This window comes from Microseira sp. BLCC-F43 (genome assembly GCF_041929235.1).
Classification (GTDB): Bacteria; Cyanobacteriota; Cyanobacteriia; order Cyanobacteriales; family Aerosakkonemataceae; genus Microseira.
Map to the genome: position 1 here is coordinate 1 of NZ_JBHFNP010000148.1, position 51,481 is coordinate 51,481.

A 51,481-nucleotide genomic window follows, 5' to 3' on the forward strand; every position below is an offset into this window, starting at 1 on the left:
GAAAGCCCCCCTGACCCAGGGTCGAACCTGAAAGCCCCCCCTTGCTCAGGGTCGAACCTGAAAGCCCCCCTTGCTCAGGGTCGAACCTGAAAGCCCCCCTCAGGGTCGAACCTGAAAGCCCCCCCTTGCTCAGGGTCGAACCTGAAAGCCCCCCTGAGGGTCGAACCTGAAAGCCCCCCTTGCTCAGGGTCGAACCTGAAAGTCCCCCTGACCCAGGGTCGAACCTGAAAGTCCCCCTTGCCCATGGTCGAACCTGAAAGCCCCCCCTTGCCCATGGTCGAACCTGAAAGCCCCCCCTTGCTCAGGGTCGAACCTGAAAGCCCCCCTCAGGGTCAAACCTGAAAGCCCCCCTTGGCAAGGGGGGTTGGGGGGATCGATGCGTAAGTCCTGATAGTAGTGCGACCCCTTTAACTTATTCCCAATAAAACCATGAAAGATACTTTAGAAAAATCTGCTACACCAACTCAGCAAGAATTGGAATTTCCTCAAATTTCTCCAGTCACAGATGCAGATATCATTGCTCATCTGCGGCACTCTTGCAAAATTGCCGAAATAGCGACTTTAGCTGAACGCGACGCCTTAATTCTAAAAATTTGCGAAAACCTTGGTATTGGAGTTACCGATGAGGAATTACAAACAGCAGGAAATACATTTCGCATGGAACATAAGCTGCTGGAAGCTAATACAACCCTAGCTTGGCTTTCTCAGCAACGCATTACGGTAGAAGATTGGACTCAAGGTATTAGACTTACCCTACTTGCAAAGAAGTTAAAAGAGTATCTCTTCGGTGCAGCTGTTGATAACCATTACTTGCAAAACCGTAACGACTATAAACGGGTTGCTATCTCTCAAATTGTAGTAACTAACCTAGAAGAAGCTTTGAAAATAATCCAGGCAATTCGAGAACAAAATTCTTCCTTTTGTGCTTTAGCGCTGGAATACTCGAAAGTTAAACAAGCTAAAGAAAACGGTGGTTTTTTAGGCATTCGCTTTTTAACCGAACTGATGCCAGAAATTGCTAAGGCTGTTTCTGAAGCCAAAGAAGGTGAAGTTCTTGCTCCAATTCAAACTAAATTTGGTTATCACGTTATTAAAGTTGAAAAGTGGTTGACTGTTGAACTGAATGAATCCATCAGAGAACGAATTATGGAATCACTTTTTCAAACTTGGTTACAAAATAAAAGCCTTGTGTCTAACATTCCCCAACAGTAAAGGATAATTTTAAGGAGGCAAATAAATGTACAGTTTTCCCGTTGTTTGTGGTATAATCTTTATCCTCAATGGAGCAATTCAGTTATTACGTAGAGAGTATGTAGCAGGGAGTATCTGGGTTTTTCTAGGTACATTATCTCTGCTAACTCACAATATGAGAGAATTGGAGAATTTCCAATTCAGCGATCTGAGGCGGTTATCTGTAAAAGCAATATCTTTTGGAATTGCGCTAACAATAGCTGTGGCTCTATTTGGTTATCAAATTTTTCGTGATTACACAGCTAAAAATAGTTTGAATAAAGACAGAGCGGAACATATTCAGCGTCGTCAATAACGCCAATAAATGGAAAATGCAGCACCAAATAGAGTGCTGCATTTTTTTTGAATAAGTAAGCTGATTAACACAATAGCGGCGTGAGTGTGACAATGCTAGGCAGAAATGGCGATATAATTCCACCATGAACGCCTTTCAGATCGGCATCGCTCAGTTCACTAATAAAGTTTTCTTCACCCATGAAGAACTCGGAACCTACTGGTTGTAAATCAGAAATTTTGATAGCAGCCATAATCTTGCTCCAAATAAACAATAGTTGCTGGCGCTGAGAGTTTAAGAGTGAATTCAATGTTTTATTCAACCGTTGATTTTATCTTAGTAATTATTGGCTAATCTTAAAGATTTTTGTTTAAATACAAAAATCTTTATATACCATATTTTTGGAAATATTAGTTAAAACAAAAAGCAATAATTAGCGGCAATCTATAACAGAAATTACCTAAGTTTTTGCTACACAACTGGTTGACCAGGGTAAGGCTACCAGTACCTCTGTAGCAATCATTTGCATAAACGATATAAGTATTGTAAGAATAAACAAGTTGTCAAAACTATAAATTGAACTTTCAACTGAGTTTGATAGCATAAAACTAAGATAAAAAAGACGTAATTTTATAATTAATGTCTGTAAAAATCGCTCTCTAATGACTTTGTTGTTAGATTTATTCTCTAAGATAGCTATATAGAATTACTCAACAAAGGAAAACTAATGACTGCTATTACAATTTCCGATCTGCATCCTGCTGGTTCCGATCTGTTCCTTGATTCTGAAAGCTTTCTGAGCGATTTGTCAGATAGCGAACTTCAAATCCAAGGAGGATTGTTTTACCCTACTATCACCACTCCGGTGATTACGATTCTTACACCGTCTCTCGGCACACCTATATATCCTGTGCTGTAAGTATTGAGTGAATTTCATAGTATAAAAAAACTGGCTATCGCACTAAAAGCGCCATTTTTTATTTCAATTAATAATAAGTTTTAGACGAAAATAACAGTATTATGTCTAAGTATCTTTAATTTATCCTTTATCCAGTACTTAAATAACCCTTCTGGTTTTATCCCAGGGCTTATTTTATCCAGTTATACAACTAGATTTTAAATTTTCATTGGTAACATGGCAGCCAAAACCCACCCGCCTCTACAGTTTATAGCAAATATTTAGCAAATCGGTGAGGGTGGGATGTAAATTAATCCCATTACGAGCGGGGGGATGATTGGTTTGATAGTAGATAAACCACCCTTAACCGCAGCTGCCTGCTCGTCAAGGAATCTGCTTCGTGGCGTCGTGCTTCCGCATTAACAACAGCTTCAGCAATCAAATCGTTAATTTCGATTTGACTTTGGTGTTTTCTTGAAATAGCTTCCATTTTTACTTTTCTCTTCAGTGTTTGAGTGTGAATAAGGTAGACACATAGCGTTAGTTTAAATTTAGCCAATTTAAACTAAAAATTTCAATTATCCTTGCCGGATCATAAATTTTAAAAATATCAAAATAAATAAAGACATAACTACAAGTTTTTAGGCCAATAAAATTGTTCATAATATTGAATGATTATCCCAAATTATGGCAAAGTATAGACAAGATTGCTTGTTCTGTTTTCTCCATTCGGATCTGCGGTTTTTAAATTTGATTCAAAGGAGGAATGTATGTCTGTAAATTTGTTAGAAAGACTGAAAGAGTTTTTGGTAAGGCTGGTTAAAGACCAAGCCTTCCGCAATCAACTAGATAACAGCACGGTTGAGGAACGTCAACAAGCATTGAAAGAGGCTGGCTACGTCTTTTCAAAAGAAGAATTTGAAACTGCCGCTCTCGATCTACTAGAGTCAAAAGAGCAGGGCGAATTCACCGACCTGAATGAAGAGGAACTAGCGGGTGTCCTCGGTGGATTTGTTGGCGGAAAATATCCCATTATCCAACCCATGTACGGCGTAATTGTCTGGCCTCCAAAAGACTGGTTGCCTCAACCAATGTATGGAGTCATTGTCTCAAGCGACCAATAATTAACTCAAGTTGCTAGTTATCTCTCTGTGAGCGGCTAATGGCGTTCCCAGGCGACCGCCTGGGGAACGAGGCTAATGGCGAGATTGGTAAAAATCCAAGATTAGCAATTAGCAATTAGCAATTAGCAACGCCGTTTATAACTAGCAACTTGCGTTAATTACTTTTTCATCTGCCGCTTTGAGGATGAAAAGCGCGAACCTTGTGTTTTTAGCAAGTATTTATTGCTATGCTGAATTTTGTTCCTCAAGCAGCCAACATTTAGAGTGGGAGTTTAACAGTGATGAGTGTACTTTCTCCCACTTCAGTAAGTTCAATCATTTAAATGACGAGGGCATTCTAAATGGCTAATATTACTATATCTGACGTCCATCCTGCTGGTTCTGAATTGTTCCAAGGATCGGAAAGCTTTCTGAGCGACTTAACAGACCACGAGCAGATTTATATTACGGGTGGTTTAGTTAGCATGACTGGCCTCAGTATCGTCAGAGTTCCCGTATCAGAAGATATTTACTCCATCTCTATTTCTTCTCTGTTCTGAGGCTGAATAAAAATGGAGACATACTGAAGCAGTTATGTCTCCAAAAGGAAGTTTAAGAAATTAACTTACCCAATCCAAAAAACTGAAGGTTTTTATGACATATCGCCGCACGAGTTATGCCGTTTGGGAAATTACTCTAAAGTGCAATTTAGCTTGTAGTCACTGCGGTTCGCGCGCCGGACAAGCACGCACTAAAGAACTTACCACAGAAGAAGCGCTTGACCTCGTTCGGCAGATGGCAGAAGTCGGCATTAAGGAAGTTACACTGATTGGCGGCGAAGCATTTCTGCGTCCGGATTGGTTGCAAATTGCCGCAGCGATTAATAAAGCTGGGATGCTTTGCAGCATGACTACTGGAGGTTATGGCATCTCGCTGGAAACAGCAGGTCGAATGAAAGAAGCAGGCATTGCAACTGTCTCGGTTTCAGTTGATGGTTTAGAAGCAACGCACGATCGTCTGCGCGGACGCCAAGGATCTTGGAAATATGCTTTTAAAACCATGAGTCATTTGAAAGAAGTCGGGATTAAATTCGGCTGCAACACCCAAATTAACCGCTTATCAGCACCTGAATTCCCTTGCATCTACGAACATATTCGCGACGCCCTTGCGATCGCTTGGCAAATTCAACTAACTGTCCCAATGGGGAATGCCGCAGACAACGCACATATCCTCCTGCAACCCTGCGAACTACTCGATATCTATCCAATGCTAGCCCGAGTAGCTCGTCGCGCTTTGCGCGACGGCGTGCAACTCCAACCGGGTAATAACATCGGTTACTATGGCCCTGAGGAACGATTTTTGCGGGGACGCGGACAGGGAGACGAGTGGAGATTTTGGCAAGGCTGTTCTGCGGGACTTTCTACTTTAGGAATTGAAGCAGATGGCGCGATTAAAGGTTGCCCTTCTCTGCCTACAGCAGCTTATACGGGTGGCAATATCAGAGACCTTTCACTGCGAGAAATTGTTGAAGAAACTGAAGAATTGCGCTTCAATTTAGGAGCTGGAACGCCCCAAGGAACAGCGCACTTGTGGGGCTTTTGTAAAACCTGCGAGTTTGCCGAACTTTGTCGCGGCGGGTGTACTTGGACTGCTCATGTTTTCTTCAACCGTCGCGGGAATAATCCTTACTGCCACCATCGGGCGATCGTACAGGCAGAACGGGGAATTCGGGAGCGCGTTGTTCCTAAAGTTCAAGCGCAAGGGCTACCCTTTGATAATGGTGAATTTGAACTTATTGAAGAGGGTATTAATGCGCCTTGGCCGGAAAATGACCCGCTTCATTTTACAAGCGATCGCATCCAATGGCCTGCAACTTGGCAGGATGAACCAGACTTTTCCCATCCCCGATTAGTTGAAGTTTAATCAGTTGCAGTTGCAAGGAGCTATAAATTATGGCAGACAATTCCAATTCCTTCAATGATAAATCTCAAACTTCCATCCTTCCTCGCACCGCATGGAAGAGCGAATTAGGCTTTTTAAAAGCCATGTTGAAAGCCAAACAAGCCTTAGACAAAAGAGAAAAGGCTACGCTCACAAAATAAATTATAAATTTCAGGACTTACGCAGAAACTCTAAATGTAGGGTGCGTAAGCTTTGCGTAACGCACCATCAACACCGTATATGGTTTTGGTGCGTAAGTCCTGCTTTTATACGGAAGTTGCCCCCGGCGGGGCAACTTTCGTGGCTCCAAAGCCTTGATGCAGATGGTTTTGGGGTCTTTTCACCCCAAAATCTACAGTCATGTAATTTAAGATTTTATTAAGCTTTGTCAAGTCAACAATGTTCTAAGATGCCATCAAGCCAAAATTAACCCAAACCAGCGCCACATCAGGGTTTCAACGAAATGTAATCATATAAGAGATTTTCCCAAATGTTGGAAAGTCAGATTTGCTAATCGTTTCAGGCGGAAGTTACCCCACAACGCGGGGTAACTTCCGTTTATAAATTGGCAAGGCTTTCTAAGTTGAGTAAAAACCCCCTGATGATTAATCAGAGGGCTTTTTTCTATTTAACTCAAGTTGCTAGTTATAAGTTGTGACATTGGTAATTGGTAATTGGTACAGGACTGACGCACGCGGAGGCAAAAACAAAGGTGATGCGTCAATCTCGCGACTGGAAACCCATGATTTTTTGTATAAACCGGGTTTTTGGTAATTGGATTCACCAGGAAAAAAGAAACAAAGGTGAAGAGTATATCTCTCGTTTCCAAAGCAACGATTTTGCTGAGAAACCGGGTTTTTGGTAATTGGGTTCACGACGAGAAAAGCAACCCGGTTTCACAGTCGCTCTCTCGTTTCCAAAGCAACGCTTTTGCTGAGAAACCGGGTTTCTTTGCGTAAGTCCTGTAATTGATTGAATTGATTACACAGCGACAGGTGTCGCTACCTGACGTATTTGTTCAGATGGGCTGTAGTTATCTGTGATAACTTGCGGACAGCGCATACACGCTGCTTTACCTTCTTGCTGCCACCACCGACACTCACGACGGATAGGACAAGGTGGTAAATTCTCTGATACGGCAGCCAGTTGGTTTGCAACTCGCGTTGCTAGACGACAATTTGCCCCATCAAAATGCTGGCAACCTGTCCCCGCACAGGGGGCAGCAACTCGAAACACTTCCCCTGGCGTAACTGATCCGCTCAGAGCAATCAGTTCATCAGTCAGAGGCTGAACCTGCTTAAGATAAGCGACTTGGGGTTTTTCTACTGTCCCAGCAACTATCCCAAATACCGCACTATTCCCGACTTCAGGTCGCGCACTGGGGCAAAGGGGTATAGGACTTTTGACATCGATTTCTTCCATTGGATCGACCTCCACCTACGAATTTTTTACCATCAGGACTTACGCCATCCTAGAAACCTGGTTTCTTGCTGCGTTCGCTAGTTCCAAGTCGAAGATTTTTCCGAGAAACTTTGGTGTTTGCGCGGGTTTCTGCTTATATCTCTGCTTCCCAAACCAACGATTTTTCCGAGAAACCCCCATGGGTGCGCGTAAGTCCTCACCATTTCAAACTTGACTAAGAAATGGAAGTTTCAGTAGGTAGAGCGATTAAACCAATTATAATCGGCGGACAAATCATTTTTCCTAAAATGATTGGCTTTACAGATGCAGAAAAACCACCTTTAACAGCAGCTGCTTCTGCATCAGACAGAGATGCTTCTACATCAGTAATTTGATGGCGGCGTGCCTCTGCATTAGAAACAGCTTCAGCGATTAGGTCAGTGATTTCAACTTTAGCGCGATGATTTTTGGAGATGCTGTCCATTTTTTTTGGATTGTATTTGTGGTTCTATTGAAGCTATTAATAGCTTTTTATTATTTCAAAATATAGCCTAATTATTCCAGTTATTTCAAATAATAAAATCTATTTTTTTGACGTAATTTAGTAATTTTTGTCTGAGAATTCCCAGAGGCAGTTTTGGAGTAAAATGCTATGCAGTATATAATATGCTTTGATGGCAAAGCTCTTCAAAAAGACAGGAATTAAGCACAACGAGGCTTATTCTCGGTTTCGACCGTCGCTCTCTTCCAAACCCAGATTTTTCAGATCACCTTTGTTTCTTTGCATAAGTCCTAAAACAGATGCAATTTGAGCTTATATCATGTCCCTTGGCAAGGGTTGTGTAATATGATGTCCGCCTAATTACCCTGAATAAAAATCTCGACCTCGTCACCGTGTCACCCCCTCAGAGTCATTCCTAAATAGATGGGTAATTAACCGGACATTATATAACTGCTAATGGCTAAATAAAAAAGAAACAGTCAATCATTACTGAGCAGATCGGGAGGCAATTGACCATTAGCAATTATCAATTAGCAATTAGCTATCCATACACTACCGATGCCTAAGGACATGATATTAAATCAACAGTTTTTAATCGGATTAAAATTAGACAGCCGAGCAAAATTAAAGGACTGGAGGTGACTCCAGCCCAAACATTTGATGTAGCTTAATCCCCTAATTTTTTCAGGTAATTGGGCTAAAAACTTATGAAGCGCTCATATTACTGGGCACCAATTTTTCTCCTTTCAGCATCCGCGAAGCCGCATCGAGCAACGCTTCTTCTAGATAAGGCTTAGTGAAGTAACCGCTAGCACCCAAATCGAAGGCCATTTCTCGGTGTTTTTCCGCACCCCGCGAAGTCAGCATTGCTACCGGCAGATGAGTGAGGTCGGGGTCTTTATGCAACCGCGAGAGCAACTCCAGACCGTTCATTCTGGGCATTTCGATATCGCAGAAGACGATATCGCAAGGCAAACCCGATTTGAGTTTATCCCAAGCCTCCTGACCATCGCGTGCTTGTTCCACGCGGTAGCCAGCCTTATTAAAGGTCATCGAGAGCAGTTCGCGTACAGTGATCGAATCATCCACGATCAAAACTCTCGGCTCGTTGACGGGGGTTTCTGACGCGGCTGCCAGATTATTTTGCTCCCACAACATGGCGCGGCGATCTTTACCAACCCGTCCCATCGCGATGTCGATCAACTCCAACACGTCACCAATCGGCATGATCCGACCATCCCCCATCACGGTAGCACCCGCGATGCCGATGGGTTTAGGTACCGGGCCTTCGAGTTGCTTAATTACAATTTCCTGCTCGCCGACCACCTGATCGACCTGGATCGCCAAGAAGTTACCAGCGCTACGCAGTACAACGATCGCCACCGAATCTTCATCTTTGCTAGCGCCGTACACGCGACCCCGACCTAGTTGGCGATTGAATGTCAGCAACTCGTTGAGATGCTTGAACTCCAACTGCATATCGCGCCATTGAATATACTGATTGCCTTCAGCATTGACTTGAACCCGAGATTTAGGCACATCGAGCGCATCTTCCACCCCGTCCATCGGGAAGGCAATCCGAGCTTGGTTGCTGACGCAGCACAGCGCTTTACAAATACTCAGCGTCAGCGGCAGGCGAATCGTAAACGAGGTACCTTTGCCTTGAGTGGAATCGGTGGTGATGGTTCCCCGAATTTCGCTGACGTTGGTACGTACCACGTCCATCCCAACCCCTTTACCAGCGATCAAGTCAGCCTTATCCTTAGTACTCAAACCAGAAAGGTAGAGCAGTTCGTAGGCTTCGATGCGGGATAGGCTGTTGGCTTGTTCTGCGGTGATGAGTCGTTTTTCCACCGCCTTAGCCTTCAGCAGTTCCACATCGATTCCCGCACCATCGTCGGAGAACGAGATCACCGTCTGGTTACCTTGGTGGAAGGCAGAAAGGGTAATCCGACCCACGGGTGGCTTGCCTTGCCGCTGCCGCACTTCAGGCGCTTCGATCCCGTGAGCGAGGCCATTGTTGATTAAGTGCTTCATCGGGTCGGAGAGGTGTTCCAAAATCAGCTTATCGATTAAAGTTTCCCGCCCTTCGATTCGCAGTTCTGCCTGTTTGCCCAATTCGGCGGCTTTATCCCGCACGTAGCGGAATAACGGAAACACCCGTTCAATTTCGGCAAACGGCACCATGCGGGCGCGAGTCAAGCCTTCTTGCAGCTGGGTGGTCACCTGCCGGAACTGGCGGCTGACTTGATCGGTTTCATCAACGATAAATTCGATGTCAGAGGCAGATTCCCGCACTCGCACAATCAGTTCGATCATTTCTTGGGAGAGGGTGTGGAACGGCGTAAAGCGATCCATTTCGATATGATCCCAAGTCGAACCCGATGAGTAACCGCCAAATCCATCGCCACCTGTAGTGGAGAAGCGATAGCTCTGACGGCTAGCCAGCAGCGCCGATTCCAGTAGACTGCGCTCGTACAAATCCTGCATCCTAGCGCCCACATCGCTCAGTTGCTGGACTTGGTGCAGTAAATTATCCAAAAACTGCCGCAGCCGTTCTTGATCCTGTTCCAGACTGTTCCGGTTGACTACCAGTTCCCCCACCAAGTTTGTGAGGTTGTCTAGCTGCTTCACCGGCACCTTCATCGTTTGTTCAAATATCCTCGCCCTTGGCTTAGACGCATTAGCCTGCCCCGGCCTGGATTTCATTGGAGGGCCACCCAGGGTTTCCGCACTGGCTATCATGGCTTCCAGGTCTTCAAATTCGTCGCTAGCCGCCACAGCTTGGGTTTTATCGGTGGTTGGCACGAGCGCTGGCGTACTCTTGCCGTCTCCTGGTATAGCCGACACCATCCATGACATTGTATCCAGGGTCATATCCGCCCCGGAAGGTGCGATCGCCTCTTCCCCCAACATCGCTTCCAAGTCGGCAAAATCTAACTCTGCCGATGGCGTGCTTGAACTTACACCCGTTGCCCCTATATCCCCTGCTTCACCCAATATCGCTTCTAGGTCGGCAAAATCTAACTCTGCCGATGGCGTGCTTGACCCTACACCCGTTGCCCCTATATCCCCTACTTCACCCAGCATCGCATCCAGGTCGGCAAAATCCGGTTCTGGTTCCAACTCTGCCGTTGTTGTTGTCTCTGCAAAAGCCAACTGCTCAAACGAAAATTGCTCTTCTCCCTCACTGGTTGTTGTTGTCTCTGCAAAAGCCAACTGCTCAAACGAAAATTGCTCTTCTCCCTCAGTTAAATTTACTACCCCCTCCTCCGTGTTTTCCTCATGTTCTTGTTGAGCCAAATCCGATTCGGCATCTACATCCTGAGTAATTTCTGACAGCCATGCCAAATCATCATCATCTGCCCCTGTCTCGCTCTCCGCTGACGGAAAATCAAAGCTTAACAGTTCTTCTGCCGTTGCATTATCAGCAATCTCAAAAGCTTCCTCCTCTGCCGGTGTTTCATTTCCGAACAAATCGAACTCAGTACCAGGCTCATCGGCAAAAAGGTCAAACTCCCCTTCTCCACCATCGGAGATCCGAGCCTGGATTTCTGCATCTTGTGCAGGTGGTGTTTCCATATCGGCAAACAGATCCGAGGAAGCCAACAGCCAATTGGCATCCAGTCCTAGATCGGCTTCTGTTTGAGATGGCTCGCCCCAAAGTTGGGACGGTTCATCCAGGGAGAAGAAATCATCTATCGATGCTTCAGCATTCTGCGGTGACGGATAGTCCCTTGTGGGTTTTGAACCAACCTCTGGCGCGCTAACGATACTTTGCGCCGACGGGGTTTCTCCTGCCGCTGCTTGGGACCCAAACAGATCGTTGGCATCCCAATCAAAATCATCTGTCAGGGCGCCGAATTCAACCGCTTTTGCATCCCCCTCGATTTGATCTGCCCAGTTTTGGTTGATTGCTTCGAGTCCCATCAATTCCGACTCGTCGCCCAATAGCATTGCTGCTTCATCTTCAGGCGAGTTAAAGCCAAAATCTACTTCACCAAATGAGAGCGCTGGCGTCAGCGCTTCCAAGTCAGATGGGGAATCTTCCCTATTTAATTCTATTGGCGCTCTATCCGACAAAGCGCTGCCTGCTGCTGGGGAACTCTCCTCCCTGGCGGTGAATAATTCGCCTTGCCAATCATCAGCGGGGGCAGAGGGTTCAAAGCCAGCCATATCTAACTCATCGGGAACTTGCCCTGCTATGGCTGCGTTATCCCAGCCTTCGAGCCAATTGCTATCGTCCAAGTTAGAGATGTCTGCACTTTGGGACCTTGCCAAGTCAAGCGCCTCTGACTCGTTAGCCAGTTCTGCTTGCCAAAAGTCATCTTCGTTTAATCCGGCAAATAATTCGCTCAAGTCGTCCGCTTCTGGTTCTGATGCGGCAGCAGCTGATGGCGAGCTTGCCCGAATTTGCTCGGCGGGACTGTCCTGGAAGAACAAATCTTCCCCAAACAAACTCAGGTCTTCTTCATCTTGGGAGGTAGCACCAGTCTCTACAGCGGGGAAATCCTCCTCAAACAGGTCGGTCAATGCACTTTCTGCTTCGCCTTCCCCCTGGAACGCTACCCGATCTGAGGTACTGTCGTCATCGAAGCCGAACTTTTCCCCAAATAAACTGATGTCTTCATCTGAACGCGATGCAGGTGTTCCCGTCGCGGAGAAATCCTCGTCAAACAGATGAGCGGTCAACCTGTTTGCCGCTGCGGCTTCTCCCTGGGGCGGTATCGGCGAAACTTCGCTCTCATCATCGAAAAATGCCTTACCAAACAGCGTCACGGTATCATCTTCTGGGGAGTCATCGGGGGATGCTGTATAGGTTTGGGCAAACAGATCGGCTAATTCATTGTCTGTCGCTGCATTGAAATCGTCGAAGCTTTCCAACATAGGCTCGCTTTGAGCGTCGCCGAGAACTTCTTCCACTTGCCAGGTAGAATCGAGTTCTGGGACTTCTTCTGGGAAAAGGTCGTTTAACGCCATCAGTTCCGCTGCCCCAACTTCCGGCCCTGTAGGATCTGCCGGTGCCGTCACGATCGGCTTTTCCGGTCTATCGCTGCGAGCGGTTGTTTTTGCGGGGGTAACATCGGTGTCAGGTACCCAGAAGAATTGTGCAGCGTCATCCCCTGGTTCCCATGCGTTCGCGCCGAAGTCAATCGCGCCCTCTGGCGGCTCGCTGGCAACACCGTCGCCGAGAGCGTCTGCGGGGGCCTGTGCGAGGGCTGACTGGAACCAGTCTTCCGAGTCGTCGCTGTCTCCGGTCACTGCTAGCAGGTCTACCAAATCGGATTCTATGGCTGCTTCCGGTGTTGGTGCTGGTGGAGCGAGCGCTGCGAGTTGGGAGCTGACCGCCACTTCGGCTTCCCGTCCTGCTAATACCAGTTCTTGGGCTTGTTTGATTTCCTTGATGACGATCGGTGCTAGAGTTTGGGAGGAATTGTCGGGGTTAGCGATCGCCCTTCCCGCACAGGAGAGCAACTCGCTCCAACCAGGTAGGTTAAACCGAGACCCCAGTTCCTGCAATTGCCTACAGCGCGACACCAGATCCTCCCGACTGTTGGGCCACTGGGGTGGCTTAAATAGCTGCAACATCTGCCGTAGATGCTCCATCACCTCTTGTTTAAACGCCACCTGGATCTGATCTTTTTCCTTCGCTGCTGCGGCTACAGCTGGCACTTTGACGCCGCCTACTGGCTGTTTGGTCAGAACTTCTAGGTGTTGTTGCAGTTCGCTAAAGACGGGTGCCGTTGTTGACATCAAACTGGCGGCGACGTCCTCGGTTAAACCAAAAGGACCTTGCAGTTGTTCTATCAGGGATTGCAGCGTATCAAACACTCGCAAGAACAGGGACTCCAGCTTTTGGTCAACTCGCACCGGACTGCCTTCCAGGATCTTGAAACAGTCTTCTAACAGGTGAGACGTTTTTTGGATGCTGCTAAGACCGAGCATCCCTGCTCCGCCTTTGATCGAGTGAGCGGCACGGTATACTTCCTTCAACATTTCCGGGTCGTCGATCGTGTTTTGCAGCGCCAGCAACCCTTGCTCGATCGTGTTGAGGTGATCTTTGGCTTCTTCAATGAAGTAGCCCAAAATGCGCTGTTGTTGTTCAGGCAGCATAGTTCTATTTTGGGTTTTAGAGTTTAGATTTTAAAGGGAAATAACAGCTTTTACGGGAAAGCTGCTTCTGACTCATGACTGCTTGACCTCAGATCCTCTACCGTTCTGTCACGTCCACTCGGAACCGTTCGACCCCGGTCAACAGGTCGCGGGCGACGCCGACCAGGTTTTGCAGCGAACCCGATACGCGCTGAGCTTCTTGAGAGGTTTCTTGCGCGGTCAGTTCCACTGATTGCACCACCTGAGCCACGTTGCGGGTGATTTCCGCCTGTTCCACGGTATCGGCAGTAATCGAGCGCACGAGGGCGTCGATCCGATTCGACACCTGAATGATGTCGTCGAGGGCGCGCTTGGCTTGTTCTGCCCGTTTGGTACCTTCGATTACCTGCTGGGTGCCTTCTTCCATTGCCATCATCACCGATGAAGTTTCGCTCTGGATTTGCAACACAATTTGTTCGATGTCCTTGAGCGCTTTCGCTGCCCGGTCTGCCAGCTGCCGTACTTCATCTGCCACGATTGCAAACCCCCGGCCTGCTTCTCCTGCCCTAGCCGCCTCAATGCTAGCATTGAGCGCCAACAGGTTGGTGCGGGAGGCAATAGTCGCGATCAACGCGACTATTTTGGCAATTTCTTGGGAAGATTCTGCCAATCGCTTGACTTTTCGCGTCGTTTCTGCTACAGTCTCCCGAATGCTCAAAATCCCCGCGACGGTTCGTTCTACGGCTTCGCCGCCTTTGAGCGCGGTGGCGGCACTGGTGCGAGCCACTTCCTCGGCTTGTTTGGCGCCGTCGGCGACCCGTTGAATCGCATCGGTCATCACTTGGACTTGATTGAGGGTGACCGCGAGTTCTTCGGCTTGCCGCAGGGCGTCAGCCGAGAGACCCATCGCGAATTTTTCGCTATCCGATGCGTTTTTATTCACTTTGCGGGCGGCGTCTTTCACCTGCTGCACGATATCCCGCAGGTTTTGAATCGTTAAGTTAAAGGCATCGGCGACGGCTCCCAACACGTCGGCGGTGACTTCGGCTTGCACGGTCAAGTCCCCTCTAGCTGCGCCTTCCACATCGTCCAGCAGCCGGATCACTTGGCGTTGCAAGTCTTCTTTGGCCTGTTCTTGCTCTTCAGCTTTCCGTTGCGCCTCGCTCATGGTGGTGAGCATAACGCGGGTCATTTGGTTGAAGCCAGCACCCAGTTGTCCCAATTCATCTTCGGAGTACACCGTTGCTTGAACCGCGAGGTTGCCCCCACAGACGGCATCGAATTGGTTTTGCAACTCCTCGGTGCTGCGCCGGACTTGCTTTTCGATCAGTCCGCCGATCGCAAGGGTGGTGGCACAGCTAGCGACGCCTGCGACTCCAGCCATTGCTAAGCCAGTCCATTGCAACTGTCCCAGGACTTCTCTATTGCTCGATCTAAAAAACACGTTTTGGCTGGTGAAGCTGATCGCCGCCACAGCGATCGCCGATGAGATCCCCACGACACCCGCCGCGATTAGCCGCTTTCTTCGCAAAGGTGCGTTTTCTAAGAAAGCCAGCCAACCTTGCTCGACCGTCACCGTAGGTTCGATGTGGCGGCTATCCCCCTGGGTAAAGCTGGGGACTTGATCCGTTGCTCCTGGTAGGAGAAACTCTTCGTCGCCAAAGGTCGAGCGATCGCTTCCGGTGCTTATATCTGCCGAGCCCCCCGTACCCTGGGTGCTGCTTCCTGTCGTTAAACTAAACCCAGAATTAGTCGTAGCTGCCGAGAAGCCTGCTGAATTTTCAGGCATGTCAAAATCCGGGATATTCCCCAGATCGTCATCGTCAAAGTCTAATTCGTCAAAATCGAAAGCTGTACTCCCCGACCCCATTCCCTCTGACCCCTGAGTCGATTCAGCCTTTGTATCTTCATCAAAGGCTGAATCGAAAACCCTGGCATCAAAGTTGTTGGTGGCGTTAAAGCCGTTGGATGTCATCGGGGAACTCCACCGCGAAGGCGCTTGACCCGTTCTTGGCGCTTCGTATGGCTCTTCCTCTCCCAGTAATACGGTTTCATCTTCACCCACTTGGCGTTTGGTGGAGGGAGGTTCGTGGTAGCCATTGGTGTCACCGCCGGTATGGGGCGTTCCCAAGTCACTCGAATGCCACAGGGACAAAGGTCCGGTATCGTCTATGGCGGGGGGTTCGTCTTCTAGGGGCGCGATCGTTGGTTCAAAATGTTTCGCCGATTGGTAAAATTGCGTTTCTTCATCGTTTGACGAGGCTCCGAACGGGGAAGACTCGTTCCACTGGGCTCGCGCTGCATCGTTGTTCCAGTTAAAGTCTTCCTCATCCATCGAAAACAAATCCGATGACCCTAATCCTGGCGAGGATTCCTGGTACAAATTCGACCGCGCGGCGTTATCCCTGTAGGAGCCGTAGTCATCGACAAATGGATTGTCCAATCCCTCTGTTTGTCCTTCTAACCCAGAAGGCGCATAGGGTGAAGTCGAACTGCCGAAAGGATTGGCAAACGGTTGGTCTAACCCCGGTGTATTTTCGGTATCATCAACGCTATCGAGATCCAAACCGCCCAGGTCTACATAACTTCCTGGGTTTGCATCTCCTAGATTTTGCCAATTATTCATCCCTGGCTGGGCGAAGTCTTGATAATCTACCTCGGGTGGAAAGCTATCATCAATATCTTCCAAATTCCCAGGCTCTACAGGTGCCCCCCTCGGCGTTTCGCTTTGATTAACGTAAGCCAGACCGTTGTTGGCATAATTGACGTACTCCTGGTTATCCGTCAGCGATAGGACTTTCTCGTATTCTTCCCTCGCTGCGTCGTACTGCTGCAAGTCGCAGTAAATATGACCCCGCAGCAGACGGATGCCTGCATCTTCTGGGAAATCCTGCACCAGTTGATCGACTATTTCCGCCGCATCTTGGTAATCGCCTTGCATGTAGGCTGTTTGAGCCTGGAGATATTTCTGCCCATAATCTGTTTTGGATGCCATTTGCCTCCTCCAAATAAAGTCAAAAGTTAATAGTCTTGGATTAAAAAGAAACAGCTAGCCTAAGATACAGCGGCAGTGGTTAGTTGAGATTTTCTTTTTTATTGTCTGTTTTTTTAAGCTGCCCACCTTGCCGATCTGAGGATTTTTACCGGATCGAGGAGTCGGAGGCACTGATTAGTTTCAGCGTCTAACACCCACTCCCCGCGCAGAAATGGTTCCATACTGTCAGGGGCGCTGTTGCGCGTCTGGAGCCAATCCGCGTCCAGCCAATCCATACCCACGATCTGGTCAACTGCTAACCCTAACATTGTGTCTCCGTCTTCCACCGCAATCACGGGAATTTCCGGTCGGTCGGTATTCAACAACGTTGGCTCTCCCAGAAACTGCCCCAAGTCCGCCACCCATATTACCCGTCCCCGAAAGTTCACCGTTCCTAATAGCAACGGCGATGCATTGGGAATTGGCGTAATCCGGTCTGGTGGCTGGGAAAGCACCTCTTTGATTCCCGTTGCAGGCAGTGCAAACTCCTGCTCCGGAGAAACATAAAATCGCAAGTGCAGCTCACCTTCAGGAGTTTCAAGTTCCTGGAACTCCGGAGCTTGGTCAGCGCCTCTGCCCGTTAAAAAATCCGGATTTCCAACCATAAGCTTTTATTTATCCTCTTAACAGTTGTTTGACCGTTCCAATCAGTTCTTTCGGCTGAAAAGGTTTGGCAATGTACGCATCTGCTCCCTGTTTCATCCCCCAGTAGCGGTCGAATTCTTCCCCTTTAGAAGAACACATTACTACCGGCACGTTCTGGGTTTTGGGGTCTGCCTTCAGCCGTCGGCAGACCTCATAGCCATTCATTCTGGGCATCACAATATCCAAAACCACTAAGTCAGGACGATGACCCTGAATTTGTTCGAGTGCTTCCAGACCATCGCTGGCTAGGGTTACATCTAACCCACTTCCTTTCAGAAGGTCTTTGATCATCTCTCGTTGACTTACACTGTCTTCCACAACCAGAACTGTACTCATAAGTTCCCCCCTACCTGCTGCTTTAACAATTGTTAACAAGAACGCTTTTTTAGGGTTAACCCTTTTCGCCGATATGGAACTAAAGTAGCTTGAATCCTTGACGAAAAGATCGCCGCTCAAGTCAAAGCTACTCCCCCAAGGCCAGCCCCAGATTGGGTTCTGGGGCTACAAGCCGTCTTGGGATAGCGAGTTGAGTTAATCTGCGCCAGACTTGGTAAAGTGAATGTTCTTGGCTTAAAATCATCGATTAGCATTGCTATCTGCTGCTGTACGTACATCTGTGCTTTTGCCAAACCTTTGGAGATTAGATCCCTTAGCATAAGTAATTCCGCAATAACTTGTTGTGACCAGACTGGCAATGGGTCAGGGTTGAAAGTCGGGTGCTAGAGTCGGTGGTACGGAACGCAACAGAGTTGCAACCCACAAATCCCTTCTTTTAGGCATGGGAATTGTCAATGGCTCCTATCTCCTCTTCTATCTCATTAATTGACTCTCGATCGGTTTTAGCTTTAGCAGCATCGGCAGAGCCGACGTATTTTTCTACCAGCATTAATAACTCGCTGTCACCGAACGGTTTGGTCAGGTAGTCAGTCGCCCCTACCATCCGCGCTTTGACTCGATCGATAAACCCGTCTTTGCTGGTCAGCATGATAATCGGTGTTTGTCGAAACGCGGTTGCTCGGCGTAACATCGCACAAATTTCGTACCCGTCTAGTTCTGGCATGGCAATGTCGCACAGGATCAAATCGGGTTTGATTTCAAACACCAGACTCAACGCTTTCACAGGATGGCTGATCGCAGCAACGGCATAACCGTGCTGTTTTAGGGTATACTCTACGGCTTTACAAGTGGCAACGCCATCATCAATAAAGACAATGCTTTTGCTGCCGGTTTCTCCAAACAGCGCTAATTCTCGTCCAGTCGCCGTCGCCACCGGGCCGGAATAGAGCAGTTGCACCCAGCCTTGCTTAACATAAGGATAGATGGCTCGTGCCACTGGTAAAATCTCTCGATTTAAATAGCGGGCCATTCGGCGAATCGAAGTTTTGCCGTCTGCCCAATGCTCCAATATTTTAAAAGTATTTTCTGGCAGAGCTTGGCGTAGCTTGGCAGCATCGGCAACGATCGGACACTGGTCGGGAGATTGGATGTGGGGGTGAAACTGCTTCCACTCCTGCACCTGTTTCATAATTTTCGCCACCACTGGGCCAATTTCCAAGGTCATCAGTTGCGGTGCTAAAGCTGGGCCAATTTCAAACATGAATGACCCGTTGTGTAAGCTCAGCAGGTCAAATAGGGTTTCTTTGACCATACTTTGCAGGATGCTACGTCCTTGAGCTGGGGTGAGGACGTGGTTTTCTAGCAAAGCCCAAAGGTAGCCGTATTCTGGCGCATTGGTAGAAGCAATTGCCGGAACGATCTTGCTGTTTAGGGTCACGTCTACCCGATAGCGCCGCACGTAGTCCCGCAACCGCGATAAACTGCTGTTGCTGTCTGCTGCATAAGCAATTTGACCGTTGAGGAAAAAGACAAACCAAAACCGCTCCCCCAGTCTCGACTTGGAATCCCGGTGCAGGCCAAATGCCTCTACTTCCAGGTAACCCGTTCGCTGACCTAACTCAATCAGTTGCAGGATACTGCGGATATCAATTTCATTCAACGTCCCCTGCATGGAACTTAAAGGTTCTCCTAAAAACTGTATTGGTCAGCCTTCAGTTGCCAGCTTGTTGCCAGCGCCTTTTTGCTGACTTTTTTTGCTTGGGTATGGCAAAATCCCAACCAATCTGGACCTATTCAGTCTAGGTTAGAATTTAACAAATTTTGCGTAATTCCCCATACGCTATGCGGTAAAGATAGATTTTTGCTGGTCACGAGTCCCACCCCGACCAATTGGGATCTGTAGGACAGACACGTCCCAGGTGAGGAATATCCAATAGATTTGTGCTAAAATCAACAAGTGCTTGTACATCAATGCCATACGCGCTCGCTCAGCTAATAGGTATATGTGACAGCAAAAAGTTTTGGGTCCCAGGAACTAGGACTCCTGCTACTGGAGGGAATGTCAGACGATATCTTAGCAATAGGACGAGGCGTTTCCCGCTCAAGGTAGAAGCTCCATACCCAATGGGATGGGGTAGTTGACCCTAGCTGCCAACACCATGTTACGCTCCGTCCCCTCTGGGTAAATCTGTTGTAAACCATTTTCTCATTTCCCTGATGGCAAATTCTCTTCCCCAGCAAGGGAGCAACTGTCGTCGCTTAGGGAAGTAAGACGTAGTACCAAGTAGCGAATTATCTACCTATCTCGCTTAATCGTGAACATTTCCCTCTCACGCACTCCCGCTAAGCAACAACGATGTACAGCCTGAAGTTGGAATTAAAACTTAACAACAAACAGAGGTCATTCCTAGCCGGAAGTGCTGGTTTTAGCCGCTTAGTTTACAACTTCGGCCTATCATTGCTTACCTCTTCCTGGGGATTCGAGGGCGTCAAAGCTAGTGAATCGAAGCGTTTAACCCAAATCGAAAAGGTCTTTACCAACCACGTCAAAACCTTGCCCCAATACGCTTGGATGAAGCAATATCCATCAGCCATCTATTCATCAGCATTAAGAAACTTAGCTTCATCTGTTGACCGATGGCGCAAAGGTACTTCTGGTTTTCCTAAATTAAAGTCAAAAAAACGAGGTGACAGTTTTAACGTTTTAAAAAAGGCAGGAGTGTATCCCGCCAAGGGTGAACCGATGGTTCCGTTTACAAACCGTCAAGTTCTTTATCCAGGCAAGAAGATAAACATCCCAGGTCTAGGACAATTCAGGCTAAAACAACCAATTCCATTTTTATGTTCTTGCCAAACATTTACTATTTCGAGGGTAGCCGAGAGATGGTTTGTCTCATTCGCGCTGGATATTGACAAGGTTCCACCAGTTATACATCGGGTTCAATCAGTTGGCATTGACTTGGGGGTTAAATGCTTTGCTACCTTGTCAGATGGCTCCAAAATCTTTGCGCCGCAATCTATCAAAGAAGCTCTAACCAAGCTAAGTAAGGAACAGTGGCGCAACCGGAACAAGCGATTGGGTAACCGCAGCCAAGGAATCAAAGCATCGAACAATGCTTTGAAGTACTACCAAAAATTGGCAAGAAGACAGGCCCGGGTTGCTAAGATCAGGCGAGACTTTTTGCAGAAAATCACGACTGACATAAGCCTTAAGTACTACAACATTCGGATTGAAGATTTGAATGTCCAAGGCAGGATAGCTAATCAAAAGTTAGCTGATGCTATTGGGAGCTTGGGATTGTATGAATTCCGTAGGATGTTGAGCTATAAGGCGTCGTTTTTTGGTACTAAATTAGAACTGGTTGATAGATGGTTTCCCTCGTCCAAAACATGCTCTTGCTGCGGCAATGTTCAGCAGATGCCTTTGAAAGAGCGCGTTTATAGATGCAACAAGTGTGGCGTTTCTATCGATCGCGATTTAAATGCGGCTCAAAACCTAGAAAATGCCCCAAAAGATAGAGTACGTGCGGCAAGCGCGGAATTTACGCCTGTGGACAAGAAGGAGCTGGCTCCCTTGGCTGAAGCAGGAAGCAAACGTCGAATTAAGCGCAATGCTCGATTTGAGTAAGTTTTGTCTTGCACAATAGAGGCTCTTCGCTGCTTGAGTTAGTCATCTGGTGATTTCAGTGGCGCGCCTCGTAGCGCAGGTCGTTGACAAGTAAGCCCAGATTGTTTTAATGCCTTTGTCTACCTAAACTATGTTTAGTCAGACAAAAATTGAATATCCGGGGAAGGTCGAGCTATGGCTCGTTGCTCGTTTGACACATCAAGAGGATAAGCGGTGTGCTGTATCTAGCAGAAGTACAAAAGAAAAGCGGTGGCGTTTTTGGGGGCAGCAAGGCCGATCTTAAACTGCTGGCCTGTCAGCGGGGGGAGCAATGGAGTCCAGTACCCGGTGATGAGGTGATTCCCGCGCCTGAAGAAGCAAACAAATTTGGCGATGGGGGACTGGTGTTAGTGGAGCTGACGTCAAATCGACAGGTGCAGCGGATTGAGTCGGGGCGTCAGCTAGTCGGGATTTTGCAAAATTATTCGCGGCAACAAGAAAAATATAAAACCAAAGAAGAAGAAATTGAACAGTGGAAGGAGTCTCTAACCTATCAGGCTCAGGAGCTAAATCGCCGGGAAATGGAAATTCAAGCACGGCAAGAACAGCTCGAGCAAATGGAAGATGAGTTTGAACGGCTCGAGCAACAACGGCAGGAAATTAACAGCGCTCGCGAGGAAGCAGAGCGACTGCGGGAAGAAATAGATCGCAATCGTCGCGAGCTAGAGGGCGCTTGGGAGCATCTGCGGGGTGAGATGCGGCGCTTGGAAGAGCGTCAGTCCCAAGTGCAACAAACTAAAGCGGCAGCACTGGACGAGCATCAGGCAGCCCAAATTCAGGAGATACTCAATAACTTGTCTGGTGCGATCGCCTCCCCAGAACCAGTATTGGAACAGTTAAATTTCGCCTTCGAGACGGTGGCGGCACAACAAGCTGTACTAGACCAACACTGGCAACAACTCGAGCAAAAACGGGGAGCAGCCTCCCAACAGCAAGCAGATGTAGACCGCAGTGCCGCCAAGATCCAAGAGCGTTGGGCTAATTGGCAGCAAGCTCAGGATTCTCTGATGACCAGACGCTCGGAGTTAAAGGGGCTGCAAAATACTCTGGCTACCAAGCAGGAGTATGCTCAATCCCTCAGTCTCGCCTTGCGAAGCCAAAACGATTTAATTCAAGAGGTTCAGCGTCTAGTAGCGATGTCTACTGATGTTAAACTTAGCGCCCAAATCGATATTGCTGCCCTAGAGCGGATGCCCGTGGGTGACCTGCAAGCAATTGTACTAAACCGCCAGCAAGAGTTGGAAAAAGCTAAGCGCTTTGTCAGCGACCAAGAAGAGGAACTCAAATTACGCCAGCAGGCTATCGATGAACTGCAACAGCAAATTCAAAAAGCTAGCGAACAGGAACGTCAACAGCTGCAAGGCGATATCTCTGACGAGCAAGACAGTTACCAAATGCTGGAAGAATCCTATATGGGTTGTCTCCGCACGCTGCGGGAACGGGAAGAAATTTTCACCCAACACGTAAAAGTGTTGCGCCGTAGGCAAGGACAGGAAGATGAAGAGGGTGGAGATAACCAAAAAATCGATCTCGGTCCAGTTTTGAGGCAGTTAGAAACTATGCGGCAACAACAAGCTGAGCAACTGCAAAAGCTGGAAAGAGAAATAGATCAGATGCGCTCGAGCATTCAGCAAGCTCAAGGGATGATCGACCATCAGGCGCAAGAACAGGAACACCAGCGTCAAGAATTAAAACAGCTCGATCAGAATTTACAATCTCAGCGCGCCGCAGCCGCAGAACTGTGGGGTCGCGTGCGAGTATACGAGGAAATGTTACAGCCAGTCCAGGACAAGCTAAACGAACTGCGCCAGAAGTTAGAAGCGACTTCCGGCACGCTCAATCATATTCAGGAAGTCGGTAACTATCAAAGTTGGGCTGTTGGCGAAATGGGAGGAATTCTCATGAGCCTAACTAACCAAGCAAAACAACTGGCAGCTTCTTGATTTTAGATTTGGGATTTGGGATTTTGGATTGAGATCCAGTTACCGTCCACCGTCGCGAAAGCTCCCTGCAAAAACGGATCGGTTTGCGAGCGATTCGGGGCTGTAATCAAAGCGGTAATTTTTTCTACCTGCTCAAAACTGGGTGCCATCTGTAAAGTTTGTTGTAGAAACTGCCGCATCACTCGCCGTTGCAGGGCAAGGTGTGCTTTACGCAAGAGCGAACGATTTAAGCATAAAGTAGTCTCCCCTACTCCTAGTCTCCTCTCCTCCATAGCCTCTTGTAACAGCGCCGAAGCAGCTTTTTCCAGATAATCGACTTCTGCGCGTAAAAGTTCGGCTGTTTGAGCTAAGGCTGGCTCGACTTGCGGGTTAAAGTGTTGTTGTAAATAAGGTATTAATTCCTGGCGGATGCGATTGCGGGCGTATTTTAAATCTTGATTGGTGGAATCTTGCCAAACCGGAAGCTGCATGTCTTGGCAAAATTGGGCTGTTTGGGCGCGGGTGACTTCTAGGAGGGGGCGCACTAGCTTGATGTTATCAGTTAAGGGGCGAACCCAGGTGAGGCTTTGCAAGCCATCTGCGCCGCTGCCGCGCATAAGGTTGTAAAGTAGGGTTTCGGCGCGATCGCTCTGGGTATGTCCGGTGACGATGTAGGGGTAGTTGTGGGATTGCGCGATCTCACTCAAAGCTTGATAGCGCCACTGTCGCGCTGCTGCTTCACCGTTCAAAACTTGATTTGCTGAAAGTTTGTAGAAGGGTAATTGCCAATTTTTAGCTAGTTCTTCTACGTGGTTGGCGTTAGCTTCTGAGTCTGGACGCCAGCGATGATCGCAATGGGCGATTCCTAATTGCCATTGCCATTTTGATTGTAAGTCTAATAGTAATTTTATCAAACAAAGTGAATCTTGTCCACCGGATACTGCTATTAATAATTGTTGGTTTTTTGGCAATATTTGACGTTGTCGCAGGGTGCGATGTAGTTGCGCGTGGAGGGGTGTCCAAGTAGTGTGTGAGGTCATTTTTGAATTGAACCGCCATAGACGCGCCAGCGGCTTCCCGTAGGGTAGACGCCATAGACGCGGTAGCGGCTTCCCGAAGGGTAGAACGCCAAGGAAGAGAAGAAAGAGAGGTTTTAGTTTTGTGTTTCTTGTATTTTTTGACGCAGATCGTCTAGAGGGGAGGGTTGGTTGAGCGGTTCATCTGGGCAAAATTCCATAGTTATTTTTACTCTGACTTTGCCTTTTTGCCAGTTACCACCAGGCTTCATTACTTCACAAATTACACCCTCACCTAGCCACTTTTTCTTTTGTTTTACCCAATTTTCATCTTTTTCCAAAGAGTTAACGTCTACTTCTATTAACCGTGATTTCATTGTTTTGAGCAATTTACCTACTTTAAACATAGGTTCATGAATTAAAACTCGCTCTTGAGAGTTTTCTAAAGACAAAACTGCATCTTCACTGTTCAGTGGCTCAAATTTATTGTTCATGTCAATTTTTTTCTTTACTTATTTAGATGGCAATAAATGAAAGCGATCGCTCTCAAATCAAAAAATGCCCGACACCCAACGACTGAAGTCGCGGCTATACAAACAAAGCCTGCCTACGCATGCTTGAAGTTAGTTAGTCCGCGCAGGCGGACTTTGTCTGTGTAGCCGCGACTTTAGTCGTTAGGCTATGCATGTGTAGCCGCGAATTCATTCGTTTGGTATTAAAAGAACCAACCGTAGGAATGCAATCCTTTACCTAAGAGATTGACGCCGAGGTAGCAAACCCAGACGACAATGAAGCCAGTTGCTGCTAAAATGGCGGGACGACGCCCTTGCCAACCGCGCGTGATGCGGGCGTGGAGATAGGCGGCAAAGACTAGCCAGGTGATTAATGCCCAGGTTTCTTTGGGGTCCCAACTCCAGTATGAACCCCAAGCTTCGTTTGCCCAAACTGCACCGGCGATAATGCCGATGGTGAGTAGGGGGAAACCTAGTCCAATGATGCGGTAGCTGATGTTATCTAGGGTTTCGGCTAGGTTTAGGCGTTGGGGTGAAAGGGGTTCGGATGGTTTGAGTTTTTGCGCTGGGGCGGTTTGTATGGGGCTGAGAACGGCTGTTTTGGCGCTGCCGTTGCGATCCGCTGGTTGTTCAATTGTAGTGCCTGTGGGTTGGGAAACTATTTCTTCAGCGCGGCGCAATTTATAGTGGTTATTCCGAAAGCCTCCTGTACCGACTGAACTACCCCTCAGTTCGATGTTTTGTCCCCGCGTCACGAATAGGAATGCGATCGCCAGCAATGAACCTACCATTAAGGTGGCGTAACTCAGCATCATGACGCTGACGTGCATCATCAGCCAATTCGATTTTAAGGCAGGTACTAGGGGCGCTGCTGACTGCATTTCTGAAGGTAAAGTCATGGTGGCAAATGCAGTAATACCCATTGCCACAGGTGCCGTCGCGACCCCGACTAAGCGCGAACGGCTCATATTTTCGGCGATTAAGTGAATTGTTGTAATTCCCCAAGTTAGGAAAAATAGGGATTCATACAAGTTGCTTAAGGGGAAATAACCGGCTTCTAGCCAGCGCGACCCTAGCATAGCAGCAATGCAGAGGTTGGCGATCGCCATCCCGGCTGTCCCCAAAGCTGGTAAATACGGGATGTTGGGGAATGCTGCGCCTCCCCAATAGATCAGCATGGTAATAAATAAGACAGCGAAGCTTGTATTATCCAGCCAGTTCTGGAGTAAAACCAGATCCATACAGTGTTCTCCCCAATCGATGTTTTAGTATTGTATCCAGAATGTTCCCTACAGTCTGAAATTTATTTTCAGGCTTTATTTTTTCTCATCGCCCCTCTTCCTATTAACGCAAGTAGGGGCGGGTTTAGCGATACCATCACCAAAGTTTCGACCTAGATCTCTTTCCTTGCTCAACAATTTTTCACAGAAACCCGGTTTCTCCGAAAAATCGTTGGTTTGGCAACCAGAGATCGACGGTCGAAACCGGGTTTCTGGCCTCGTTGTGCGTCAGTCCTGAATTTTTCACATAAACCCGGTTTCTTTCCATTGGTCTTTGCTAATAGCTAATAGTTAATTGCTAATCTAGCATTTTTTTGCAGCGAGCCATTAACCAGCCATTAGCTACCTATTGGAGATAACTAGCAACTTGAGTTACTCTCTAAAGAGATGGCTGAGAAAAGCGTTCGGGGGTAGGACTGGGTAAAGGTTTGGGAACTCCGGCTTTTTTCAGCGATACGAAGATATCAAAGCGGGTACTGCGTTCATCGCTAACGGCGGCGGTAACTCCGATACCGCGAATTGGTAAAAGTTGATTTGTCAGGGTTTTTTGGGTGTTGGGATCTGTGGAAAGTTGGAATAAAAAGGTTAAGAATCTAGCTGTACTGTCTATGCCTAAACGTTCAACATCGAGGTAGAAATGACCGTTGTTGGATTTTAGTTCTAAGGGGACTGTGTTGCGGAAGCGATCGCTTTGAGCCAAAGTTGTCTTGGGTTGAGGGACAATCCTGTTGGTAACCCCTCCTCCTAATGACAAGAAAGCAACGTTTTCATCTAACCAACCTTGGGTAATTGTTAATTCTCGATCGGGTGCAATCCAATTTGTGACTGGTTTATTGCCTATGGTTGTTTTTTCTACTTTGAATTTATTTTGATTGCTCATTACTTGGTCGATCTGCTGGATCGTTGTAAGGGCGGCGGCGCGATCGCTGGCTTTTACCATAAATATTAAACCCGGTGCGGGGTTCGCTGCCGATTGATTTTCTCCTGAATTCGAGTTGTCTTGTGGCAAAGGCACTAAAGATAAAGAAAATTCTCCTGACATCCAGGAAAGTAAATCTTTTTCTAAATCCAAGTTGGTAAATTTTTTAACTGAACTGCGAATTTGTTCTGGTTTAAATGGCGTTAGGGGATTTGATTGGGCTTCTTGGATGTAATCTTGCCAAAATCGCTGTAAATTGCTGCCAGACATCATCATTAGGGTGTTGGCGGGTAGGCGGTTGGACATTTTAACTGCTTCGGTTTTCACCGCATATTTTTTGTCGCTATTCGGTTGAAGCCAGGAAATACTTTTAAACAGCAACCCTTCTGGTTTAATTGTCATGGTTGCTGCTAAGCCTTGTTGTTGAATTTGGGCTATATTTTGGGCAGAAAGTTGCGGTTGGGAATTGATAGCAGCGGCGGCGGCTACTGGTACGTTGATAAATAATCTAGCAAAAGGTCGCTCGGTTTCTATTTTACCCAAAGCTTCTCTAAAGCCTGGAGTGTTTGCCAGAGATTCGCTACTACCGAAGGTGTCGATTATTCTTTCGGTAGCTTTTGGATTGGTGGTAACGACTAAGAAACGCCGATCGAGTACAGTTGCTGAATATTGAGTAGAAGCAATATTGAGCGCGTCTCCGGTTTTGGTTTCTTTGATTTCGATGCCTTTGTAGGTGCGGCTAATCCATTTTCCCTGTTGCAGGGGACTGTTAGTCGGTTCTAATGCCTGTTTAGCTTGCAGGGGGTTATCAATCGGCAATATCATCACTACCGACTGTTGATTGGAGTTAGTGCTAGGAGGGGTTAGGGTTGAGGATGACTGGGTGGGATTTGTTTGTTGGGTTGGCAAATAAGCAAAAGTTACTTCTTTACCTGCCCAAGGTTGGATATCCCGCTGGTAATTGTAGCCGTTGGAGGAGAGGAAGCGATCGCGCAACTGCCCCAAAGTCTTGGCAAAAGCAGCTTGGGTTTGTGGCGTACCAAATGACCGCAATTGCTGCCATTGGTTGGGGTCGGTGGAGACAGAAAGCGCGATCGAGGCATCTTTAGGAATCAGATTAGCACCAGGGGGCAATCCCAAAACTGGTTGTTTTTGCACCAATAACCAGTAGGTAGCAGCGCCACCACCAATCAAGAACGCAGCTACCCCCAACGATAGCAGCAACGACGGTTTCTTTTTTTTCTTCATGGGTCAATCGCTAATTGCAAACTTGGCGATTTTTCAGTTTTGTAGGGGCGGGTTTTACCAAAAAATTGGGTCTAAAGCCTCGTCCTTCTAGGACGACTTTCTCCACAACTTCTGCCATAATTTAGTTGGTCTCAGGTAGGATATCCGCCAAGACCTGCCCGACAAATATGCTCCAAACAGTGCCACACGACAGCTGGGAAAATAGATTTGACCACGAGCAACTATAACTCGTTAAACAGTGCAGTAAGTCTTCACCCAGGCTGAATGATTTGAGAAAAACAATTTGGAGTAATCCAGATAGCTTAGGGCATACGCAAATCTCTTCTGAAATAAAGAAAAGGCTCAGAGAGCCAACCCTCAGTGGGAGTCTAGATAGCAAGTGATATTCTAGTGTTCTCGGTTGGGACATAATCGTGTAAGACCTAAGTAGGGGCAACTCGAAAGGGCAGCGATTAGCTTGGGAACCTAAATGTTTGAGGTTAGGAATCTCCTGACTTCAGGCAGGAGAGGATGTCAACAACCATCTATAACCATAATCGACCATTGTTATAAACCCGCCTCCTGACGCGATCGCTCGACGATGTTATAAAGTGTATCCCGTTGTTTGTAAGGACGCCCCAGGGAACGAATCGCCTCTTGCAGGGTTTCCACTTCCATACAAGTACCGCCCACCGCCCCAGCCATCGTAGTAATATGCTCTTCCATTAAAGTACCGCCGATGTCGTTACAACCCCATCTCAAGGCTAATTTTGCACCTTCTAGACCAAGTTTGACCCAGCTGGGTTGATGGTTGGGTATCCATTTTCCCAAAAACAGCCGCGCTACGGCAGTCAGCACCAGGGCGTCTTCTAAAACTGGTTGATCTCGTCCGACGCGGCGGCGCAAGGGTTTCGGGGCTTCCTGACCGACAAAGGGCAGTAAAATGAATTCGGTGAAGCGAGCTGGGTAGCCGCTTTGTAGCGCCTTTTGTTGCAGACTTCGCAACCGAGTTAAATGGATTATCTGCTGTTCTGGCGTTTCAATGTGACCGGAAAGCATGGTACTGGTTGTCGGTACGCCGAGTTTATGCGCTGTCTCGACGATTTCTAGCCAAGTTGCGGTATCGATTTTTTCCGGACAAAGGATGCGCCGCACTTCGTCGTCCAGGACTTCTGCTGCGGTTCCAGGCATCGAACCGACTCCAGCATCCCGCAGGGCAGCAATGACTTCAGAGTACGACAGTCCATCTTCTCTGGCAATAAATTGCACCTCTTGGGGGGAGAAGGCGTGCAGGTGCAGTTGGGGAAATTCGTTTTTGATCGTTTCCACCAAGCGCAGATAATAAGGCAAGGAAGCGCCGTTGAGTTTGGCGTCGAGATTGAGTCCTCCCTGCATACAGATTTCGGTTGCACCCCTCGCTACCGCATCGGTTGCTTTTTCGAGAATTTGCGCCCAATCTAACCAATAAGCGCCCTTTTCCCCAGCATCCCGCCGGAAAGCGCAAAAATTACAATGTTGCTCGCAGATATTGGTGAAGTTAATATTGCGGTTGATGACGTAGGTGACGGTGTTGCCAGCGATGCGCTCCCGCATCTGGTCCGCAGTTTCCCGCATCGCCCCTAAGGCATCCCCATCGGTTTGCTTTAATAAAAAAACTCCCTCTTCCGGCGATAAGTCGTAACCTGCAACGACGCGGTTCAAAATCGTGTCAACAGTTTTAGTCGTCACGGCACATCCACCCAACCCTCTTGTCACTTTCTCAATTTTGCCAGGAAATCCTCTCCCAGGTGCGTTTGTTAGTATGGAATGCAGCTGATTTTTCTCCCTGGGCGCGCTAAGCTTTTATCGGGAACATAGAAAATTGTTGGTGCTAACCATAACGATCTTGATGTTCCCTACTCGCGTTAACGAGGTATTTCCAAATGTTTTAAATCAATCTTTACATTTTTTTCAATTATTTAAAGGTATAATGCAGCCAAAGTAGCTGCTAATGGCTAATGGCTAATGGCTCAATCAGAAAAACTGCTACCATCAGCAATTAGCCATTAGCAACTAGAGTTAAACTATTGGTTGGAGAGGTTATAGGAAAATGGATAAAGAGAAAAAACAGTCAAATGAGAAAATTATAAATATTGGGAAACATGCCTTGCCTTGGCTGGTCATATTTGCCGGAATTATATTTACACTTTACTTGCAATTACTAATTCCAGAAGATGTATTTTTTAGCGGCGATGCTGGACTGAAAGCTCTGTTATCCAAGCAACTGGGTTCTGGTCAGTTGCGATTTGATTTAGTCCCCCCTCCACAAACGTGGGTACAAAAACTTTGGAATAATGGTTTGTATCCGTTTGAAACCCCTTTTGTTTATAAATTATACGACAAGTATTGGATTACATTCCCCTATACATTTCCCCTAGTTACCGCGCCATTTTATGCCCTGTTCGGATATCGAGGATTTTATCTAGTTCCTCTCGTAGCAACTTGGGCAATCTGGTTGAGTTTTTATTGGGCGTGCCGTCGGTTAAAAATCAACAGCTTGCTCACAGCTATTGGTCTGGCTGTTGTTATTTTTGCTTCCCATTTATCGATGTACAGTGCCATGTATTGGGAACATAGCCTTGCGGTGGCGCTGGCTTTTCACGGATTTTCTACTTTATTAATTCCCGGCAATTCCCAAGGGTTATCTAAAAAAGATGCCATATTAAGTGGAGTTTTAATTGGTTTAGCCGTCTGGTTTAGACCTGAATTTCTCTGCCTGGTTGGACTTGGCGTTGCCCTAGTTTATTTTGCCTCTTTAAATCAGTTTAGGCAGCTGGATTTTATCAATAAAAGATTGACCTTAGGGAAACTCAACTATCTAACCAAAAACCGAGAAATTTTTGTCATCAGCATGGTGGTGACAGTCGCATTGTTCTTTGTCTCAAATAAATTGATTTACAATCATCCTCTAGGTATTCATGCAATTCAAGTAGTGGAAGAACAAACATTAGCGCAAAGATTAAGAGATGCGCGGAAAAACTTTGGCGAACTCAGTAGGGCAATATTTGAATACTTGCCGATAACATTTTTCCCGGTTATATATTTGGTAATCGCTGCGGTCGCCAAAAGAAGATTCAACATAAAACTTGCCGCAATCTATATAATCTGCTTCTTCTTTATCGTCGGAGTGTCTTTGATTGTTCCCGTTAGCACCCAAAAACAAATTGCCGGTGGATTGCAATGGGGAACTCGATTCTTATTAGTTTTAGTTCCCATTATTTCCTTAGTGGCAATCAAGGAGTTACAATTAATCCAACTAAAAGCGAAACCGGCGATAAAATACGGCTGCTTCTTGCTGTTTTCCATGCTGCTGGTAATTGGAGTTCATAAAAACGTAGTTGCAGGCACGGCTTTTTTAAATAAAACTCATAAAGGTTATTTCCCAGCGATCCAATTTTTGCGAAAAGACCCACATCAGGCGATCGCAATGTCCCATCAATTTGTAGCTCAAGCTTTAGAACCAGGATTAAGTGGAGATAAACTATTTTTTAGGGTAGAAGATAGCCAGAAATTGGTAAAATTAGGCAGTGCTTTAGCAGAGCAAGGGAATCAATCATTTATTTATGTATGCTATCCCCACCGCAAGTGCAAAGTTCCCGAATCCAAACCTGAAGCGCTAAAATTTCGCAAAGGAAATCAACGATTTGGAATTAAATTATCCAAACTAGGGAAGTTTGGTCAGTATCCTATATATAAGGCAGCAATCGCCAAAGAATCATAAGTTGGAGAAACCCGGTTTTTGAGAAAAACCGGGTTTCTAAATTCATCGCATGTGCAATTACTTATCAGAATTAGCCTTGCCCTTTTTGGATAGTTGCCAGAGTGTGGTTTGAACTTTTTTAACAGGATCTGTTTCACCCTTCCAAGAGTAAGTCTTGACTAGGCGATAGTTATACTTTTTTTCCAGGAACTCTTTTAATCCGTCTGGAGGAAGATATATAAATACATCCCTAACCTCTTTTAGCGGATTTGATTTCTTCTTCTCAACAAGTTGAAGATAAAATGATACAAGTCGCACTTGCGGTTTAACTGCATACCTCAGACCCAATAAATTGTACCAATTACCTAGCACAAGCGGGCGTTCAGTTTGGTTAATCACCTTAGTCGCTTCGGGAAGATAAGTTTGTCTATACCGATTCCACCACGTTTCTGATTGAGAACTGACTGCACAGGAAACAACCCCCATAGAAATTAGGAAAACCATCGCGATCTGCCATAGCTTTTTTTGCCAGTTTTTCATAGATAAGGCGGATATCTTAGTAGCAAGAAGGTAAGCAATAGCGATTTGGATACCCAGGTATGAAGGGATCAGATATCGAATCACAGCAGAACGTTTTCCGCCTGAAATTACATCTGGCAGTGCTAAAGCTACCGCTGTCACTCCAATCAAGGTTAAAACAAATAGCCAAACTTGCTTTGGAGTTTGGCGACAGAGAAAATAAACTGCATATCCCACCAAAACTATAATGAATATATAAATTAATAAATTTCGAGTCAGGAAACTTTCATTGATATCAAAAAAAGACCGGCTTAAATTTAAAATCCACGTCCTCATTAAAGCGGGTAAGTGTACTTTTTCCTTTGACCATTCTGTAGTTTCGGTAGCTTCTGAAAAACCACTCAAAATAGCAATTATCCAAGGGATGAAAATGATAGTTCCAGTTAAAGAGGCAAGCAGGTAAGCCTTAACTTGGTTAGTGAAGCGGAACCTTTCGTTAACGATTGCGTAAATGCCATGTCCAATAGCGACTAATCCGGAAAGTAGATATGTATAGAATCCCAATACTAAAGTAGCTGCATAAACACCCCAGCTCAACTTTGTTTGCAGCCGCATTGCTCGCAATAGAGCAGCGCTGGAGAGTAAGATAGTTACTATCCACAGGCTAAAAGGTCGCGCTTCTTGGGCATACAAGAGGTGCAATGGAGAGATAGCTATCAGTGCCATTGCCACCCATCCGGTTAGTGGAGAGGCAAATAATTCTTTGCAAAGCCAATAAATGCAAGGAAACGCCAGCAAACTCACCGCAGCAGAAAAACTTCTGGTGACTGCCACAGAATTACCAAACAACTGCACCCAAAATCGGGCTAATACAAAGTATAAAGGCGGTAGTTGAGGTTCTTCTGTTGCCAAACCCTTAACTAAATCAACCAAACCTTTTTCTGGATTGGGATACTGATATTTTCGCCACTCTTCTACAGTCATTTCATTACCCTGCAAGGCTGACTGTTGAATTTCTTTAAAGCTGTAGCCAGAAATTCTGATTGAAGTAGCGACTTCATCATTCCAGTAGAGTTTTTTATCCAGGTTAGCAAATCGAAAAAACACGCCCAACACTAACAGGATAATTATTAAAAATCGTAACCAATTGTAATAAATTGGTTGTTCTTTTGAAAGCATGAAATCCTCGCTAACTGGTGTTTAAAGGGGATAGAATTGAGTTATTTAGTTCGATCGATATCCGGAGCGCTTTGATTTAACGAATTAGAGACTTCGCTTTCTTCTAAAGCTTTTCGGGGATCGCTGCGGCGACGGCGATACCAAGTCGCACCGCCTACAAGTATACCCGTCAAACCCAACGCCCCCATCAGCGGTAAAACATCCCCAGTTCTCAACGCTTGTAAACCCGAACTTCCTAACAGTACAAACGGCAAAACTCCTGGTACCGTACCCAAAAGCGTCCCGAGAAAATAATCCCGAAATCGAATCGAAGTCAACCCCGCAGCAAAATTAACCAAACCGTAGGGAATAATCGGCAACAAACGGATTGCAAACATATAAAATAATCCACCCTGACGCATTTCTGCATCCATTGCTTCCCAACGCCCAGCGAATTTTTTCGCTACTAAATCTCGCCCCACCGTGCGGGTAAAAGCAAAAGCGACTACAGCAGCAATTACAGCCGCAATTGTAGTCCAAAGCGTACCCAACCAAGCGCCAAAAATCGCCCCGCCGCTGAGATTGAGTGGCGTTGAAGGCAATATTAATATCGTTCCTACTGTATAGAGGAAGATATAAGTAACGGGTGCCCATACACCCGCCTGTTTTAGCCAAGTTTGCAACTGCGCTTGGTCAATTCCTCCGAGTAGGTAAACCCCCACTCCTGTAGCGATAATACAGACGACTGTAAGCAGGAAAACGCCACTTTTAAAATTCAACACGCAAAACTCCTAATACTGCTGTCATGGAAATTTTTTACTAACTTCAATCAGCTTAACTAGCTCAACACCACGAGGGTCTTTAATAACGTGAACCTATTTCAAATCGAATCCTTGCGCTAGCTGATTACTTTGTGACATGGCTGTGGCATTCCTTAGACGAGTGAGAACAAGTTGCGCTTATTTAGAGGGAGCTTTGATTATACATTCTGCTGACAAAAAAACTAAATTTTCATTCTGCCAAACAGAGCAGCGCTGCACGACACGAGACAAAGCTGGAACGCGCTGCTTCAAATTTGCTTGCACCTCTTTGGCAATTGGTCGCCACTGTTTGAACCAGGGATTTTTAGTCAGATACTCAGAGGTAAAGGCTGAGCGATCTAAAAGCAAAAAATCTACCCCATATTTCTGAATAAAAGTTTTTACCTCTGCCAAGTCGCCGCTGTACTGAGCGCGGATCAGATCGGTTTGGCGTTGGCGAATTTGGTTATAGTAGCCTAAATGATAGGGGTTTGCATATTCCCAACCTGCCAAAATAGAGCGCTTGGCAAAGGTTGGTAGATTATCCACTTCATTCGAGAGAGAGGCGATGAGAATGTCTTTGGGTTGTTTGGAAAAGAACTCATACAGTTGTGGCACCGAACCCACAACTCCATAAGGATGTCTGGGGAAATTGTAGTTTCTCAAGTTCAAATAGACTGGATAAAAAACAAGTGCAGCCCCAAAGAGAATCGTTGCTCCCAGTGCTAAGAAACGTTTCCAATAGAGGCCAGAGTTTGTTTGCCCTCTTGCCCAATCGAGAACCGCATCCAAGATCAATATCAGTGCAATTCCAGCCGCTAAAGCCATTAAAATTCGCAGGGAATGGTATGTATATCGGTTGGGAAAATAAAGCTTTAGCAGCACGGCATGGGCGGTAAAAAACATGCCCAGGGATGCGATCGCCATCTGAAGTAACACCGTCACGCCGCTTTTTACCTGACTCACTAAGGGAAATCGAGAGGGAAATAGCAGCAGAATGGGCAATAAAAACCCAGTCCAGACGACCCAACGAGGCTCAAACGGCCCAGCACTCAGCAGACCGCTTTGCCAGCCATAGAGGAAAAATTCCACAGGATCGTCGCTAAAAAATGGGGATCTTCCGTCTATGCCAAACTCTGGAATTGCCCTTGCTTGGGCGGCTGTAATCGTGGGGCCAAATTGAGACGAGCTTAATGCATAAGGTAACATCGCTAGTGCAGCAACCCCCAGTCCAGCAGCGCAGAAAATATAATCGTTCCGTTCCTCCGACAAAGAGGGGCGCCCATTCTCCCATCGCAAAAGCCGCAGGATTAAAACTCCTGCGATGATGAATACAAATGGGGGATAAATTAGTCCTTCCAGTATGATGACTACCAGACAGGGTATCAGCGATCGCCGCAACAAATAATAGCCAAAAGCTGGCAACAGTGCATATACAAAACCTCTGGGCGTGCTAGTAATTACTGTTTTCATCCAAACATTTTGGTTTAACAGCAATGTGGCGATAAATCCGGCGGCTGGTACTGGCAGTATTTCCATGCAGAAAGCAAAACCGTAGCTTGTTGCAATCAGCATCAGAAATAACGGCAGAATTTTACTTACCAAAATTGGACTGATCCCTATAGCTGCCATCACCTGATAAAAAGCAGCATACCCTGGTGGCGTAACGGATTTGTAATAATCAACTATAAAGTCATTGGGCAGCAAGGCGGGATCTGAAAATTGCTGCAACCAAAATACAAACACCCGCACATCGTCCTCTATTACGTACTCTGCCCTGAAGGCTTTCTGTAGCGCTATCAGTCCGTAAGTTGCGGCAAAAGTCATGCTTAAACTGAACCAAAATATTCCCCGCGAACTGAATGTTTTGGCAGTAGGCTTGGTAATAAATTCGCCATAACGTTGGATTAACATGACAGCAATCAGTCCTAGTTAGCGTACTTTAGCAAAGGTTGGAATCAAAATAAATCATTAAAAATGCGGTAATTCAAAATTTATCTCAACGAGCGAGTTGACTATTTTTCACTTTCTGCCGCTGATAGATCGCTGACTTGATTGGCGGCTTGATTGTTGTCAAACCCATAACTTTCTCGCACCAAATAAAGCGGGCGCCCTTTAACTTCTTCGTAGACGCGACCTAGATATTCGCCGATAATTCCCAGGGTCAGGAGTTGAATGCCTCCCAGAAACAGTACGGCTACCATTAACGAAGCATAACCGGGAACATCGATGCCATCTATCAGCGTGCGAATAACTAGATAAGCGGCGTAAAGCAAGGAAATAAAAGATATGATTAAGCCAACGTAGCCCCAAACTTTCAAAGGGAGAAAGCTAAATGAGGTAATGCCGTCAAGGGCAAAATTCCACAGACGCCAGTAATTCCACTTAGTGGTTCCTTTAAGACGGGGTTGGCGGTCGAACATCACGGTTGTTTGCTTATATCCTACCCAGGCGAACAACCCCTTCATAAACCGATTGCGTTCTGGTAATTGTTTGAGGGAGTCAACTACGCGCCGATCCAATAAGCGAAAGTCGCCGGTATTGGCGGGGATGGGAACCTTACTCATCCTACCGATGGTGTCGTAGAAAGCGTTCGCGGTAAAGCGCTTGAACCAAGTTTCACCGGCGCGCGATCGCCTGGTGGCATTAACCACATCATACCCTTCGCGCCACTTGGCAACTAATTCCTCAATTACCTCCGGCGGATCTTGCAGGTCGGCATCAAAGGGTATCACCGCCGCACCCGTAGCATAGTCAATCCCAGCGGTGAGAGCGATTTCCTTGCCAAAGTTGCGCGAGAAGTTGACAACTTTAATCGCTGGGTTACGATGATGATGCTCGACCAAACACTTAAGGGTGTTGTCTCTACTGCCATCATTGACGCAAACAATCTCATAGCTTGCATTCAGGCGTTTTAGGACAGACTCTAACTCGTTAAACAGGTGGTCGATATTAGGTTCCTCATTGTAAAAAGGAACCACTATCGAGAGTTCTACAGGATTATGGCAGGACATAGTAAAAATACGGAGAAGCTTATAGACTCAAGTCGCGGCTGCTAAAAAATTACGCGGTCTTTGCTTTTATAGCACAGTAATTCTTGGGTATCCTGAATTTTAAGATCGTACTGGGAAATCTCATATCGATGTCTTTGGTGAATTTTTATTACAGTAGAAGTGTATGAGCCGCAGCTTCCCGATTTTTAAACCGCCGACACGCTTTTCCCTAGAACTGTTGCTAATCGCGGGTATAGCCATCGGTATTTTATTACGCCTTCTCAACCTGGGAAGCCGCGAATTTTGGTATGACGAAGTGTTATCGCTCCTCGTCTCTAGCGGGCAAGCAGTAAACTATGATGGGCCGGGACCTGTACCCGTGGTTCTACGTGAATATACGGCTTTGTTTACGGTACCGCTAAACGCAGGCGTGCAAACGATCGCCAACGTCTTCAAAGGTCTGGTCAGCGACGTTCATCCCCCGTTGTCGTTTTTGTTCCTGCATTTCTGGATGCGGCTGTTTGGCAGCAGCGAAATCGCTACGCGGGGTTTGATCGCGTTAATTAGCGCCGGTGCAGTAGCTAGCGCTTACGGACTGGGACGGTTTTTACTAGGGCGTGGCGGCGGATTGATATTAGCTGCCTTACTCGCCACCAATCCTTACTATTTATCCCATTCCCTCAATATCCGCATGTACGCCCCGCTGGTGCTGTGGGCGATTCTCAGCGCTTGGGCGATGCTGCATCTAACAAACATGGGGAATGGGGCAGAAAGTGAGGAAAATGAGGAAAAAAACCCTTCCCCACTCACCAGATCACCCGCTCACACCCTCACCCGCTCAAGATTGTTCTGGAGTTATGTATTAATTGGCTCCGTAGCGGCAGGGTTGTTGACTCAGTACCTGTTTGCCCACTGGGTGATAACGCTGGGTATTTTTGCTCTGGTGTTCGACCGGCGTCGGTGGTGGGATCGCGTACTGCGCTTGGGGATTGGCGTCCTGCTGACGCTGCCTTGGGCATGGTGGGGAACCAGACAGCAACTGCGAAATCGACCCAACCTTGGCGGTCAGTTTGACAGTGCCGGTGGGTTACAGCACTTGACAGATGTAGCTCAAACTTTGGGCAACCATTTAGTTTTGGGAGACTGGGGAACGAGCTTGCCGGTATGGGTTTCTACCGTAGCTGGGACGATAGCGATCGCGCTGTTGGCTGCTTGTGCCATTAGCTTGTGGCGAATGGGAGAACGTCGCAGCTTGCTTGTGGCTTTTGTTTTGGGCATCGTTCCCCTGTTGGTGGCATTGACCATAGATGTAGTAACCAACAAGTACACTGTTGGTTTTGGTCAAGGGAGAACGTTGATCTTTATTCTGCCCGGATGCTTGCTGTTAATCGCGACTTGGCTGTTGCATGCATCTGGGAGGTGGCTGCCGACCGTGGCGGGGGGTTTGCTGTTACTCTATTTGACCGTTGGCGTGGGCGACTATACGCTACGATCGCGCGCCATGTTCCACGAGGTCGCCGATTTGATTCGGCAAGCACCTACAACCCCAACTTTAGTAGCAATGAACTCCAATGCTTGGGGACACGTTCTGCGTTTAGCTTATTACACGCCTCCCAATACTTCGGTGAAGCTATTGGCTCGCGCGCCTGCTAAGCTAGCTCCGAGTTTAGAAAAAGTTCTCCAGGGTGCAGAAGGCTCGAAATATTCTCGCTTAATTTTCTTGGACAGCGCTAAACCAGTGTGGTCTGCTCTAAAAACCGAAACCCAAAAGCAAACCGAAAAGCGCAAAATCGAAAAAGTGTTGCAAACGGCTTTTTGCAACAGCAAACAACCGTGCAAACCAACCAAAACAAAGCAGTTGTCCGGCACGATGGACATCGATCAATTTACTGTCAACCTTTACACTCGTCCTGGTAAATGAGTATCAGCCAACCTAATTCGCTCCTGCCGGTTCCAACTGGCGCTTTAGTAATTCCTGAATTACCGCCTACTTACCTCGATTCGGAGAATGGCACCTTGATTTTTTCCCTAGTTATTCCCACTTTCAACGAGGGAAAAAACGTCGCTAAAATTGTTCAGCAATTAAGTACTTTGCTCGATGAATTTCTCCCCGGAGCCTACGAGCTAATTGTAGTTGATGACAATAGCCCCGACGGCACTTGGAAAATTGCTGAAGATTTAATGCCCCTGTATCCCCAACTGCGAGTGATGCGGCGGGAGAAAGAAAAGGGACTTTCTACAGCAGTAATTCGCGGCTGGCAAGCGGCGCGCGGAGAGGTACTGGGGGTGATCGATGCAGATTTGCAGCACCCTCCAGAATTGTTAGAGAAACTGTGGGGCGAAATTAAGCGGGGAGGTGATATGGCGATCGCTTCTCGTCACGTAGAAGGCGGCGGCGTCAGCGACTGGAGTATTATTCGCCGCTTTCTATCCCGTGGCGCTCAAACTATGGGTTTAATTATCCTGCCAGAAGTGATCGGTCGCGTCACCGATCCGATGAGCGGTTACTTTATGGTACGCCGCAAATGCATCGCTGGTCGCGAAATGAGTCCCCTAGGTTACAAAATACAAATTGAAGTGCTGGCTCGCGGACGTGTACCCTGGATTGGTGAAATCGGTTATGTATTCCAAGAGCGCCAAGAAGGTGAAAGTAAAGTTACTTCAAAACAGTATGTAGATTATATCCGCCACCTGATTCGCTTGCGCTTTTCCGTCGGTCCAGTTGCCCGGTTCTTTCGGTTTGGTATGGTGGGTTTCAGCGGCGTGTTTGTAGACATGACCGTATTTTATATATTGCGTACCATCCTGGGTTTAGGGCTGACTCGCAGTACCATCTTTTCCGCCGAAGTGGCAGTGATCAATAATTTCTTGTGGAACGATTTCTGGACTTTTGGCGATATTTCTAAACGGCAGCCAGGAAAGCGTCAGCGCTTAAAACGGCTGCTGAAATTCAACATTATCTGCCTCGCAGGAATTATTTTACAAACCTTGATCGTAAATTTGCTGTTTGCCATTGGCATCAATGCATATGTCTCAAAGCTGATTGCGATCGCTTTGGTCACCGTCTGGAATTTCTGGCTCAATTTAAAGCTCAGTTGGCGCGTCACCGACGTGCAAAAATAATTGCAGATTTTAGATTTTAGATTGGAGATTGATGAGAAATCCAAAATCTGCGTTCCCAGGCATGAGCTTGGGAACGAGCCAAAATCTAAAATTCCACTGGTTACTATTGTTACTGTGGATCGCAATTGGTATTGCGTTGCGCTTCACTCATTTAGCGTCGAAATCGCCTTGGACGGATGAGTTTTCCACGCTGGTTTTTAGCTTGGGAAACAGTTTTCGCACCGTACCTTTGGATACAGCGATCGCTCTAGATACCTTGTTACAACCGCTACAAACAAATTCAGCGCTAGGTGCAAGGGAAGTAGTGCAAAGCTTGCTATCTGAAACTAACCATCCGCCGCTTTATTTTGTCCTGGCGCATTGGTGGATGGATCTGTTTCCCTCCGATGATGGGTTAGTTTCTTTATGGGTGGCGCGCAGTTTCCCCGCTTTATTGGGTGCAGCTTCAATCCCGGCTATCTTTGGTTTGGCAATACTCGCTTTTCGTTCCCGCTTAGTCGGTCATATAGCTGCGGCGATGATGGCGGTGTCGCCCTACGGCATTTTTTTGGCACAGGAAGCGCGTCATTACACCCTAGCAATTTTATGGGTCATTGCCTCGCTTTGCTGTTTGGTGATTGCCGTGAAAAACATCCAACAGCAAAAACCAATATCTATTTGGATAGCACTTATTTGGGTAGCAATTAACACTTTAGGAATTGCCACCCATTATTTTTTTGCTCTTACTTTGTCCGCCGAAGCAATAGTTTTAATCATGTGGGGCATAGGGCAGACGGGCGTTAAATTTATACTCTCACCTGCACACCTGCACCAAGAAGACAAGGAGTTGGGGAGACGCGGTGACTCGGAGAGTTGTATGGAAACAGTCCCCGCTTCACCGCGTCACCGCGTCCCCGCGTCCTCTTCCGCGTCCCCGCGTCCTCTTCAAACCTGCACAAAAGCTATCTTTCTGAAACATTGGTGGCGCATCTACGCCGTGGTAGCGGGAACCCTGACCGGAGGATTAATTTGGTTACCTTTGATACAGCACGGATACGACAGCAAACTGACTGAATGGATTAAGAATAGCGATCGCATTGGAATAGAATGGATTGCGCCCATTTTTCAAGCGATCGCTGCCTGGGTGACTATGTTGTCTTTACTACCAGTAGAAGTATCCCAACTACCCATCGTTATTGTCTCTGGTTTGGTGATGATTGTCTTTTTTATCTGGGCGTTGCCTATTTTAGTACGCGGGCTAAAAGTCCGGATGCAACAAGCAGGAAATCGTATAGGTATACAGGTATTGGGTGGCTTTATAGTGAGTGCGATCGCCATATTTTTTATTATTACTTACGGAGTCGGCATCGATTTAACGCGCGGTGCAAGATACAATTTCGTTTACTTTCCAGCCGTTATCGTTTTAGTAGGAGCAAGTCTCGCTGTTTCTTGGCGTCAATCTATATTAGAAAAATCTGCTTATACACCCCGTTTAAGAGGGAAAAAAGCAGTCGCGCTAATTTGGCTGATGGGATTGGTAAGCGGACTAACTGTCGTCTGTAATTTGGGATATCAAAAATACTATCGTCCCGACCTTTTGGTATCTTTAATCCAACAACAATCTCAGATACCCGCGTTAATTGCAACGACCCACAAAACCCACGTACAAACGGGCGAACTAATGGGAATCGCTTGGGAATTAAAACGTAAATTTGGGAATAATTTAGCAGCAATTCCTCAGTTTATGTTGGCGCATCAAGAATATATTGGGTCAAATACTGCGACAGTCATGCTGCAAAAAACGCTCTCAAAAATGCCCCGACCTCTGAATTTATGGCTGGTCAATTTCCACGCGCCAGTCGAGTTATCAGCAGAAAATTGTTTGGCTGACTCGCAAGTAAAGCCATCGGTGGATGGTTACGAATACAAACTTTATCGTTGTTTGCAGTTAAGCGATCGTCTGTCAGATTCACAAATGATGGGAATTAATTAAATAACAGGAAAACAAGTATGGCAAAACATAAAGAGTACAAAAGCGTCAGTGAATTTCCCCTCCATACTGAAAAGCTCAGTCGCGAAGAATTAGAGGCGCATTATCAAAATATTCGCAATACTTACCGCAGCCTAACTATCAGTCGAGGTCAGTTAGTCCGACGCCAGAACGAGGCAAAAGCGAATCTTATAACTTTACAGCAAAAATTCAAACAAACGACAACTACACTTGAGAAAGTTAACGCCGAAACAGAAAAGCTGCAAAAATCACTTGCTCACAGCGTTGAAGCGCAGCAACAGTTAAAATTTTGGGGTGATAGCCTAAATGAAGAAGTAAAAGACTTAAAGGATCAGCTGAATGTAACAACTCAGTTAATCGAGGAGTTTGAGTCAGTTTATGAGCAAGTAAGTAACGACAAAGGGCCGTTTTCGGTGGGGCATCGCTTGCTAGTATTAATAAAAGCCGCTCATAAACTCCTCAATACCGATATTAAAGATTTGATGCCGAAAAAATTGCCGCCACAGCAGTCGGAGTCTTGGAAAGAGGAAACACCCCGCGCTATTGGTCGCGATCTATTAGATAATAAATAAAAGCAAGATGGGCAAACTAACAAAATCTCTGAAAGAAGCTACTAAGAAACTCGACCAAGTGCAGTATGGTATTAACCAAATGCAGGAACTCGGTCAGGAAATTACAGAGAACACATTCCGCGTTGCAGAAACAGCACTTCGCACTGGCTATCTTTACGCTAAAGCTGAAGCTGAGGAAACACCGACTCAGCAACTTCTTCCAGGGGAGTCGCACCCATCAGAAAAAAACCAACTCAAGGGCGAAACCCACTGGACAGAAGCATCGTTAAAAGCTAAGTTTGGTAGCTATGATGCCGCGTATCGATACCTGCGGGATGTTCGCGGGATTAAGCTGCGATCGCGCAGTTGGAAAAATCTTGTAGATGCGTTCAACGAGGGTGTAGAACAGCTATCTCTAGCGCAGCGAGTGGTACAACTCGAGCAGACTGTAAATCAGCAGACACAATACATCGCGACCCTAGAAGAAAAAATACATCAAATGCAGCAACAGTTGTTAAAGTTAACAACTGCTGTTGAACGGCTGACTAAACAAGGTTAAATCTAGATTTTATTCTTGCTCGATCGTATCCGGAACGCCTACGGGAGAAAGTCCGGCGATCGCTCGCAAATTTTGCCCTCGTACCAGTTCGGTAAAATCGAGTGGACGCCTTTCGATTTGGGCAACGGCTTCGATGGCTCCTAGCAAGTTTCTGGCGGCTTCTGCTTCCTCGTAGCCCCGTCTCGTGGCAACTTTAATCGCGGCTTCGTCAGCATCGAGTTGCGACTGGGTGCTGCGGCTTTGGCGCCAAATTTGGTATCCGGCGATCGCGCTTAACCCCCCAGAAACCAATATCCCCATCGCATCCCCTTGGGAAAATTGAAACGTTCCCGCCAACACCCCAGCGACTACAATACCTTGATACAAATCCGGCTTAAACCACTTCACCCCTATTAACCAGCTAACGGTTCGCAACAGCAGCATATCCCGCTGCGGTCTAGGCATTCGTCGCCACAGGTCAAAATTAATCCAAATCGGTCGTTCTTGGTTCCAAGGCAGGGGAAACTGGCAGTCAATCACTTTTGGTTGCTCCGGTTTGCTGGTGATTTTGGCGATCATGCGCCCGGAAGCAGGCATTATATCTAATAGGCGGCGAATTTCCGCAGTTGGCTCCATACTGTTTTTTGACCCCTCACCATTTAGGGTAAACGATCGCAGCACTTTCAGGACTTACGCAAAGAAACAAGGGTGATACGAAAAATCGTTGGGAAAGGAAACCAGAGATCGACTCTTCACCTTTGTTTCTGGCAACGCGCTTGCGTAAATCCTGACTTTGCCAAACCATTAATATTTCTCTGGGTTAGAAAAATTATTTGCCGATACCACATTGACACTCAGAAAGCTGATAATGGGCGATAGACCCCAATCTGTTTGACGCATGGATGCTTTCGCCCCCATTCCACCCGACTGGACTAATAAGGCAATCCACGCCCACGAGTTCCACTGTCCTGCGTGTCGTGCTTCTTGTATGGAGGCGCAGCGAGTTTGGATCAACCGGCGATCGCCTGTTTATACTGAAGACTATCGCAAAAAGTGGCAAGAGTTCTACGAGTGCAAGTGCGGCACCGTTTGGTGGGCTTGGAGTAACGAACGTCCCCCTTCAGAGTTTACCAAGAACGATCTCGACCCCAATCCGTTTGATGATTAATTTCGCTGCCTGGTAGGCTAACCGAACTCTGGATTAACGCAGCATTTGGCATTAAACCAGATCAAATTGTCAAGCTGCGAATTCTGCCAAAAAACAATGTATTTTAGGCAGAGTACGTTTACAAGCACGGCAACGATGGGGCAACCTGCCATCTTGGACTAGCTCCAAATCATTCACTTGTGATTGCTTTGGGGTTAGATAACTGACTAACTGGCATTTCCACTCTTGACCAAAGCTTCATCCTAGATCGACGCTTTCCTGAAATCAATTAACCAAAATTACAATCGTCGCATTGCTTCTCTGAAAGCGGGTAAATCTGGGAAGTATTGGGATTTTGAGCTAGCCACGATCGCAGAGAAGCGTAACCGTCAAGTCAAAGATGCGATTAACAAAGCAGCATGTTTTGCGATCCATCGCTGCCCGATCAATCCCATCGTTCATGTTGTGTTTGGATCGAACCAAGGTAACAAAGATGGTATTGATATCGGCAGCAAAAATAATCAATAATTTCTACAGATTACTACAGCGCTATTAAAGAATTGCATCAAAAAACTGTGCTAAGGCTTGAAAAACCGGGTTTATAGACGCAAAATCTAGGCTTTCAGGTGAATCCCCCTGTTTCAACAGGGGGAGAGGTCAATCCCACTGATGTTGCCAGTTAATATAAAGAAGTGTAAACAACTCTGGCGTTTGGCATGGACTGGCAAGAAATCTCCGGCAACTGGGTATTAATTCCCCCCCGCCCCCTTGCGATAATACATTTTTTGGGGGGTGCTTTCGTCGCCACCGCACCCCAGGTGACTTATCGCATGTTATTAGAAGACTTGGGACGTAAAGGTTATTTAGTCGTGGCGACGCCGTTTGTGAATACGCTGGATCATGCTGCGATCGCTAGATCGGTACTTTACAGTTTCGAGGACACCCTAGAAACTTTACAGGCAAACTCCCTACTGCGACGCCGCTATCTTCCCATTTACGGCATAGGACACAGCATGGGCTGCAAATTGCACTTACTGATTGGTAGCCTATTTTCAGTCGAAAGAGCCGGTAATATCCTAATTTCCTTCAATAACTACGCCGCCCGCGATGCCATTCCCTTAGTCGATCAGTTTAATCTGTCTACTACCTTTAACGTTGAGTTTACTCCTTCCCCACAAAAAACCAATGCGATCGTCGCCCAGCGTTACCAAGTGCGGCGCAATCTGTTGATTCAATTCAAAAACGATACCATCGACCAAACCGATGCCCTAACAGCATTGCTGCAAAACCGCTTTGGCGATATGGTGAGTGCTGTAAGACTGCCGGGAAACCATCTGACGCCCTTGGGGCAAGATGTCCGCTGGCAAGTCGGTCAAGTTTTTACCCCTTGGGATGCTCTGGGACAGTGGTTCAAGCAAGAAGTATACCGGGAACTCAATCAGCTTCAATCAGCTATTTTCCGCTGGATCGATCCGTTTTCACCCCGATAAGATTTCATCATCAATAAACAATTGCGGTTATCGACTGTACGGGTATAACTGAAATCATCGGTTGTCTTCTGGATTAGTTGCAATCCCCGCCCTCCACCCGTCTGGTTATCCTCAGACTTCGGTATATTCTCCAGATGCTGCTTTAAATCAAACCCAGCCCCGCCATCCCAAATTCGCATTTCTATAGTATCGTCGGCTATGGTCACTTCCACATCGATGGGAACGTCTTTTGATTTATCTTTGTGGGCGTGACGCACCGCATTCGTAAAACCTTCTGCTAGAGCGAGTTCGCAGCGCAACCAGATGGCTCTGGGGATTTGCGGTTCGTACAACTGAGCAAACCACGACAAAATCTCCGCTAAAGCATTTAGATCTGTTTTAACTTGTAAATTATTTTTTCGGGGAAGCGACAATTTTGCAAACCATTAAATTCAATCAAATTAGGAGTCGCAACCGCAATCAAGGCGATCGCATCCCAGCCATCATTAATATATGATAAAGGAAATTCAGCCCAAGGTGCGATTGATTCGCCCAAGAAAGCCAGCGCCACTCCCTGGATCGGGTTTTATTGCTCCAGTACCGAGGTTCACCGATATCTTTGAGCTAATGCTTAAATAATAAGGAACTGGTAGTGCCTTGATTCCATGTTTCAAATTCTGGTAGTTGATGATGACCCGTCTGTCGGGCTAGTGCTGACAAGACTGCTCAAAAAACAAGGTTATGCAGTCACCGTGACGAGTGATGGGGAAGAAGGTTTGGCGAAGGCACAACAGTTACATCCAGCACTGATTATTTGTGACTGGATGATGCCCAAAATGAATGGAATTGAAGTCTGCCGCCGGGTGAAAGCCGATCCAGAGCTATCGACGACGTTCTTTATTTTACTGACTTCCCTGGATTCGGTGCAGGATCGCGTCAAGGGGTTGGATGCGGGTGCGGATGATTTTATCTCTAAACCGATCGAGATCAACGAGTTGACGGCAAGGGTACGCGCTGGACTGCGCTTGCACCAACTCAACCACGATTTGCAAACCCAAAAGCAAATTTTAGAGGCAGAATGGGCGGAAGCGGCTGAGTACGTGCGATCGCTCCTCCCAGAGCCAATGGCGACGCCAGTGTCGATCCAGGCGCGGTTTATTCCCTCCAGGCGGCTAGGGGGCGATTGTTTTGATTATTTCTGGCTGGATGAGGATTGTTTGGCAATTTATCTGCTCGATACCGCCGGACATGGTTTAAGAGCCACCCTGCCTTCGATTTCTGTGGTTAACTTACTGCGAAGTCGGGCAATTCCCCATCTCAACTACTATCAACCCAGCCAGGTTCTCAGCGCTTTAAATCAAACCTTCCAGATGAGTTACCAAAATGACAAGTACTTTACTATCTGGTACGGAGTGTATAACCAACGCCAGCGCCAACTAACTTATGCTAGCGCCGGTCATCCCCCAGCCGTGTTGCTGTCGGGAAGACCAGGGTCGATAGCTCAGGTGCAACGCCTGAAAACTCCTGGCGTACCCATTGGTATGTTCCCAGATGTCCGATTTACCAACAATCTCTGCCAGATCGAGGCTTGCAGCACCCTCTATATTTTCAGCGATGGAGTTTACGAAATTCATCAACCGGACGGTGCTGTTTGGGGGCTGGATGCTTTCATCGATCTGCTTAAGGAGTGTAAAAACGGCAAGCAAAGCAATCTAGACAGAGTTATGTGCCAGGTTCAATCTGTCAATCCTAAAGATGTTTTTGATGACGATCTGTCTATTTTAGAAATTGGTTTTGATTAGTTGTTGGCTAATGAATCTCCTTGTTTGATTTCATCGCCTTCTTAAACTCCTCCCGGTTGGCAAAAATTTCAAATACGCGATCCATGCTGGTGAGTTCAAACAACATTCTAATTTGGTCGTTGAGCGAGCATACGAAAAGCTGCCCCCCAGCCGCACGTACTGTTTTGAGGGATAGCACTACAGCCCCTAGTCCAGAACTATCCATAAAGCTAACATCCTGGAAATCCAATAATACAAGATTGGCTCCATTATCAACTAGCTTGCTAATTTCTTGCCGAAATTGACTGCCTTTGGGACCGTCAAAAACACCATCGGGTTGAATAATTTTAACAACAGCACTCATACTTATTTTCAAGTTTCGCTCTGACTTAAAACAATTTAGCAAACTATCCTACAAGGTAGGGTACAACAAATTTCGCCTCAATTTAGCCTTAATCGGCACGGGGTGCAAGACTAACTTTGGCACGAAATAGGAGTCGGTCACCGTGTCGGTAGCCAGTGTAGCGCACTTTGACGCGATCGCCCGCTACAGCCGTTCCTTCCATTAGTTGATGCACCTGCGGATCGTATTCTATTTCGGCGCCTACGGTTGCGATCGCTTCTACCCCCCACTGTTGTAGCAGTTGTTCCACCGGACGCAGCAACGGCAGCAATTTTACCGCCGCTAGTTGGGGATTTTGCCCCGCCGCATAAGCAGCGGTAGGCCATTGCAGCAACCAAGATTCTAAAACTTGCAGGCTCTCTTGTTGAAACTCCTGCATTAATGACTCTCGCTGCTGTTTTAGTTGCCCTTGCAGGCGTTCGTACTCCTGCTGCCACGCTAACGATGGTTCCTCTGACTCTGTTCCCCAATTCAATTCTACTGTAGAAAATTTTGACCATAACTCGCTGACTGGCACTTCTAGCGCCTGAGACAGCTTGATCAGGTCTTCTGAGCGCATTTGGGAGATCTCTCCCGTCCGGATGCGCTTTAATTGCCGCTGGGATACGCCACAAGAGCGACTGAGGGCCCTAAAACTGGAAATCCCCACCCGTTGCATCAACTGCTGCAACTGATGGGTGTAATCTTGGTTCTGAGGCATAGGGAATTTTAGATTTTAGATTTTAGATTTTAGATTGGGTAATCGGTAATGGGTTTTTTCCGCTTGACCTATGACCGATTACCTATTCCCTAAGCTAAATGCATTCGCAGAACTGAGCGGGGCGCTTTACGGACTCTGCAAAGGATGGTTTCTTTACCCAAGCGCTGGCAGGCTTCAAACCTATGACAGCCAGAAAAGCCGTAATACTGTCCGTCTACTTCTAACACGTCGATCGGTTCTTGCTGACCAATTTCTTGAATTGATTCCATCAATGCCGCTACTTTAGCTCGATCGTTTTCTCGATACAAGGGGCGGCGAATCTGGGATAGGGGAATTTCTTGTACTTTAGTCATATGACTTCTGTTGCTTTACTCTTACCTTTTAATCATACTCGTTATGAGTTTGATTTGCCACCGTTCTGCCAAAACAGGAAAACCCGGTTTCAGAGTCGATCTCTGGTTCCCTTTACCAAGGATTTTGCGTAGAAACCGGGAATATGAGCGTAAGTGCGGCAAAGGATGGAATAACTGATATGGTTTCGAGTACGATGTTTGATCGAACTGCGATCGCGCCAGAACAGCCCATGCAGATAATTAACGTCCCCAAGCAGAAATTGACGCCAAAGCCGCGTTCTACCGGGAAAAGGCTCCGATGGGACAAGGGGTTGGTACTGACCGCTTTGTGTTTGCTAGGACTGGCGGCAGATGCTGGCAAGGCGAATGCGAATGAGGATGTAGAACTTCAAGTCGGGATAGTGCAGCGGTTTGGGGAAAAACCAGACGATGAGCTAACCTTGGAAGCGACACCGGGCGATAGCTTGACATTGCGCTTCCTTGCTGGTAATCTGCAAGCGCAAACTGTTTCGGTGGATAAGGTGAAGCTGGAAATCGCGATGCAACCGCTACCGGAACCCGTGTTAGAAGAGCGAGTTGTCATCAGCGTCCACCCAAACTTCGAGACGGCGGAAGATTATGCCCAAGAGTGGCGTGCAAAAGGGATTGAAACCGAAGTTGCTCAACCAGAGCGCTGGCAGGTTTGGGCAAAACGGGATGTTTACAACACTCCCTTACTGAGACGGTTGCTGTTGCAAAGTTTACAAGCAAAGGGCTTAAAAACAGCACATATCGAGACGAAAGTTGTGGAAAAAGTGCCCAGGGTATCCTGGATGGCGAACGGCTTTCGCTTCACCCGCGCTCAGTTGGAAATCGTTGCTGCCGGTAAAAATACGATCCAGGTGTCCCAAGGGAAAAACAAGCGTCCCAGTCGTTTGTTCGTCGGGCCGTTGAATATTCAGCCGAATGCCTACGGCAATTTTACCTTGGTGAATCGCGTTGGGTTAGAAACTTATCTGCGGGGTGTGGTTCCCAACGAAATTGGCGCAGCGGCGCCAACTGCGGCATTGGAAGCACAAGCAGTAATTGCGCGGACTTATGCGCTGCGAAACTTGCGCCGGTTTGCCATTGATGGCTATCAGCTTTGTGCTGACGTTCACTGCCAGGTTTATTATGGACTCAGCGGCGCAACGCCGACTACCGATCGAGCGATCGCTTCTACAAAAGGCTTGGTATTGACTTACAATAACGAGCTGGTGGATGCGTTATATTCTTCCACCACGGGCGGCGTTACGGCTCCTTTTAGCGATGTTTGGAATGGCGAAGATCGGCCTTATTTGATCCCCGTAGTCGATGCGGTGGGCAATATTTGGGATTTGTCAAGCAATAGTTTAGCGTCCGAGGAAAACTTCCGACGATTTATCAGCTTGGAAAAAGGCTTTAATGAAGAACGCTGGGAGATGTTTCGCTGGCGTAAAGAAGCCAGTCTGAGGGTTTTGACGGATCATTTGCGAAAATATCTGGAAAATCGCAAGCATCCGCTGGCGAATCTTACCGCTATTCGCGGAATGCAGATTGTTGATCGCTCGCCAGCGGGACGGATTCAGAAAATGGTGGTGCAAACCGATAAAGGCAATCTTGAACTTAGCAAAGAAGAAGTTCGCAGCGCTTTATTACCCCCGCGTAGTACATTTTTTTATGTAGAACCCGTTAAAAAAAACAACGCGATGTGGGGTTACGCCTTTATCGGGGGTGGCTTCGGACATGGGGTTGGTTTGAGTCAAACAGGTGCGTATAAGTTAGCCGAACTCGGTTGGTCAAGCGAGCGAATTCTTAACTTTTACTATCCTGGGACTCAACTGGTTCCCCTGAACAATTCGATTGTTTTTTGGCAGAATCCATCCGCAGAAAAGAAATAGAAAAGTTGAGGGAGAGCGGGGAAAAACTTTTTCCCCATCTTCCCCATCTTTATAGCGGATTGCAGCCGTATGAGGTACGGCTTTGTTTGTGTAGCGGCCCCCGAAAACCATCCCCAACACACACAAAAACCAATAATCCTTAACACACACAATTTTAAAAAAAAGGACAAATTAAAACCTCTTTTAATATTTTCTAAATATTTTTAAATAGTTTGCCTTAAAAAAATATTTTTTTTGTTTGGGGCCGCCCCTGGCAACCGCGCCCCGCAAAACAAACAAAGCCGTACCTCATACGGCT

44 protein-coding genes are annotated in these 51,481 nt (G+C 46.9%); 19 read left to right on the plus strand and 25 right to left on the minus strand.

What is annotated here, in order from left to right:
• The first annotated feature begins 429 nt into the window (after positions 1-429).
• Both ACE1CM_RS20965 and ACE1CM_RS20970 read left to right on the plus strand, forming a co-directional pair.
• Positions 430-1,212, plus strand: coding sequence for a peptidylprolyl isomerase (locus ACE1CM_RS20965; RefSeq protein ID WP_374880021.1), 783 nt, complete (start codon positions 430-432; stop codon positions 1,210-1,212).
• Between the two features lie 25 nt (positions 1,213-1,237).
• Positions 1,238-1,546 carry a hypothetical protein gene (locus ACE1CM_RS20970; protein ID WP_374880022.1) on the plus strand — a complete coding sequence of 103 codons (309 nt, stop codon included), beginning with the start codon at positions 1,238-1,240 and terminating at the stop codon, positions 1,544-1,546.
• Between the two features lie 64 nt (positions 1,547-1,610).
• Here the strand turns inward: ACE1CM_RS20970 and ACE1CM_RS20975 are convergent, their stop codons facing one another.
• A complete protein-coding gene (locus ACE1CM_RS20975; RefSeq protein ID WP_374880024.1) occupies positions 1,611-1,835 on the minus strand; it encodes a hypothetical protein in 225 nt (74 codons plus the stop codon).
• A gap of 417 nt (positions 1,836-2,252) precedes the next feature.
• On the opposite strand from ACE1CM_RS20975, the gene ACE1CM_RS20980 reads away from it, so the two are divergent.
• Positions 2,253-2,444 (plus strand): hypothetical protein, encoded by a 192-nt coding sequence (locus ACE1CM_RS20980; protein WP_374880025.1) that lies wholly within the window; start codon positions 2,253-2,255, stop codon positions 2,442-2,444.
• 298 nt (positions 2,445-2,742) lie between these two features.
• On the opposite strand, the gene ACE1CM_RS20985 is transcribed toward ACE1CM_RS20980, so the two are convergent.
• Complete coding sequence (locus tag ACE1CM_RS20985) at positions 2,743-2,913, minus strand: hypothetical protein (protein WP_374880027.1); 171 nt, start codon at positions 2,911-2,913, stop codon at positions 2,743-2,745.
• 280 nt (positions 2,914-3,193) lie between these two features.
• Between ACE1CM_RS20985 and ACE1CM_RS20990 the strand changes: the two genes are divergently transcribed.
• From ACE1CM_RS20990 to ACE1CM_RS21005, 4 genes are all read left to right on the plus strand, one after another.
• Positions 3,194-3,547: a Nif11-like leader peptide family RiPP precursor gene (locus ACE1CM_RS20990; protein WP_374880029.1), complete on the plus strand. Its 354-nt coding sequence runs from the start codon at positions 3,194-3,196 to the stop codon at positions 3,545-3,547.
• 341 nt (positions 3,548-3,888) lie between these two features.
• Complete coding sequence (locus ACE1CM_RS20995; RefSeq protein ID WP_374880031.1) at positions 3,889-4,086, plus strand: hypothetical protein; 198 nt, start codon at positions 3,889-3,891, stop codon at positions 4,084-4,086.
• Between the two features lie 94 nt (positions 4,087-4,180).
• Positions 4,181-5,449, plus strand: coding sequence for a nif11-class peptide radical SAM maturase 3 (locus ACE1CM_RS21000; RefSeq protein ID WP_374880033.1), 1,269 nt, complete (start codon positions 4,181-4,183; stop codon positions 5,447-5,449).
• 29 nt (positions 5,450-5,478) lie between these two features.
• Positions 5,479-5,628 carry a hypothetical protein gene (locus ACE1CM_RS21005; protein WP_374880035.1) on the plus strand — a complete coding sequence of 50 codons (150 nt, stop codon included), beginning with the start codon at positions 5,479-5,481 and terminating at the stop codon, positions 5,626-5,628.
• 820 nt (positions 5,629-6,448) lie between these two features.
• Here ACE1CM_RS21005 and ACE1CM_RS21010 read toward each other — a convergent pair.
• The 8 genes from ACE1CM_RS21010 to ACE1CM_RS21045 all read right to left on the minus strand — a co-directional run bounded on the left by ACE1CM_RS21010 (position 6,449) and on the right by ACE1CM_RS21045 (position 19,150).
• Entirely contained in the window at positions 6,449-6,889 is a 441-nt protein-coding gene (locus tag ACE1CM_RS21010; protein WP_374880037.1) for a nitrogen fixation protein, read from the minus strand.
• 214 nt (positions 6,890-7,103) lie between these two features.
• Positions 7,104-7,352, minus strand: coding sequence for a hypothetical protein (locus ACE1CM_RS21015; protein WP_374880038.1), 249 nt, complete (start codon positions 7,350-7,352; stop codon positions 7,104-7,106).
• A 723-nt stretch (positions 7,353-8,075) separates the two neighbouring features.
• The gene (locus ACE1CM_RS21020) at positions 8,076-13,484 is read right to left on the minus strand and encodes a response regulator (RefSeq protein WP_374880040.1); all 5,409 of its coding nucleotides are present in this window, start codon (positions 13,482-13,484) and stop codon (positions 8,076-8,078) included.
• A 97-nt stretch (positions 13,485-13,581) separates the two neighbouring features.
• The gene (locus ACE1CM_RS21025) at positions 13,582-16,458 is read right to left on the minus strand and encodes a methyl-accepting chemotaxis protein (RefSeq protein WP_374880041.1); all 2,877 of its coding nucleotides are present in this window, start codon (positions 16,456-16,458) and stop codon (positions 13,582-13,584) included.
• Between the two features lie 113 nt (positions 16,459-16,571).
• A complete protein-coding gene (locus ACE1CM_RS21030) occupies positions 16,572-17,102 on the minus strand; it encodes a chemotaxis protein CheW (RefSeq protein WP_226578733.1) in 531 nt (176 codons plus the stop codon).
• A gap of 10 nt (positions 17,103-17,112) precedes the next feature.
• Entirely contained in the window at positions 17,113-17,478 is a 366-nt protein-coding gene (locus ACE1CM_RS21035) for a response regulator transcription factor (protein ID WP_374880043.1), read from the minus strand.
• Positions 17,479-17,594: 116 nt separating this feature from the next.
• Complete coding sequence (locus tag ACE1CM_RS21040) at positions 17,595-17,798, minus strand: hypothetical protein (RefSeq protein WP_374880045.1); 204 nt, start codon at positions 17,796-17,798, stop codon at positions 17,595-17,597.
• Between the two features lie 116 nt (positions 17,799-17,914).
• Positions 17,915-19,150, minus strand: a complete 1,236-nt coding sequence (locus ACE1CM_RS21045) for a response regulator (protein ID WP_374880047.1) — start codon at positions 19,148-19,150, stop codon at positions 17,915-17,917.
• A gap of 699 nt (positions 19,151-19,849) precedes the next feature.
• Between ACE1CM_RS21045 and ACE1CM_RS21050 the strand changes: the two genes are divergently transcribed.
• On the plus strand, positions 19,850-21,106 hold the full coding sequence (locus ACE1CM_RS21050; RefSeq protein ID WP_374880049.1) for an RNA-guided endonuclease InsQ/TnpB family protein: 1,257 nt from the start codon (positions 19,850-19,852) through the stop codon (positions 21,104-21,106).
• A gap of 215 nt (positions 21,107-21,321) precedes the next feature.
• The gene (hmpF, locus tag ACE1CM_RS21055) at positions 21,322-23,088 is read left to right on the plus strand and encodes a pilus motility taxis protein HmpF (RefSeq protein ID WP_374880050.1); all 1,767 of its coding nucleotides are present in this window, start codon (positions 21,322-21,324) and stop codon (positions 23,086-23,088) included.
• A 2-nt stretch (positions 23,089-23,090) separates the two neighbouring features.
• Here the strand turns inward: hmpF and tilS are convergent, their stop codons facing one another.
• The 5 genes from tilS to cofH form a co-directional block, all read right to left on the minus strand.
• Positions 23,091-24,107 (minus strand): tRNA lysidine(34) synthetase TilS, encoded by a 1,017-nt coding sequence (gene tilS, locus ACE1CM_RS21060; RefSeq protein ID WP_374880052.1) that lies wholly within the window; start codon positions 24,105-24,107, stop codon positions 23,091-23,093.
• Between the two features lie 113 nt (positions 24,108-24,220).
• The gene (locus ACE1CM_RS21065; protein WP_374880054.1) at positions 24,221-24,577 is read right to left on the minus strand and encodes a KGK domain-containing protein; all 357 of its coding nucleotides are present in this window, start codon (positions 24,575-24,577) and stop codon (positions 24,221-24,223) included.
• Between the two features lie 221 nt (positions 24,578-24,798).
• Positions 24,799-25,836, minus strand: a complete 1,038-nt coding sequence (gene ccsB, locus ACE1CM_RS21070; RefSeq protein ID WP_374880056.1) for a c-type cytochrome biogenesis protein CcsB — start codon at positions 25,834-25,836, stop codon at positions 24,799-24,801.
• Between the two features lie 418 nt (positions 25,837-26,254).
• Positions 26,255-28,042 (minus strand): DUF3352 domain-containing protein, encoded by a 1,788-nt coding sequence (locus tag ACE1CM_RS21075; RefSeq protein ID WP_374880057.1) that lies wholly within the window; start codon positions 28,040-28,042, stop codon positions 26,255-26,257.
• Between the two features lie 546 nt (positions 28,043-28,588).
• Positions 28,589-29,749 carry a 7,8-didemethyl-8-hydroxy-5-deazariboflavin synthase subunit CofH gene (gene cofH, locus ACE1CM_RS21080; protein WP_374880097.1) on the minus strand — a complete coding sequence of 387 codons (1,161 nt, stop codon included), beginning with the start codon at positions 29,747-29,749 and terminating at the stop codon, positions 28,589-28,591.
• Positions 29,750-30,110: 361 nt separating this feature from the next.
• Between cofH and ACE1CM_RS21085 the strand changes: the two genes are divergently transcribed.
• Positions 30,111-31,781: an LA_3751/LA_3752 family putative glycosyltransferase gene (locus ACE1CM_RS21085; protein ID WP_374880059.1), complete on the plus strand. Its 1,671-nt coding sequence runs from the start codon at positions 30,111-30,113 to the stop codon at positions 31,779-31,781.
• 57 nt (positions 31,782-31,838) lie between these two features.
• Here ACE1CM_RS21085 and ACE1CM_RS21090 read toward each other — a convergent pair whose 3' ends face one another.
• The 4 genes from ACE1CM_RS21090 to ACE1CM_RS21105 form a co-directional block, all read right to left on the minus strand.
• Positions 31,839-33,458: a glycosyltransferase family 39 protein gene (locus tag ACE1CM_RS21090; protein WP_374880061.1), complete on the minus strand. Its 1,620-nt coding sequence runs from the start codon at positions 33,456-33,458 to the stop codon at positions 31,839-31,841.
• Between the two features lie 41 nt (positions 33,459-33,499).
• On the minus strand, positions 33,500-34,219 hold the full coding sequence (locus ACE1CM_RS21095) for a TVP38/TMEM64 family protein (protein ID WP_374880063.1): 720 nt from the start codon (positions 34,217-34,219) through the stop codon (positions 33,500-33,502).
• Between the two features lie 177 nt (positions 34,220-34,396).
• Positions 34,397-36,151, minus strand: a complete 1,755-nt coding sequence (locus ACE1CM_RS21100) for a hypothetical protein (RefSeq protein WP_374880065.1) — start codon at positions 36,149-36,151, stop codon at positions 34,397-34,399.
• Positions 36,152-36,252: 101 nt separating this feature from the next.
• A complete protein-coding gene (locus ACE1CM_RS21105; protein WP_374880067.1) occupies positions 36,253-37,251 on the minus strand; it encodes a glycosyltransferase family 2 protein in 999 nt (332 codons plus the stop codon).
• A 163-nt stretch (positions 37,252-37,414) separates the two neighbouring features.
• Between ACE1CM_RS21105 and ACE1CM_RS21110 the strand changes: the two genes are divergently transcribed.
• Genes ACE1CM_RS21110 through ACE1CM_RS21130 form a run of 5 tightly spaced genes read left to right on the plus strand, consistent with a single transcriptional unit; the run spans position 37,415 to position 43,453 of the window.
• Positions 37,415-39,151, plus strand: coding sequence for a glycosyltransferase family 39 protein (locus ACE1CM_RS21110; protein WP_374880069.1), 1,737 nt, complete (start codon positions 37,415-37,417; stop codon positions 39,149-39,151).
• Complete coding sequence (locus ACE1CM_RS21115) at positions 39,148-40,353, plus strand: glycosyltransferase (RefSeq protein ID WP_374880071.1); 1,206 nt, start codon at positions 39,148-39,150, stop codon at positions 40,351-40,353. Before ACE1CM_RS21110 ends, ACE1CM_RS21115 begins: the two co-directional genes overlap by 4 nt.
• 31 nt (positions 40,354-40,384) lie before the next feature.
• Positions 40,385-42,325, plus strand: coding sequence for a glycosyltransferase (locus ACE1CM_RS21120; protein ID WP_374880073.1), 1,941 nt, complete (start codon positions 40,385-40,387; stop codon positions 42,323-42,325).
• 17 nt (positions 42,326-42,342) lie between these two features.
• Positions 42,343-42,915: a hypothetical protein gene (locus tag ACE1CM_RS21125; RefSeq protein WP_374880075.1), complete on the plus strand. Its 573-nt coding sequence runs from the start codon at positions 42,343-42,345 to the stop codon at positions 42,913-42,915.
• Positions 42,916-42,922: 7 nt separating this feature from the next.
• On the plus strand, positions 42,923-43,453 hold the full coding sequence (locus ACE1CM_RS21130) for a hypothetical protein (RefSeq protein ID WP_374880077.1): 531 nt from the start codon (positions 42,923-42,925) through the stop codon (positions 43,451-43,453).
• Positions 43,454-43,462: 9 nt separating this feature from the next.
• Here ACE1CM_RS21130 and ACE1CM_RS21135 read toward each other — a convergent pair whose 3' ends face one another.
• Entirely contained in the window at positions 43,463-44,068 is a 606-nt protein-coding gene (locus ACE1CM_RS21135; protein ID WP_374880079.1) for a DUF3318 domain-containing protein, read from the minus strand.
• A gap of 262 nt (positions 44,069-44,330) precedes the next feature.
• Here ACE1CM_RS21135 and ACE1CM_RS21140 point away from each other — a divergent pair, with 262 nt between their 5' ends.
• Together ACE1CM_RS21140 and ACE1CM_RS21145 are read left to right on the plus strand one after the other, a co-directional pair.
• The gene (locus ACE1CM_RS21140; protein ID WP_374880081.1) at positions 44,331-44,600 is read left to right on the plus strand and encodes a hypothetical protein; all 270 of its coding nucleotides are present in this window, start codon (positions 44,331-44,333) and stop codon (positions 44,598-44,600) included.
• Positions 44,601-45,295: 695 nt separating this feature from the next.
• The gene (locus tag ACE1CM_RS21145; RefSeq protein WP_374880083.1) at positions 45,296-46,069 is read left to right on the plus strand and encodes a DUF1350 family protein; all 774 of its coding nucleotides are present in this window, start codon (positions 45,296-45,298) and stop codon (positions 46,067-46,069) included.
• On the opposite strand, the gene ACE1CM_RS21150 is transcribed toward ACE1CM_RS21145, so the two are convergent.
• Both ACE1CM_RS21150 and ACE1CM_RS21155 read right to left on the minus strand, forming a co-directional pair.
• Complete coding sequence (locus ACE1CM_RS21150; protein ID WP_374880085.1) at positions 46,024-46,419, minus strand: ATP-binding protein; 396 nt, start codon at positions 46,417-46,419, stop codon at positions 46,024-46,026. The two genes, ACE1CM_RS21145 and ACE1CM_RS21150, sit on opposite strands and share 46 nt — an antisense overlap.
• 17 nt (positions 46,420-46,436) lie before the next feature.
• Positions 46,437-46,619, minus strand: coding sequence for a hypothetical protein (locus ACE1CM_RS21155; RefSeq protein WP_374880087.1), 183 nt, complete (start codon positions 46,617-46,619; stop codon positions 46,437-46,439).
• Positions 46,620-46,713: 94 nt separating this feature from the next.
• Here ACE1CM_RS21155 and ACE1CM_RS21160 point away from each other — a divergent pair, with 94 nt between their 5' ends.
• Positions 46,714-47,850: a PP2C family protein-serine/threonine phosphatase gene (locus ACE1CM_RS21160; protein WP_374880089.1), complete on the plus strand. Its 1,137-nt coding sequence runs from the start codon at positions 46,714-46,716 to the stop codon at positions 47,848-47,850.
• Between the two features lie 7 nt (positions 47,851-47,857).
• Here the strand turns inward: ACE1CM_RS21160 and ACE1CM_RS21165 are convergent, their stop codons facing one another.
• From ACE1CM_RS21165 to ACE1CM_RS21175, 3 genes are all read right to left on the minus strand, one after another.
• On the minus strand, positions 47,858-48,205 hold the full coding sequence (locus tag ACE1CM_RS21165; RefSeq protein WP_374880091.1) for an STAS domain-containing protein: 348 nt from the start codon (positions 48,203-48,205) through the stop codon (positions 47,858-47,860).
• A 76-nt stretch (positions 48,206-48,281) separates the two neighbouring features.
• The gene (locus ACE1CM_RS21170; protein ID WP_374880092.1) at positions 48,282-48,932 is read right to left on the minus strand and encodes a helix-turn-helix domain-containing protein; all 651 of its coding nucleotides are present in this window, start codon (positions 48,930-48,932) and stop codon (positions 48,282-48,284) included.
• 89 nt (positions 48,933-49,021) lie between these two features.
• Positions 49,022-49,285, minus strand: a complete 264-nt coding sequence (locus ACE1CM_RS21175; RefSeq protein ID WP_374880094.1) for a ParB N-terminal domain-containing protein — start codon at positions 49,283-49,285, stop codon at positions 49,022-49,024.
• A gap of 179 nt (positions 49,286-49,464) precedes the next feature.
• Between ACE1CM_RS21175 and ACE1CM_RS21180 the strand changes: the two genes are divergently transcribed.
• Positions 49,465-51,183 carry a SpoIID/LytB domain-containing protein gene (locus ACE1CM_RS21180; RefSeq protein WP_374880096.1) on the plus strand — a complete coding sequence of 573 codons (1,719 nt, stop codon included), beginning with the start codon at positions 49,465-49,467 and terminating at the stop codon, positions 51,181-51,183.
• Positions 51,184-51,481 lie beyond the last annotated feature (298 nt).

Excerpts from the sequence above, each read along its gene's own strand:
- ACE1CM_RS20965 (WP_374880021.1), top strand. The coding sequence starts at position 430 with ATGAAAGATACTTTAGAAAAATCTGCTACACCAACTCAGCAAGAATTG.
- ACE1CM_RS20970 (WP_374880022.1), top strand. The coding sequence starts at position 1,238 with ATGTACAGTTTTCCCGTTGTTTGTGGTATAATCTTTATCCTCAATGGA.
- ACE1CM_RS20980 (WP_374880025.1), top strand. The coding sequence starts at position 2,253 with ATGACTGCTATTACAATTTCCGATCTGCATCCTGCTGGTTCCGATCTG.
- ACE1CM_RS20985 (WP_374880027.1), bottom strand. The coding sequence starts at position 2,913 with ATGGAAGCTATTTCAAGAAAACACCAAAGTCAAATCGAAATTAACGAT.
- ACE1CM_RS20990 (WP_374880029.1), top strand. The coding sequence starts at position 3,194 with ATGTCTGTAAATTTGTTAGAAAGACTGAAAGAGTTTTTGGTAAGGCTG.
- ACE1CM_RS20995 (WP_374880031.1), top strand. The coding sequence starts at position 3,889 with ATGGCTAATATTACTATATCTGACGTCCATCCTGCTGGTTCTGAATTG.
- ACE1CM_RS21000 (WP_374880033.1), top strand. The coding sequence starts at position 4,181 with ATGACATATCGCCGCACGAGTTATGCCGTTTGGGAAATTACTCTAAAG.
- ACE1CM_RS21005 (WP_374880035.1), top strand. The coding sequence starts at position 5,479 with ATGGCAGACAATTCCAATTCCTTCAATGATAAATCTCAAACTTCCATC.
- ACE1CM_RS21010 (WP_374880037.1), bottom strand. The coding sequence starts at position 6,889 with ATGGAAGAAATCGATGTCAAAAGTCCTATACCCCTTTGCCCCAGTGCG.
- ACE1CM_RS21015 (WP_374880038.1), bottom strand. The coding sequence starts at position 7,352 with ATGGACAGCATCTCCAAAAATCATCGCGCTAAAGTTGAAATCACTGAC.
- ACE1CM_RS21020 (WP_374880040.1), bottom strand. The coding sequence starts at position 13,484 with ATGCTGCCTGAACAACAACAGCGCATTTTGGGCTACTTCATTGAAGAA.
- ACE1CM_RS21025 (WP_374880041.1), bottom strand. The coding sequence starts at position 16,458 with ATGGCATCCAAAACAGATTATGGGCAGAAATATCTCCAGGCTCAAACA.
- ACE1CM_RS21030 (WP_226578733.1), bottom strand. The coding sequence starts at position 17,102 with ATGGTTGGAAATCCGGATTTTTTAACGGGCAGAGGCGCTGACCAAGCT.
- ACE1CM_RS21035 (WP_374880043.1), bottom strand. The coding sequence starts at position 17,478 with ATGAGTACAGTTCTGGTTGTGGAAGACAGTGTAAGTCAACGAGAGATG.
- ACE1CM_RS21040 (WP_374880045.1), bottom strand. The coding sequence starts at position 17,798 with ATGCTAAGGGATCTAATCTCCAAAGGTTTGGCAAAAGCACAGATGTAC.
- ACE1CM_RS21045 (WP_374880047.1), bottom strand. The coding sequence starts at position 19,150 with ATGCAGGGGACGTTGAATGAAATTGATATCCGCAGTATCCTGCAACTG.
- tilS (WP_374880052.1), bottom strand. The coding sequence starts at position 24,107 with ATGACCTCACACACTACTTGGACACCCCTCCACGCGCAACTACATCGC.
- ACE1CM_RS21065 (WP_374880054.1), bottom strand. The coding sequence starts at position 24,577 with ATGAACAATAAATTTGAGCCACTGAACAGTGAAGATGCAGTTTTGTCT.
- ccsB (WP_374880056.1), bottom strand. The coding sequence starts at position 25,836 with ATGGATCTGGTTTTACTCCAGAACTGGCTGGATAATACAAGCTTCGCT.
- ACE1CM_RS21075 (WP_374880057.1), bottom strand. The coding sequence starts at position 28,042 with ATGAAGAAAAAAAAGAAACCGTCGTTGCTGCTATCGTTGGGGGTAGCT.
- ACE1CM_RS21085 (WP_374880059.1), top strand. The coding sequence starts at position 30,111 with ATGGATAAAGAGAAAAAACAGTCAAATGAGAAAATTATAAATATTGGG.
- ACE1CM_RS21090 (WP_374880061.1), bottom strand. The coding sequence starts at position 33,458 with ATGCTTTCAAAAGAACAACCAATTTATTACAATTGGTTACGATTTTTA.
- ACE1CM_RS21100 (WP_374880065.1), bottom strand. The coding sequence starts at position 36,151 with ATGTTAATCCAACGTTATGGCGAATTTATTACCAAGCCTACTGCCAAA.
- ACE1CM_RS21105 (WP_374880067.1), bottom strand. The coding sequence starts at position 37,251 with ATGTCCTGCCATAATCCTGTAGAACTCTCGATAGTGGTTCCTTTTTAC.
- ACE1CM_RS21110 (WP_374880069.1), top strand. The coding sequence starts at position 37,415 with ATGAGCCGCAGCTTCCCGATTTTTAAACCGCCGACACGCTTTTCCCTA.
- ACE1CM_RS21115 (WP_374880071.1), top strand. The coding sequence starts at position 39,148 with ATGAGTATCAGCCAACCTAATTCGCTCCTGCCGGTTCCAACTGGCGCT.
- ACE1CM_RS21120 (WP_374880073.1), top strand. The coding sequence starts at position 40,385 with ATGAGAAATCCAAAATCTGCGTTCCCAGGCATGAGCTTGGGAACGAGC.
- ACE1CM_RS21125 (WP_374880075.1), top strand. The coding sequence starts at position 42,343 with ATGGCAAAACATAAAGAGTACAAAAGCGTCAGTGAATTTCCCCTCCAT.
- ACE1CM_RS21130 (WP_374880077.1), top strand. The coding sequence starts at position 42,923 with ATGGGCAAACTAACAAAATCTCTGAAAGAAGCTACTAAGAAACTCGAC.
- ACE1CM_RS21135 (WP_374880079.1), bottom strand. The coding sequence starts at position 44,068 with ATGGAGCCAACTGCGGAAATTCGCCGCCTATTAGATATAATGCCTGCT.
- ACE1CM_RS21140 (WP_374880081.1), top strand. The coding sequence starts at position 44,331 with ATGGATGCTTTCGCCCCCATTCCACCCGACTGGACTAATAAGGCAATC.
- ACE1CM_RS21145 (WP_374880083.1), top strand. The coding sequence starts at position 45,296 with ATGGACTGGCAAGAAATCTCCGGCAACTGGGTATTAATTCCCCCCCGC.
- ACE1CM_RS21160 (WP_374880089.1), top strand. The coding sequence starts at position 46,714 with ATGTTTCAAATTCTGGTAGTTGATGATGACCCGTCTGTCGGGCTAGTG.
- ACE1CM_RS21170 (WP_374880092.1), bottom strand. The coding sequence starts at position 48,932 with ATGCCTCAGAACCAAGATTACACCCATCAGTTGCAGCAGTTGATGCAA.
- ACE1CM_RS21175 (WP_374880094.1), bottom strand. The coding sequence starts at position 49,285 with ATGACTAAAGTACAAGAAATTCCCCTATCCCAGATTCGCCGCCCCTTG.
- ACE1CM_RS21180 (WP_374880096.1), top strand. The coding sequence starts at position 49,465 with ATGGTTTCGAGTACGATGTTTGATCGAACTGCGATCGCGCCAGAACAG.